61 protein-coding genes and 1 tRNA gene (2 of these 62 running past the window's edge) are annotated in these 54,465 nt (G+C 61.4%); 25 read left to right on the forward strand and 37 right to left on the reverse strand.

The window, feature by feature from the left end:
* Both PVW51_RS15655 and PVW51_RS15660 read right to left on the reverse strand, forming a co-directional pair.
* Positions 1-667, reverse strand: the 5' portion of a protein-coding gene (locus PVW51_RS15655; RefSeq protein WP_274575978.1) for a hypothetical protein. It extends 83 nt beyond the left edge of the window; the window shows 667 of its 750 coding nt (coding positions 1-667); the start codon lies at positions 665-667; its stop codon lies beyond the left edge, outside the window.
* Positions 668-878: 211 nt separating this feature from the next.
* A tRNA-Trp gene (locus tag PVW51_RS15660) sits at positions 879-954 on the reverse strand.
* Between the two features lie 154 nt (positions 955-1,108).
* Here PVW51_RS15660 and PVW51_RS15665 point away from each other — a divergent pair.
* Positions 1,109-1,606, forward strand: a complete 498-nt coding sequence (locus tag PVW51_RS15665; protein WP_274575979.1) for a ferritin-like domain-containing protein — start codon at positions 1,109-1,111, stop codon at positions 1,604-1,606.
* A 93-nt stretch (positions 1,607-1,699) separates the two neighbouring features.
* Here the strand turns inward: PVW51_RS15665 and PVW51_RS15670 are convergent, their stop codons facing one another.
* From PVW51_RS15670 to PVW51_RS15680, 3 genes are all read right to left on the reverse strand, one after another.
* Positions 1,700-2,362, reverse strand: a complete 663-nt coding sequence (locus PVW51_RS15670; protein ID WP_274575980.1) for a CatB-related O-acetyltransferase — start codon at positions 2,360-2,362, stop codon at positions 1,700-1,702.
* Positions 2,363-2,569: 207 nt separating this feature from the next.
* The gene (tuf, locus tag PVW51_RS15675) at positions 2,570-3,745 is read right to left on the reverse strand and encodes an elongation factor Tu (protein WP_269365791.1); all 1,176 of its coding nucleotides are present in this window, start codon (positions 3,743-3,745) and stop codon (positions 2,570-2,572) included.
* 118 nt (positions 3,746-3,863) lie between these two features.
* Positions 3,864-4,445, reverse strand: coding sequence for a hypothetical protein (locus PVW51_RS15680; RefSeq protein WP_274575981.1), 582 nt, complete (start codon positions 4,443-4,445; stop codon positions 3,864-3,866).
* Positions 4,446-4,577: 132 nt separating this feature from the next.
* Between PVW51_RS15680 and PVW51_RS15685 the strand changes: the two genes are divergently transcribed.
* Both PVW51_RS15685 and PVW51_RS15690 read left to right on the forward strand, forming a co-directional pair.
* On the forward strand, positions 4,578-5,945 hold the full coding sequence (locus PVW51_RS15685; RefSeq protein WP_274575982.1) for a cytochrome P450: 1,368 nt from the start codon (positions 4,578-4,580) through the stop codon (positions 5,943-5,945).
* Positions 5,946-6,026: 81 nt separating this feature from the next.
* A complete protein-coding gene (locus PVW51_RS15690; protein WP_274575983.1) occupies positions 6,027-8,534 on the forward strand; it encodes a toll/interleukin-1 receptor domain-containing protein in 2,508 nt (835 codons plus the stop codon).
* A 17-nt stretch (positions 8,535-8,551) separates the two neighbouring features.
* Here the strand turns inward: PVW51_RS15690 and PVW51_RS15695 are convergent, their stop codons facing one another.
* The 3 genes from PVW51_RS15695 to parC all read right to left on the reverse strand — a co-directional run bounded on the left by PVW51_RS15695 (position 8,552) and on the right by parC (position 13,323).
* Positions 8,552-9,646, reverse strand: coding sequence for a M48 family metallopeptidase (locus PVW51_RS15695; protein WP_274575984.1), 1,095 nt, complete (start codon positions 9,644-9,646; stop codon positions 8,552-8,554).
* A complete protein-coding gene (locus tag PVW51_RS15700) occupies positions 9,643-10,911 on the reverse strand; it encodes a DUF898 family protein (RefSeq protein ID WP_443288250.1) in 1,269 nt (422 codons plus the stop codon). The genes PVW51_RS15695 and PVW51_RS15700 overlap by 4 nt, the downstream gene beginning before the upstream one ends.
* 93 nt (positions 10,912-11,004) lie before the next feature.
* Positions 11,005-13,323, reverse strand: a complete 2,319-nt coding sequence (gene parC / locus PVW51_RS15705) for a DNA topoisomerase IV subunit A (RefSeq protein ID WP_274575986.1) — start codon at positions 13,321-13,323, stop codon at positions 11,005-11,007.
* Between the two features lie 247 nt (positions 13,324-13,570).
* On the opposite strand from parC, the gene PVW51_RS15710 reads away from it, so the two are divergent.
* From PVW51_RS15710 to PVW51_RS15735, 6 genes are all read left to right on the forward strand, one after another.
* Positions 13,571-14,155 (forward strand): SH3 domain-containing protein, encoded by a 585-nt coding sequence (locus tag PVW51_RS15710; protein ID WP_274575987.1) that lies wholly within the window; start codon positions 13,571-13,573, stop codon positions 14,153-14,155.
* Positions 14,156-14,216: 61 nt separating this feature from the next.
* Positions 14,217-15,047 carry an SDR family NAD(P)-dependent oxidoreductase gene (locus tag PVW51_RS15715; RefSeq protein WP_274575988.1) on the forward strand — a complete coding sequence of 277 codons (831 nt, stop codon included), beginning with the start codon at positions 14,217-14,219 and terminating at the stop codon, positions 15,045-15,047.
* A 55-nt stretch (positions 15,048-15,102) separates the two neighbouring features.
* Complete coding sequence (locus PVW51_RS15720; protein ID WP_114274395.1) at positions 15,103-15,309, forward strand: twin transmembrane helix small protein; 207 nt, start codon at positions 15,103-15,105, stop codon at positions 15,307-15,309.
* Positions 15,309-15,884: a cob(I)yrinic acid a,c-diamide adenosyltransferase gene (locus tag PVW51_RS15725; protein ID WP_269367347.1), complete on the forward strand. Its 576-nt coding sequence runs from the start codon at positions 15,309-15,311 to the stop codon at positions 15,882-15,884. The genes PVW51_RS15720 and PVW51_RS15725 overlap by 1 nt, the downstream gene beginning before the upstream one ends.
* 167 nt (positions 15,885-16,051) lie before the next feature.
* Positions 16,052-16,810: an electron transfer flavoprotein subunit beta/FixA family protein gene (locus PVW51_RS15730; RefSeq protein ID WP_114273641.1), complete on the forward strand. Its 759-nt coding sequence runs from the start codon at positions 16,052-16,054 to the stop codon at positions 16,808-16,810.
* Positions 16,810-17,736, forward strand: coding sequence for an electron transfer flavoprotein subunit alpha/FixB family protein (locus PVW51_RS15735; RefSeq protein ID WP_274575989.1), 927 nt, complete (start codon positions 16,810-16,812; stop codon positions 17,734-17,736). Before PVW51_RS15730 ends, PVW51_RS15735 begins: the two co-directional genes overlap by 1 nt.
* Positions 17,737-17,804: 68 nt before the next feature.
* On the opposite strand, the gene PVW51_RS15740 is transcribed toward PVW51_RS15735, so the two are convergent.
* Positions 17,805-18,635, reverse strand: a complete 831-nt coding sequence (locus PVW51_RS15740; protein ID WP_274575990.1) for a DUF6473 family protein — start codon at positions 18,633-18,635, stop codon at positions 17,805-17,807.
* Between the two features lie 158 nt (positions 18,636-18,793).
* Between PVW51_RS15740 and PVW51_RS15745 the strand changes: the two genes are divergently transcribed.
* The gene (locus tag PVW51_RS15745; RefSeq protein WP_114273644.1) at positions 18,794-19,669 is read left to right on the forward strand and encodes a 3-hydroxybutyryl-CoA dehydrogenase; all 876 of its coding nucleotides are present in this window, start codon (positions 18,794-18,796) and stop codon (positions 19,667-19,669) included.
* A 22-nt stretch (positions 19,670-19,691) separates the two neighbouring features.
* On the opposite strand, the gene PVW51_RS15750 is transcribed toward PVW51_RS15745, so the two are convergent.
* The 7 genes from PVW51_RS15750 to PVW51_RS15780 are packed head-to-tail and all read right to left on the reverse strand — an operon-like array spanning position 19,692 to position 25,059.
* The gene (locus tag PVW51_RS15750; protein ID WP_269367355.1) at positions 19,692-20,567 is read right to left on the reverse strand and encodes a lysophospholipid acyltransferase family protein; all 876 of its coding nucleotides are present in this window, start codon (positions 20,565-20,567) and stop codon (positions 19,692-19,694) included.
* Between the two features lie 56 nt (positions 20,568-20,623).
* Positions 20,624-20,893: an HPr family phosphocarrier protein gene (locus tag PVW51_RS15755; protein ID WP_114273646.1), complete on the reverse strand. Its 270-nt coding sequence runs from the start codon at positions 20,891-20,893 to the stop codon at positions 20,624-20,626.
* A gap of 17 nt (positions 20,894-20,910) precedes the next feature.
* Positions 20,911-21,303 (reverse strand): PTS sugar transporter subunit IIA, encoded by a 393-nt coding sequence (locus PVW51_RS15760; RefSeq protein ID WP_269367344.1) that lies wholly within the window; start codon positions 21,301-21,303, stop codon positions 20,911-20,913.
* The gene (rapZ, locus tag PVW51_RS15765) at positions 21,300-22,217 is read right to left on the reverse strand and encodes an RNase adapter RapZ (protein WP_274575991.1); all 918 of its coding nucleotides are present in this window, start codon (positions 22,215-22,217) and stop codon (positions 21,300-21,302) included. The genes PVW51_RS15760 and rapZ overlap by 4 nt, the downstream gene beginning before the upstream one ends.
* Complete coding sequence (locus tag PVW51_RS15770; RefSeq protein ID WP_274576039.1) at positions 22,214-22,645, reverse strand: HPr kinase/phosphorylase; 432 nt, start codon at positions 22,643-22,645, stop codon at positions 22,214-22,216. The genes rapZ and PVW51_RS15770 overlap by 4 nt, the downstream gene beginning before the upstream one ends.
* Complete coding sequence (locus PVW51_RS15775; protein WP_274575992.1) at positions 22,642-24,324, reverse strand: sensor histidine kinase; 1,683 nt, start codon at positions 24,322-24,324, stop codon at positions 22,642-22,644. Before PVW51_RS15775 ends, PVW51_RS15770 begins: the two co-directional genes overlap by 4 nt.
* A gap of 33 nt (positions 24,325-24,357) precedes the next feature.
* Positions 24,358-25,059 carry a response regulator transcription factor gene (locus PVW51_RS15780; protein ID WP_269367341.1) on the reverse strand — a complete coding sequence of 234 codons (702 nt, stop codon included), beginning with the start codon at positions 25,057-25,059 and terminating at the stop codon, positions 24,358-24,360.
* Between the two features lie 385 nt (positions 25,060-25,444).
* On the opposite strand from PVW51_RS15780, the gene PVW51_RS15785 reads away from it, so the two are divergent.
* Positions 25,445-27,043: a phosphoenolpyruvate carboxykinase gene (locus PVW51_RS15785; protein ID WP_114273650.1), complete on the forward strand. Its 1,599-nt coding sequence runs from the start codon at positions 25,445-25,447 to the stop codon at positions 27,041-27,043.
* A gap of 174 nt (positions 27,044-27,217) precedes the next feature.
* On the opposite strand, the gene PVW51_RS15790 is transcribed toward PVW51_RS15785, so the two are convergent.
* Together PVW51_RS15790 and PVW51_RS15795 are read right to left on the reverse strand one after the other, a co-directional pair.
* Positions 27,218-27,925, reverse strand: a complete 708-nt coding sequence (locus tag PVW51_RS15790) for a hypothetical protein (protein WP_269367340.1) — start codon at positions 27,923-27,925, stop codon at positions 27,218-27,220.
* Between the two features lie 101 nt (positions 27,926-28,026).
* Positions 28,027-28,953 (reverse strand): helix-turn-helix domain-containing protein, encoded by a 927-nt coding sequence (locus PVW51_RS15795; protein WP_274575993.1) that lies wholly within the window; start codon positions 28,951-28,953, stop codon positions 28,027-28,029.
* Positions 28,954-29,115: 162 nt separating this feature from the next.
* Between PVW51_RS15795 and PVW51_RS15800 the strand changes: the two genes are divergently transcribed.
* Both PVW51_RS15800 and PVW51_RS15805 read left to right on the forward strand, forming a co-directional pair.
* On the forward strand, positions 29,116-29,475 hold the full coding sequence (locus PVW51_RS15800; protein ID WP_269367353.1) for a helix-turn-helix domain-containing protein: 360 nt from the start codon (positions 29,116-29,118) through the stop codon (positions 29,473-29,475).
* Positions 29,476-29,819: 344 nt separating this feature from the next.
* Positions 29,820-31,508 carry an acyl-CoA dehydrogenase family protein gene (locus PVW51_RS15805; RefSeq protein WP_269367338.1) on the forward strand — a complete coding sequence of 563 codons (1,689 nt, stop codon included), beginning with the start codon at positions 29,820-29,822 and terminating at the stop codon, positions 31,506-31,508.
* Here PVW51_RS15805 and PVW51_RS15810 read toward each other — a convergent pair.
* Entirely contained in the window at positions 31,505-32,719 is a 1,215-nt protein-coding gene (locus PVW51_RS15810) for an MFS transporter (protein ID WP_269367337.1), read from the reverse strand. The two genes, PVW51_RS15805 and PVW51_RS15810, sit on opposite strands and share 4 nt — an antisense overlap.
* A 121-nt stretch (positions 32,720-32,840) precedes the next feature.
* Here PVW51_RS15810 and PVW51_RS15815 point away from each other — a divergent pair, with 121 nt between their 5' ends.
* The gene (locus PVW51_RS15815; protein WP_114273654.1) at positions 32,841-33,368 is read left to right on the forward strand and encodes a TetR/AcrR family transcriptional regulator; all 528 of its coding nucleotides are present in this window, start codon (positions 32,841-32,843) and stop codon (positions 33,366-33,368) included.
* Positions 33,368-33,760, forward strand: a complete 393-nt coding sequence (locus PVW51_RS15820) for an META domain-containing protein (protein WP_114274399.1) — start codon at positions 33,368-33,370, stop codon at positions 33,758-33,760. Before PVW51_RS15815 ends, PVW51_RS15820 begins: the two co-directional genes overlap by 1 nt.
* Here PVW51_RS15820 and recO read toward each other — a convergent pair.
* The 11 genes from recO to folK all read right to left on the reverse strand — a co-directional run bounded on the left by recO (position 33,744) and on the right by folK (position 42,542).
* A complete protein-coding gene (gene recO, locus PVW51_RS15825; RefSeq protein WP_269367335.1) occupies positions 33,744-34,469 on the reverse strand; it encodes a DNA repair protein RecO in 726 nt (241 codons plus the stop codon). The genes PVW51_RS15820 and recO overlap by 17 nt on opposite strands.
* Positions 34,469-34,798 (reverse strand): DUF1491 family protein, encoded by a 330-nt coding sequence (locus tag PVW51_RS15830; protein WP_274575994.1) that lies wholly within the window; start codon positions 34,796-34,798, stop codon positions 34,469-34,471. Before PVW51_RS15830 ends, recO begins: the two co-directional genes overlap by 1 nt.
* A gap of 60 nt (positions 34,799-34,858) precedes the next feature.
* On the reverse strand, positions 34,859-35,767 hold the full coding sequence (era, locus tag PVW51_RS15835) for a GTPase Era (RefSeq protein ID WP_274575995.1): 909 nt from the start codon (positions 35,765-35,767) through the stop codon (positions 34,859-34,861).
* Positions 35,764-36,450, reverse strand: coding sequence for a ribonuclease III (gene rnc / locus PVW51_RS15840; protein ID WP_269367332.1), 687 nt, complete (start codon positions 36,448-36,450; stop codon positions 35,764-35,766). Before rnc ends, era begins: the two co-directional genes overlap by 4 nt.
* Entirely contained in the window at positions 36,447-37,283 is an 837-nt protein-coding gene (lepB, locus tag PVW51_RS15845; protein ID WP_114273658.1) for a signal peptidase I, read from the reverse strand. The genes rnc and lepB overlap by 4 nt, the downstream gene beginning before the upstream one ends.
* Before the next feature lie 102 nt (positions 37,284-37,385).
* Positions 37,386-37,787: a holo-ACP synthase gene (acpS, locus tag PVW51_RS15850; protein WP_274575996.1), complete on the reverse strand. Its 402-nt coding sequence runs from the start codon at positions 37,785-37,787 to the stop codon at positions 37,386-37,388.
* A gap of 54 nt (positions 37,788-37,841) precedes the next feature.
* The gene (locus PVW51_RS15855; protein ID WP_114273660.1) at positions 37,842-38,591 is read right to left on the reverse strand and encodes a pyridoxine 5'-phosphate synthase; all 750 of its coding nucleotides are present in this window, start codon (positions 38,589-38,591) and stop codon (positions 37,842-37,844) included.
* A 26-nt stretch (positions 38,592-38,617) separates the two neighbouring features.
* Entirely contained in the window at positions 38,618-39,274 is a 657-nt protein-coding gene (locus tag PVW51_RS15860; protein ID WP_114273661.1) for a DUF2062 domain-containing protein, read from the reverse strand.
* A gap of 28 nt (positions 39,275-39,302) precedes the next feature.
* A complete protein-coding gene (locus PVW51_RS15865) occupies positions 39,303-41,474 on the reverse strand; it encodes a RelA/SpoT family protein (RefSeq protein WP_269367331.1) in 2,172 nt (723 codons plus the stop codon).
* 30 nt (positions 41,475-41,504) lie between these two features.
* The gene (gene rpoZ, locus PVW51_RS15870; RefSeq protein ID WP_114273663.1) at positions 41,505-41,858 is read right to left on the reverse strand and encodes a DNA-directed RNA polymerase subunit omega; all 354 of its coding nucleotides are present in this window, start codon (positions 41,856-41,858) and stop codon (positions 41,505-41,507) included.
* A gap of 72 nt (positions 41,859-41,930) precedes the next feature.
* Positions 41,931-42,542: a 2-amino-4-hydroxy-6-hydroxymethyldihydropteridine diphosphokinase gene (gene folK, locus PVW51_RS15875; protein ID WP_274575997.1), complete on the reverse strand. Its 612-nt coding sequence runs from the start codon at positions 42,540-42,542 to the stop codon at positions 41,931-41,933.
* Positions 42,543-42,671: 129 nt separating this feature from the next.
* On the opposite strand from folK, the gene PVW51_RS15880 reads away from it, so the two are divergent.
* The 7 genes from PVW51_RS15880 to PVW51_RS15910 all read left to right on the forward strand — a co-directional run bounded on the left by PVW51_RS15880 (position 42,672) and on the right by PVW51_RS15910 (position 47,464).
* Positions 42,672-43,217: a LabA-like NYN domain-containing protein gene (locus tag PVW51_RS15880; RefSeq protein WP_269367329.1), complete on the forward strand. Its 546-nt coding sequence runs from the start codon at positions 42,672-42,674 to the stop codon at positions 43,215-43,217.
* Positions 43,218-43,409: 192 nt separating this feature from the next.
* Positions 43,410-44,177, forward strand: a complete 768-nt coding sequence (locus tag PVW51_RS15885; protein WP_274575998.1) for a helix-turn-helix transcriptional regulator — start codon at positions 43,410-43,412, stop codon at positions 44,175-44,177.
* A gap of 66 nt (positions 44,178-44,243) precedes the next feature.
* Complete coding sequence (gene ispH, locus PVW51_RS15890) at positions 44,244-45,194, forward strand: 4-hydroxy-3-methylbut-2-enyl diphosphate reductase (protein WP_274576000.1); 951 nt, start codon at positions 44,244-44,246, stop codon at positions 45,192-45,194.
* 162 nt (positions 45,195-45,356) lie between these two features.
* Entirely contained in the window at positions 45,357-45,809 is a 453-nt protein-coding gene (locus PVW51_RS15895) for a DUF3429 domain-containing protein (protein WP_274576001.1), read from the forward strand.
* A complete protein-coding gene (locus tag PVW51_RS15900) occupies positions 45,806-46,399 on the forward strand; it encodes a class I SAM-dependent DNA methyltransferase (RefSeq protein WP_274576002.1) in 594 nt (197 codons plus the stop codon). Before PVW51_RS15895 ends, PVW51_RS15900 begins: the two co-directional genes overlap by 4 nt.
* Positions 46,392-46,844: a ribonuclease HI gene (gene rnhA / locus PVW51_RS15905; RefSeq protein WP_114273669.1), complete on the forward strand. Its 453-nt coding sequence runs from the start codon at positions 46,392-46,394 to the stop codon at positions 46,842-46,844. The genes PVW51_RS15900 and rnhA overlap by 8 nt, the downstream gene beginning before the upstream one ends.
* Positions 46,841-47,464 (forward strand): trimeric intracellular cation channel family protein, encoded by a 624-nt coding sequence (locus PVW51_RS15910; protein ID WP_269367324.1) that lies wholly within the window; start codon positions 46,841-46,843, stop codon positions 47,462-47,464. Before rnhA ends, PVW51_RS15910 begins: the two co-directional genes overlap by 4 nt.
* Before the next feature lie 61 nt (positions 47,465-47,525).
* Here the strand turns inward: PVW51_RS15910 and PVW51_RS15915 are convergent, their stop codons facing one another.
* From PVW51_RS15915 to def (PVW51_RS15935), 5 genes are read right to left on the reverse strand one after another with little or no spacing between them, the layout of a single operon-like run.
* A complete protein-coding gene (locus tag PVW51_RS15915) occupies positions 47,526-47,762 on the reverse strand; it encodes a hypothetical protein (RefSeq protein WP_269367323.1) in 237 nt (78 codons plus the stop codon).
* Between the two features lie 3 nt (positions 47,763-47,765).
* Entirely contained in the window at positions 47,766-48,680 is a 915-nt protein-coding gene (gene fmt, locus PVW51_RS15920; protein WP_274576004.1) for a methionyl-tRNA formyltransferase, read from the reverse strand.
* 36 nt (positions 48,681-48,716) lie between these two features.
* The gene (gene def / locus PVW51_RS15925; protein ID WP_274576005.1) at positions 48,717-49,214 is read right to left on the reverse strand and encodes a peptide deformylase; all 498 of its coding nucleotides are present in this window, start codon (positions 49,212-49,214) and stop codon (positions 48,717-48,719) included.
* Positions 49,211-49,708: a peptide deformylase gene (gene def, locus PVW51_RS15930; protein ID WP_274576006.1), complete on the reverse strand. Its 498-nt coding sequence runs from the start codon at positions 49,706-49,708 to the stop codon at positions 49,211-49,213. The genes def (PVW51_RS15925) and def (PVW51_RS15930) overlap by 4 nt, the downstream gene beginning before the upstream one ends.
* Entirely contained in the window at positions 49,705-50,223 is a 519-nt protein-coding gene (gene def, locus PVW51_RS15935; RefSeq protein ID WP_269367319.1) for a peptide deformylase, read from the reverse strand. The genes def (PVW51_RS15930) and def (PVW51_RS15935) overlap by 4 nt, the downstream gene beginning before the upstream one ends.
* Positions 50,224-50,320: 97 nt before the next feature.
* Here def (PVW51_RS15935) and PVW51_RS15940 point away from each other — a divergent pair, with 97 nt between their 5' ends.
* Positions 50,321-51,490 carry a MalY/PatB family protein gene (locus PVW51_RS15940; RefSeq protein WP_274576009.1) on the forward strand — a complete coding sequence of 390 codons (1,170 nt, stop codon included), beginning with the start codon at positions 50,321-50,323 and terminating at the stop codon, positions 51,488-51,490.
* Between the two features lie 6 nt (positions 51,491-51,496).
* Here the strand turns inward: PVW51_RS15940 and PVW51_RS15945 are convergent, their stop codons facing one another.
* Complete coding sequence (locus tag PVW51_RS15945) at positions 51,497-51,859, reverse strand: hypothetical protein (protein ID WP_274576010.1); 363 nt, start codon at positions 51,857-51,859, stop codon at positions 51,497-51,499.
* 174 nt (positions 51,860-52,033) lie between these two features.
* Between PVW51_RS15945 and PVW51_RS15950 the strand changes: the two genes are divergently transcribed.
* Complete coding sequence (locus tag PVW51_RS15950; RefSeq protein WP_274576011.1) at positions 52,034-53,008, forward strand: glutathione S-transferase family protein; 975 nt, start codon at positions 52,034-52,036, stop codon at positions 53,006-53,008.
* Positions 53,009-53,018: 10 nt separating this feature from the next.
* Here the strand turns inward: PVW51_RS15950 and PVW51_RS15955 are convergent, their stop codons facing one another.
* Positions 53,019-53,390, reverse strand: a complete 372-nt coding sequence (locus PVW51_RS15955; protein ID WP_269367315.1) for a hypothetical protein — start codon at positions 53,388-53,390, stop codon at positions 53,019-53,021.
* 171 nt (positions 53,391-53,561) lie between these two features.
* Here PVW51_RS15955 and PVW51_RS15960 point away from each other — a divergent pair, with 171 nt between their 5' ends.
* Positions 53,562-54,465, forward strand: partial view of a threonine-phosphate decarboxylase gene (locus tag PVW51_RS15960; RefSeq protein ID WP_274576012.1) — the 5' portion only. It continues 59 nt past the right edge of the window; only the first 904 of its 963 coding nucleotides appear in the window; the start codon lies at positions 53,562-53,564; the stop codon falls past the right edge of the window.

Consider the following 54,465-nt stretch of genomic DNA (forward strand, 5'->3'; position numbering starts at 1 on the left):
AGTCCGGCAGGTATAGGCCATCGACGGTCCCTTCCGGGAACCGGTCGAGAATTGCATCCCACTTCATCGCGAAACTGTCGAGCTTGCGGTGCATTTCCACCGCGCGGGTCGGATGCCTGCGGGCATACCAGCGTGCAAACCCCATGGCCCGGCGCCAGAAACCGTCATAGCCGAGGATCAGGAAGATACCGGTGAGAATGAACAGCGACAGGAAAGCAAGCCCCAGCACCAGCCAGGGCCGGAAGAAGACCATCAGGACAGCACCAGCGATCACGATATGGCGCGGTGTCGGGCGATACCCCAGCACAGCGGCCTTCATACGCGCGATTCGGCCGTCTTCGGAACGCGGCGGGCGCGCAGCTTTGGCCCTTTTGCCCCGGCCCAATTTCTTCCTGGGCTGGGCGGCAGGGGCCTGCGGCTCCGGCGGCGCGATTGCCTGCTGCTCCAGCAATTCACGCTTGCTCGGCGCTGTTGCTGCCAATGGCTCTTCGGCCATCCGCGGGGCGGCCTGCGGTTCCGGAACGGGTTGCGGGGCCTGTTCCTCTGATGCCAGCAGATCACGGATCGCGGCAAGGGCGCTCGGGTCGAGCTCTGCCACCGTAGGCGATGCCGGCCCCTGTGGAGCGATATCCGATGGTTCCTTGATGTTTTGGTTCGCTGTCGTCATCTTTGCATCTCTCAGCCAGTCCGCGCTTCGATACTGACGCAATCAGCCTGTTGATTGGCGAGAATATGTCAAAAACGAGGCAGAGGTTCTTTCAGGCGCTGCAACGACTTCAGCTTCACTGTGGCAATCGCATGAAAATTTTCCACGGGAATTGCGGGAGAGCCGTTAACAACCGACCGCCGCACAGGTCATAGATTCTGATTTGGGAGATTGGCAGGGGCTGAGGGACTCGAACCCACGACCCTCGGTTTTGGAGACCGATGCTCTACCAACTGAGCTAAACCCCTATGCCGGACTTCCGACTAGTCGCAAATGCCGCCGCGATCAAGGGGCATCGCACGCATTGCCGCGAAATTGACCGGATCGCGATGGAACTCTGCCTCGGGGGCGGGGCGTTGACCCTTTGACACGGGCAAGAGCCCCAAAATCAAGGAGACCGCAATGACACTCAAGAACCTTCACGACGTTTACCACGATCAACTGCAGGACCTTTACAGCGCCTGCAAACAATCGCTCGACGCCACCACAGAGCTTGGGCGCGCCGCCGCAGACGAGGAATTGAGCGAAGCCCTGATCGCCGGGGCCAACGGGATCAGCGAAGGCATGGATCACCTGAAGTCGATCTGCGCCAAACATGACATCGACCCCGAAGGCGAGCACTGCAAGGGCATGGCAGGTCTGGTGACCGAAGCGCGCGCCCATGCGATCAAGGCGGATTTCGCTGATGACGCGACACGAGACGTGGTCATCATCACGCAATACCAGCGCATGGTGCATTACGCGCTGGCCGGCTACGGCTCCCTTGTCGCCTTTGCCAACCGTCTGAACCTGGACGAGGAGGCCGGCATTCTGCAAAAGCTCCTGGACAACACCTATGACGGCGATCGCCATATGACGGATATTGCCACCAACGGCGGCGTCAACAAGGCCGCCGCCTAAGCGCTGACCAAATCATAACACGACGAAAGCCCCCGCATCGGGGGCTTTCGCTTGATACAGGGCAGATGTGTCGCACCCCTTGGGCCTGTCGGTTCAACCGCCGCTCGCCGCCACCAGCCCGGCGACGTCACCCCCGACAATCAGCGCCTCATGCGCCAGTATCCTGTCAATCGGCCAATCCCACCAGGCAACGCGCAACAAGGCTTCGATCTGCTGCGGCTCGAACCGCCTGCGCAGGACCCTGGCCGGGTTGCCCGCAACGACGCTGTAGGGCGGGATTTGCCCTGCGACCACCGCACCGGCACCGACAATCACGCCATCCCCCAGATGCGCCCCCGGCAGGATCCGGGCGCCCTGCCCGATCCAGACATCATTCCCGATCACCGTATCGGGCCCCGGCCCCGGCATCGAAGGCCGTCCCTCGGCAGGGCCACCGCCAAAGACGGCAAAAGGGAAGCTGGAAATACCGTCGTACCGGTGATTTGCCGACGCGGTGATGAAGGTGACGCCATCCGCAATCTGGCAGAATTTCCCGATCACCAAACGTTCCGGGCTGAAGTCGTAAAGATAGGGTGCAAGATGCGCCGCCCAATCCTCGGGCGGCTGGTGGGCGCTTGCATAGGTATAGGCGCCGACCGAAATACGCGGATGGTCCACGGCGGCGGCAAGAAAAACCGTTCCGGCATGGGTGCTCCCATCGGGCAATGGCACCGGATGCAGGACGTCGGCGGCGGGGAAAGGTCGTGAGTCGGGCATGACAGCTCCTTTGATCTGGAAAAGATTGGGTCAGATCGCGGTTGTTGTCATGTCACCCTCCATCGGTTTCACCGGCACTTTAACAAATCGCGACCCGCGACGGAACCACCTCTTTCATGCCCGCCCCCAACGACAAAGGCCGCCCCCTGTGGGAGCGGCCTTGCCTGTTCGTGTGCTCAGGAGCGCGCCTTGCGGGCGCCTGCCCGATCAGTCGGTGATCTTCGACACCACGCCCGCACCAACGGTGCGGCCGCCTTCGCGGATCGCAAAGCGCAGGCCCTGCTCCATCGCGATCGGCGCGATCAGTTCAACGCCAAAGGACACGTTGTCGCCCGGCATCACCATCTCGGTGCCTTCGTTCAGCTGAACCGTGCCGGTCACGTCGGTGGTCCGGAAGTAGAACTGCGGACGGTAGTTCGCGAAGAACGGCGTGTGACGGCCACCCTCTTCCTTGGTCAGGATATAGGCTTCGGCTTCGAACTTGGTGTGCGGGGTCACGGAACCCGGCTTGCACAGCACCTGGCCACGCTCAACGCCTTCACGCTCCACACCACGCAGCAATGCGCCGATGTTGTCGCCCGCTTCACCACGGTCCAGCAGCTTGCGGAACATTTCAACGCCTGTGCAGGTCGTCTTCTTGGTGTCGCGGATGCCGACGATCTCGATCTCGTCGCCCACGTTGATCACGCCACGTTCCACACGGCCGGTCACAACCGTACCACGGCCGGAGATCGAGAACACGTCCTCGACCGGCATCAGGAAGGGCTGGTCAACCGCACGCTCGGGGGTCGGGATCCATTCGTCAACCGCAGCCATCAGCGCGCGGATCGAATTCTCGCCGATCTCGGGATCGCGGCCTTCCATCGCCGCCAGCGCGGAGCCGGGGATGACCGGGATGTCGTCGCCGGGGTATTCGTAGGAAGACAGCAGCTCGCGGATTTCCATTTCCACCAGTTCCAGCAGTTCCGCGTCGTCCACCTGGTCGACCTTGTTCATGTAGACAACCATGGTGGGGATGCCCACCTGGCGGCCCAGCAGGATGTGCTCGCGGGTCTGGGGCATCGGGCCGTCAGCCGCGTTCACAACCAGGATCGCGCCGTCCATCTGCGCCGCACCGGTGATCATGTTCTTGACGTAGTCGGCGTGGCCGGGGCAGTCGACGTGGGCGTAGTGACGCGCATCGGTCTCGTATTCCACATGCGCGGTCGAGATGGTGATCCCGCGGGCTTTCTCTTCGGGTGCGCCGTCGATCTGGTCATACGCACGGAAGTCGCCGAAATACTTCGTGATCGCCGCTGTCAGCGTTGTCTTGCCGTGGTCAACGTGACCAATCGTGCCGATGTTAACGTGCGGCTTGTTACGTTCAAACTTTGCCTTTGCCATGGTGGTAGCACCCTTTTTGAATTGAGGGGCCGCATCGGCCCGGTCCTATCTGGCGGGCGATGTATTGGGTCTTGCCAGTAAAATCAAGCGCGACTTCGCACCGACTTGCAGCCCTGCCCTAGCCGTTGGGTTCTTCGGCGACAGGAGCGCCCGTACCGGGGCCTGCACTGAACCAGCCCTGTTCCTTGTTCTGCTTCACGAGGTAGCTTTCGATCGACTTCGCCGCATTCTGGCTGAGGTTCTTGAGCTGCTCTTCCGCAGATTTGGTATAGCCCGATCCCACGACCGGCCCCTGATCGAAGGATTCGAAAACCGTGATCTGATGCGGCTTTTCGTTCAGCTTGCGGTTCTTCGCGTCGTCCCAGACGGTGAGGTTGACGATCAGGATCGACTTTGGCGCGAACACCAGCGGAATGCCCGGCTGGGCCAGGACGTAGCCCTCGACGCTCATCCCGAAGTGATAGTCGCGGCTGCCGTTGTACCGGCCAAAGCGTTCCGCGGTGGCATCGGTCAGCGCCTTGGTCAGCTGTTCCTTGGTGACTTCGCGGCTCAGGGGGCCTTTCACGGCCTTCGGGGCCACCGCGATATTGTGCTTGAGACTGAAGTCTCCCAGCGGCACGGGCGCCTTGTTCAGGTCTGCCGCGCCATTGCAGGCGGTCAGAAATGCCACGGACATCAATACGGCAAGTACGCGGATCATCTGTTTACCTCTTCCAGCACCAAGCTTTCACAGGCGATACCCGATGGTTGCCGCCGGTGCAATCAATTGCCACGTTGGCGAATGGCGCCCTACCCCCTATCTATCAGTCAACCGGCCCAAGGAGGTTCCCCCATGTCCACCACCCTGCCCGTCCGCGTGCCGCTGGTCACAGAACCCTGGGGCATCTTCAAGAGCCTCTCGGAAGCACGGCGCAATGTGCTCAGCATCATCCCGGACATCGCCACGCGACAGCCCATGGTCTCGGGCAAGACGGGAAAGCGCTGGCACATGGTCATGGACCCCGGTGCAATCCGCGAAGTGCTGCTGGACCGGCTGGAGGATTACCCCAAGTCACTGGTCACCAAGAACCTGCTGAAACCCGCCATTGGCGAAAGCCTGTTCATTGCGGAAGGTGCCCATTGGCGCTGGCAACGGCGCGCGGCCGCGCCGGTGTTTTCCCATCGCAATGTGATGAACCTTTCGCCGATCATGACCGCTGCCGCCGAACGCACGGTGGCCCGGATCGAGGCGGCAGGACCCCGCGCCGTCAACATGCTGGACGAGATGGTCACAACCACATTCGACGTGATCGGCGATGTGACCTTTTCTGGCGGCGATACCTTTGACCGCGACAAGGTACATGGTGCGATCGACGATTACATCGCCGAAGCGGGCAAGATCAGCCTGTTCGACGTCCTGGGTTTCCCCGACTGGGTGCCGCGCCCGGGGCGCATCATGTCCGGTGCCGCGCTGAAGGAAATGAAATTCATGGCCGACAGTGCCATCGAGGCCCGCGCGAAACGGGGCCATCAGGGCGTGCCGGATCTGCTGGACCTGTTGCTGGAGGGCGTCGACCCCAAGACGAAGCGACAGATGTCCACCTCCGAGCTGCGCGACAACCTGCTGACCTTCATCGTGGCCGGGCATGAAACGACGGCGCTCACCCTGTCCTGGGCCATGTACCTGCTGGGCTTCGACCCGCAGGTGCAGGAACGCGCCCGACAGGAGGTGCAGGAGGTATTGCAGGGCCGCGCCTGCACTGGCGACGACGTGGAAAACCTGCCCTACATCCGCATGATCATCGACGAAACCCTGCGCCTTTACCCCGCTGCCGGGATCATTTCGCGCACCGCACAGAAAAGCGATACGCTTTGCGGCCGGGAGATCCGCCCGGGCGATACGGTGATGATTCCGATCTATGCCCTGGGCCGCAACGAGCTGCTGTGGGAAGACCCCGACCGTTTCGACCCCGAACGCTTTGCCGATCGCAAGGCAATCGACCGCTATGCCTATCTGCCCTTCGGGGACGGGCCGCGCATCTGCATCGGTGCCTCCTTTGCCCTGCAAGAGGCGGTGATCATTCTGGCGACCCTGCTGTCGCGGTTCGAATTCACCCCCGTCGCGGGCAGGGAACCGAAGCCGGTGATGATCCTGACCCTGCGCCCGGAGGGGGGCGTCTGGATGACGGCGAAACCAGCGAACGCACCGGCAAAGACCTGAGCGGCCCGCGTTTCAGGATCACTGCTGGCTTTCGCCCGGGCCAGGGCGCAAGATGCGCCCGGGTAACCGGGCACAGGCAACATGTCGGAAGAGACGAGACTTTTCATTTCCTATTCCCCCGATGACCGGGAAAAGGTGGAAACACTCTGCGCCTCCCTCGCGGATGAGCCCGGTCTCACGGTCTTTCATGGCACCGAAGACAGCCCGGACGCGCCGGAATCGCGCAGGCACCTGGAAGAATTGATCCGCAGCAGCGATATATTCCTCTTTGCCCTCAGCCCCCGGTCCGCAGCTTCCGAGGATTGCGCATGGCAGTTTGACCTCGCCGACAGCCTGAACAAGCGCATCATCCCCGTTGTGGTGGATCACGTTGATGGCACGGTGCCGACAGCGCTGGCGCGGTTGAACTACATCCATGCAACCGACCACGATGATCTTGCCACAGCGGTGGACAACATCAGATCGGCCATGGCCACCGATATCGGCTGGATCAGGGAACATACACGCCTTGCCACCCTGGCCCATCGCTGGACTGCGGCGGCGCGGCCCGGCACGCAGGCCCTGCACGGGCCGGCACTGCACGCCGCCGAGGATTGGCTGGCAGAGCAACTAGAGGACGCGCCGCAACCGACGGCCGAACAGCGTCGCTTTATCCTGGAGAGCCGCAGGGCCACGGCCCGGCGCCAACGCAGAACAGCCCTTGGCGCGGTCGCGGCCCTGATTGTTGTCGGCATCCTGGGCATTGTGGGCTGGACCCAGCGCAATGCGGCGCGCGACGGCGAACGCATGGCCGAAGCCGCCCTGCGCAGCGCCACTGAGGCCTCTGGCACCTTGCTATCGGAGCTGGCGCAGGAATTCTCCTCTGCCACCTTCCCCGCAGACACCAGGCGCAGGATTCTGGTGCAGGCCCAGGATCTGCACGGCACCCTGATGCAGAACTTTCCCCGGGACCGCGCCTTGCGGGCAACTGCGGCCATGACGCAGACCCGTGTCGGCGACACGCTCTTCCACTCCGGCGACCTCAAATCTTCGCGCAAAGCCTATCAGGGGGCGCGGGACAAACAGATGGCACTTCTTGCGGAAACACCCGATCACACGGGTCGCCAGCATGCCCTCGCGGTCACGACAGAGCGGTTAGGTGACCTTGCAATGGCCGAAGGAAACCCTGCGGAAGCGCGGGAGCACTACGAAACGGCACTTGATCTGTCCCTGACGCTGGACGATGTGGACCCCTCGCTGGGCCATCATGGGGCGGGTACTGCGGCGATCCTGGACAAGCTGGGCCAACGCGCATTGAACGAGAATGACCTGAGTGCGGCGGAGGTCCTGTTCACGCAAGCCCACGACCTGCGCGCCGCATTGCTCAGCCGGGAGCCCGCGAATCCGGACTGGCAGAGCGCATATGCCGACAGCCTGAAATCGCTGGCCAGCCTTGCTCAGGCACGCGACACGCCCGCTGCGGCCCGGGACCTGCTGGAACAGGCGCTCGAAATACGCGAAACCCTGGTTGGGCTGGCCCCTGAGAATGCCGCGTTCAAACATGAAACCGCAGTCCTGCTGGAGGCTCTGGCCGCTATTGCACGGGCTGAGGGCGATGCCGATCAAAGCCGGACCTATCTCGAACAGCGCCTCGACCTGGCGCGGGCCCTGGCGCAAGGCGACCCTCTGAATGAGGGCTGGCAGCACGATCTGGCGGTCAGCCTGTTCGATGCGGGCACGGCGGACCAGAAGGCCGGAGAATACGCGGCGGCAAAAGCCTATTTTGAGCAGGGGCGTCGCACCATCCAGCGTCTCGTTCTGATCTCGCCCATCGACCTGCAGTGGCAATATGAACTGGGCAAGGTCGAAATGCGCCTGGCACAGCTTGCCGAACTCATGGACGATCCCGAGGCCGCAAAAACGCAGTTTGAGGCGGCGGGCGAAATCTTTGCCACGCTGGCGTCAGCACAGCCCGACAATCCGGCATATGCCAGCGACCTTGGCATGGTGTTCTTCAGCCTGGGAACCCATGCCAATCAGACGGATGATCCGGACAGCGCCCGGCAAAATCACGCAAAGGCGCTGGACTGGCGCAGGCGCGCGGCAGAACTGCTGCCCGGCGATCCCGGCACCCGGCGCGCCGTCACGGGCAGCCTGTATGAAATTGCCGCCCTTCAGGAAGAAAGCAAAGACTATGACGCCGCCCTGGAAGGCTATCGCGAGATGTTGGATCATGCGCGCAGCCTTGTGGCGGCCTTTCCGCAAGACAGCGATCTGGCCGATGACCTGCGCGTGGCCGGTGATCTCTTTGCCAGACAGGCGGCGATTGTCTCTTTCGGGGATGTGCTGTTTTCACGATTGGACAAGGCTGAAACCCTGGCACGGGAGGCGCTTGAGGCAGCACCCGACAACCGCCGCGTTGCCGCCCATCTGGCCTATGCGCTGATGTTTCAGGAAGAGACGGACGCTGCGAAAGAAATCTTTCTTGCCGGGCGGGGCGAAGAGATCGACGGCGATCCATGGGAAGAAGTCGTCCAGCAGGATTTTGACACGTTTCGCAAGATCGGGCTGACCCATCCGCTGATGAAAGAGGTAGAGGCGGCGTTCTAGGTCGCGTTGACCAGGCCTCAGTCGCAGATTGTGCGCAGGGCGGCCCAATCCTCGCCGCTCAGCGCCGGGTCATACGCGGCTCCCGCCTCGACCGCCGCCCGCGCCGCTTTGATGCGGGCACCCAGGGCTGGATGGCTCAGGAAATGCGCCGCCACGCCGTCGCGGTCCCCATACTTGCGGCGAAAGCTCTCGAACATGTCACCCAATGCGCCGGGGCTGACACCGGCGCGCGCCAGCACGTCATGGGCAAAACTGTCCGCACCCGCCTCGGCCTCCTGCGAATATTGCGCGGCGATCAGCCGCTCCGTCAGGAACAATACCGCCGCACCGCCGGCGAAATCGCCAAACAGCAATCCCAGCACACCGATGGACCCGGCAGACCGCAAGGCATGGCGGGTGGGGTCACGGCTGACCACATGGCCAATCTCATGGGCCAGCACCGCCGCGACCTCATCGGGGCTTTCAGCCGCCTCGATCAGCCCGCGAAACAGCACGACAAAGCCGCCCGGCAGCGCAAAGGCATTGACCATCGGGTGATCCAGTACCGCGACATTGATCTGCGGCACGTCATTTGTCGGCGCGTCCAGGCGGGCCACCAGCCGCTCCAGCGCGGCCACGCCTTCGGAGGCCTCGCACAGCGGCACCGGGTTCAGGCCGGTATCATCCAGCGCCTCACGGATATGGCCGAATGTCGCCTCGCCCAGCGCCCGTTCCCCCGCGGGCGGAATATAGGCCGCCATGTTGTCGGCCAGCAGCGGAACCAGAACACCAATCTGCAGGGCCACAGCCGCAACCGCCGCCAGCGCCCAGGCGGCCAGCCGGCCGCGGCCCTTTGGCGGCGTGCGGCGCAACCGGTTCGGCAGATGTGTCAGCAGGCTGGTGTCGGTCACGAAAAGCCGCGCGAGCGGGTCACCCTTCAGCCATAGCACTGCGCCACCTTTTCCAGCCGTATCCGGCAATTGCCGTACATCCTCGACGGGCCAACGCAGAATGCGCCCGTCATCCAGCCCGATCTGGAGGATGCCCGAAGCGATATGCAGGCTGACCTCCTCGGCCACCGGCCTGTCACCTTCGAAAAAGGCCGCCCCCATGGCGTCAAATCCGATGCTCATATCGCGGCCCCCAGATCCAGCGCTTCGGCAAAGCCTTCGGCCTCGGCAAAGGCGTCGCGGTCGCGCTGGCTGATCGCCTGCAGACCTGCCGTGACCGGCAGGGTTGTCGTCCGCGCCATATGACGCATGATCGGAAAGGTGACGAACGTATTGTGCAACACCCCCCAGAGCAGGAAGACCGACAGGTAGATCACCCCGAGGATACCAAACGACAACCAGCGCGGCAGGTTGCCTAACCCGCCAAGCCCGGCAGCATTGGCCCCTTCCAGCCAGGCAGTCGGGCCATACATGGCAATGCTCAGCACCACCAACAAGGCGATGCCCAGCACCAGCACCAGGTAGGAGATGAAGGTGCCCAGCGTATAGATCATCGCGATGCGCGGTCCCTGCAGGCGCGAGGCAAAGGTCACGCCATAGGCGGCCTTGTGATTGGCCATGATACGCTTGGCCACCCATCGGTAATGTATCGCACCGTAGACCAGCCCCGCCATGAGGACCGGAACCGCCCACAGCCGCTCCGGACTTTCCCAGCCAAGCGGCCAGCGGCCAAGTTGCAGCGCTGTCACAAACCGCGACGGCAGGGAGCCCGGATTGGACAGCAGATCAGGGGTGATCGGGTCAATCACCAATATCCACAGGGCCAGTGCCGTACCCGCGACCACCACCGCGATAAAGGGCACCGCCGCACGGTAGAGCATTTGCCAGCGTCCCTGCTGAACCAGCCGGGCGGATCCAAAGAACGTCCGGTCGGTGCGGTATTTCTCCAGCGCGAATGTCATCCGGGGCCAGAGAATGCCCAGCGTCAGGATCGTGACCGCCCAATGCACCAGCGCCCGCCCGGCATAGCCCCAAGCCCCTTTTTCAAGGCCAAAGCGCACGCCGCGCCAGCGGGTCCGGGCCAGCACATAGCGCCGGGCGCGGTAACGGGCGTAGAACCAGATCGGGATGACCCCTGCGAAACTGGCAAGATATCCCAGCCAGGAAGAATTGAAGACCGAAAAGCTGACGAACATCAGCAGCAGGTTCACGATGCCGATGTAAAATGTCAGCACCACAACCGCGATGAAGAATCCCAGCAGCTTTTCCAGCGGATCGCCCACGTATTCCAACGGATGCCCGCCGGGCCGGATCGCGGACCAGTACCAGCGCCGCAGCCGCGTTTTCATCCAGAAGCGATAGAACCCCAGGGTGAGGATGGTGAAGAAACCGGTCTTGAGCGCCAGCCAGAACAGCGGCCAGCGGCGGCCGGTGAATTCAACCTGCATGCCATCCGGCTGCAGCTGCGCGGGTGCTGCCTGCGGTGGGGCGGCCCAGGGGCTGTCTGGCACGGCGGTATCGCTCATGCCAGGCAACCCGGATCAGGTGAACTTGTTGTCACGGGGGAAGCCGCGCGGTGCCATACGACCGGCGGAGGCCCGTTTGCCGGTCCACTCGGTCAATTCGATCTCTGTCCGGGTGCGGCCAGCGGGGTCAAGCCAGGTCAGGCCCGTGGCACCGTCAAAGGTGGTGGCGTCGGACATGCCGCCGTCCTTGTACTTCTGCAGCCGCACGCCCTTGCCCCGACCCATCTCGGGCAGTTCGTCCAGACCGAACACAAGCACCTTGCGGTTCTCGCCCACCACCGCGACACGGTCGCCCGTGACGGGCCTGCACACCAGCGCTTTCACATCGCCCCGCACGTTCAACACCTGCTTGCCGCTCCGCGTCTGCGCCACGACATCCGCTTCCGGCACGACAAACCCGTCGCCTGCGGTCGAGGCGACCAGCAGTTTGCGGTCGGGCTGGTGAATGAACAGATCGACGATGCGCACCTCGTTGGGCAGGTCCACCATCAGACGCAGGGGTTCGCCCATGCCGCGTCCGCCGGGCAGATTGGCCGCAGAGATCGTGTAGAACCGCCCGTTGGAGCCAAAGACCAGCAGCCGGTCGGTGGTTTCGGCGTGGAATATGAACCGGGGGCCGTCGCCGTCCTTGAATTTCAATTCGCGGGTCAGGTCGATATGGCCGGTCATCGCCCTGATCCAGCCCATTTCCGAACAGACAACGGTGATCGGCTCGCGGTCAATCATGGCCTCGATCGGCACGTCCTCCACCACGCCTGCCTCGGCAAAAGTGGTGCGCCGCTGTCCGCAATCGACGCCGTCAATGATCCAGTCCTTGCCAAATTGCTTCTTGGTGGCACGCAGCTGTTCGGTGATGCTGTCCCACTGCAGGTCTTCGCTTTCCAGCAGATCCTCCAGCCCGGCGCGTTCTTCCATCAGTTCGGATTGCTCGCGCAGCAGCTCCAGCTCTTCCAGCCGCCGCAAGGAGCGCAGGCGCATGTTCAGGATCGCATCGACCTGCACTTCGGACAATTCGCCCTCGCCCGGGGCGGGGCTAACATAGTCCTTTTCGTCCATCGCGCGGACGTGGTCCTTGCCCCAGTCCTCACGCATGAGCGCGGCCTTGGGGTCTTCGTCATAGCGGATGATGTCGATCACGCGATCCAGGTTGAGGAAGGCAACGATGAACCCTTCCAGGACCTCAAGCCGATGGTCGATCTTTTCCATCCGGTGCGCGGACCGGCGCTGCAGCACTTCCCGGCGGTGATCAAGGAAGGCTCGCAGCACTTCCTTCATGCTGCAGACCTTTGGCGTCACGCCATCAATCAGCACGTTCATGTTCAGCGAAAACCGCACTTCCAGATCGGAATTGCGGAACAGCATCCCCATCAGCACATCCGGATCCACGGAGCGCGAGCGCGGCTCGATGATCAGACGCACGTCGTCGGCGGATTCGTCGCGGACATCACCCAGAATCGGGATCTTCTTGGCCTGGATCAGCTCGGCGATCTTTTCGATCAGCTTGGATTTCTGGACCTGATAGGGAATTTCCGTGACCACGATCTGCCATTGACCCCGGCCCAGGTCTTCCACTTCCCAGCGGCAGCGCAGGCGAAAGCCGCCCTTGCCGGTGCGATAGGCCTGCGCAATATTCTCGGCCGGTTCCACGATGACGCCCCCGGTCGGGAAATCCGGGCCGGGCACAAAGTTGAGCAGGGTATCATCCCGGCAATCGGGCACCTTGATCATGTGAATGCAGGCATCGCAAAGCTCAGCGATGTTATGCGGCGGAATATTCGTGGCCATGCCCACAGCGATCCCGCTGGACCCGTTGGCGAGCAGGTTCGGAAACTGCGCGGGCAGTACCGCCGGTTCGGTCAGCGTGCCGTCGTAATTCTCGCGAAAATCGACAGCATTCTCGTTCAACCCCTCCAGCATCGCCTCGGCAACGGCGGTCATCCGCGCCTCGGTATAACGGCTGGCGGCGGGGTTATCGCCGTCGATGTTGCCAAAGTTGCCCTGCCCGTCGACCAGCGGGTAGCGCACGTTGAAATCCTGCGCCAGACGCGCCATCGCGTCATAGATCGCTGCATCGCCGTGCGGGTGATAGTTGCCCATCACGTCGCCCGAGATCTTGGCCGACTTGCGGAAGCCGCCGGTCGAGGACAGCCGCAACTCGCGCATCGCAAAAAGGATACGGCGGTGAACCGGCTTCAGCCCGTCCCGCGCGTCGGGCAGCGCGCGGTGCATGATCGTGCTGAGCGCATAGGTCAGATACCTGTCGCCAAGTGCGCGGCGCAGCGGTTCGGACACATTGTTCGGGTCCGCCTGAGGGGGGTCGGTTACATCTGACATGGAGGGCTTTCTATCCAAGGGGCGCTTGGGCGGCAAGCGCTGGAATGGCCGCATTTTACCGCATTGCGGCAGTTGCGCCACGGGGGACCGAATTTTGCTTTTTCCCCGGTCCCTCCGGAATATTTTTCAACTAGGGAACCTAAACGCGTGACTTATGTGTTAGTGTTGTAACTCGTGTACATTGGGGAGTGTCATGAAGCGATTTATTTTATTGAGTTTCGGTTTTTTGGGTTGGGCTTTCTACGAAATGAGCGGCGGAGCGGACTTTGAACCGCGCAGCGTTCAGATCGCACGCATGAACCCGGCGCCGCAGGTGCAGGAGCAGACGGTCGTCACCAGTACTGCCAAACAGCCCGGCACCGAAACCGCTTTCGTTGACACCGATCCGCCCCTGAACGCCCCTGATGACAACAGCGTGACCCGGGTTTCACTGAATTTGACCGCCATCAGCGACATTCTGGAAAACAGCGGTTCTGTCGACCCCGAAGTGACCGATGCCGCCGTAACTGCGGATGACAGCGGTGTGCCGCAGAACGTCGGCAGCCTGACATCCAGTGCCGATACACCCGCGATCATCCCCAGCCTGATCAATCCCAACGATGGTTTGAGCACCGCATCCTATTCGAGCACCGAAGGCGACATTCGCATTGTCTCGGGCAACCGTGTGAACGTGCGGGGCGGGCCCGGCACCAATTTCGGCGTTGTGACAAAACTTGCCGAAGGTGACGCCGTGCGCGTCGTTCTGGACAATGGCGATGGCTGGGTGAAGATGCAGCCGCTTGATGGCGGCCCCGAAGGCTGGATGGCGGATTTCCTTTTGACCGGGGGCTGACCCCGGCTTGCCAAAGCATCCGACCCGCGCGAAGAAAGGCCTCCACCACGGGGGCCTTTTCATGTCGGCACGTTCCATCCTGATTACCGGCTGTTCCAGCGGCATCGGCGAAGCCTGCGCCCATGGCATGCGGGCGCGCGGCTGGCGGGTCTTTGCCAGTTGCCGCAAACAGGCAGATTGCGACCGCCTGATTGCCGCCGGATTCGAGGCCCCGCGCCTTGACTACGCGGATGAGGACAGCATCCGCGCAGCACTGGACGAGGTACTTGCCGCAACCGGCGGCACGCTGGACGCGCTTTTCAACAACGGTGCATTCGCCCTGCCCGGCGCGGTGGAGGACCTGCCGACCGAGGGGTTGCGCAGCATCTTCGAAACCAATTTCTTTGGCTGGCACAGCCTGACACGCGCGGTCATCCCGGTGATGCGGACACAGGGTCGCGGAAGGATCGTGCAATGTTCTTCCGTGCTGGGCATGGTCACAATTCCCTGGCGCGGCGCCTATAGTGCGACGAAATTCGCACTGGAAGGGCTGACCGATTCCCTGCGCCTTGAAATGCACGGCACCGGCCTGCACATCTGCCTGATCGAGCCTGGGCCCGTGACCTCGAAGATCCGGGTCAATTCGATCCCGCATTTCGAACGCTGGATTGATTGGGAGGCCTCCCCCCGCGCGGCACAATACCGTGGCAGCCTGCTGAAACGGCTCTACGAATCGTCCGGACCGGATCGTTTCGAACTGGGGCCGGAAGCGGTTCTGAAGCGCCTGACCCATGCCTGTGAAGCCACCCGCCCCCGGGCGCGATACTATGTCACGACCCCGACCTATCTGGCGGGGATGCTGCGCCGCCTGCTGCCCACCGCCCTGCTGGACCGGGTGATGGGGGCAGGATAAAGGTTGCGTTCAAGGCCATCGCCGCTACATCCCGACCCAGGGAAAGGGAATGATCATGTTTGAAGACCCTCTGTTCATCGTTGTGCTTCTGTCTGTTGTGGCTGTTGCAGTTGTCCTGTTGATCGGCCTTGGCGGCTTTGCCGGTGGCGGCGAATTCAACAAGCGCAATGCGAACAAGCTGATGCGCTTGCGGATTCTCGCGCAGTTCATCGCGGTCCTGCTGATCCTGGGCTTCGTCTGGCTACGCGGAGGAGCGGACTGATGGTTGTCCTCAACAAGATCTATACCCGCACCGGCGATGCCGGAACAACCGCACTGGGCAATGGCGACCGTGTTGCCAAGCACAGCGACCGGGTGGAAGCCTATGGCACCTGCGACGAGCTGAACTGCTTTGTCGGCGTGGCGCGGCTTGAGGCGAAAGGCCAGACCGACAAGGCGCTCAGCCGCATTCAGAACGATCTCTTTGACCTGGGTGCCGACCTGTGCAGGCCGGACATGGCATCGGACGACAAGGCCGAATACCCGCCCCTGCGGATGACCGCGGCCCAGGTCGACCGGCTGGAGCAGGAAATCGACGTGATGAATGCCGAGCTGGAACCGCTGCGCAGCTTTGTCCTGCCCGGTGGCAGCAAGCTGGCGGCTCATCTGCACGTTTGCCGCACGGTTGCCCGCCGGGCGGAGCGTCTGACCGTTCTGCTGGCAGAGCAGGGCGACGTGAACAGCGCGGCGGTAAAGTACCTCAACCGGCTCAGCGACTGGTTCTTTGTCGCCGCACGGATGGCGAACAACGGTGGCAAGGATGACGTGCTGTGGGTGCCGGGCGCCAACCGGGACTAGGACCCGAGCGACCCATTGCCAGCGCTAACAGGTCAGAACGCGGCGTCTTCACTGCGGAAAATGCCGATTTTTCCCTGTTTCGCCCCTTGAGGTTTCGCTAAACCAGCACGAGACAATTCCATCGCCCGCCCTATGTGGGTGTGCAGCAACCAAGGAGAAGAACGCACATGAAGGTATTGGTGCCTGTCAAACGCGTGATTGACTATAACGTGAAAGTCCGCGTGAAATCGGATGGCAGCGGTGTTGATCTTGCCAACGTGAAGATGTCGATGAACCCGTTTGACGAGATTTCGGTCGAACAGGCGATCCGCCTGAAAGAAGCGGGTGATGCGGAAGAGATCGTCGTTGTTTCCATCGGTGTGAAGCAGGCGCAGGAAACCCTGCGCACGGCGCTGGCGATGGGTGCGGACCGGGCGATCCTGGTGGTTGCGACCGACGACGTGCATCAGGACATCGAACCGCTGACCGTTGCCAAGATCCTCAAGGCGATCGTGGACGAAGAGCAGCCGGGCCTGGTGCTTTGCGGCAAGCAGGCGATCGACAACGACATGAACGCCACCGGCCAGATGCTTTCGGCGCTGCTGGGCTGGTCGCAGGCCAGCTTTGCCTCCGAAGTCTCGATTGACGGCGACCATGCGGTTGTGACGCGCGAAGTGGACGGCGGGCTGCAGACCATCAAGGTGACCATGCCCACCGTGGTGACGGTTGACCTGCGTCTGAACGAGCCGCGCTATGCCTCGCTGCCCAACATCATGAAGGCCAAGAAAAAGCCGCTGGATGAGAAGACGCCTGCCGACTACGGGGTCGAAGTCGCCAACCGGCTTGAAATTCTGAAGACAGAAGAGCCCGAGGCCCGCGCAGCGGGGGAAATCGTGCCCGATGTGGACACGCTGGTGGCGAAGCTCAAAGAAAAGGGAGTTGTGTAATGGCTGTTCTGCTTCTTGCCGAGGTCAACAATGGCGAACTGGCAATGGACGCCACCGCCAAGACTGTGACCGCCGCCAAATCTCTTGGTGACGTGACCATTCTCTGCGCGGGCGGATCTGCTGCTGCCGCAGGCGAGTCCGCCGCGAAAATCGACGGCGTGTCCAAGGTGCTGGTCGCCGAGGATGCAACGCTGGGTCACCGTCTTGCGGAATCCACGGCGGCGCTGATCGTGTCGCTGGCCGGTGATTACGAGCACATCGTCGCCCCCGCCACCACCGACGCAAAGAACGTGATGCCCCGCGTTGCGGCGCTGCTGGACGTGATGATCATCTCGGACGCTTCCGGCGTTGTGGATGGCGACACGTTCGAACGCCCGATCTATGCAGGCAACGCGGTCCAGACCGTGAAGTCGAAAGACGCCAAGAAGGTCATCACCTTCCGCACATCGACCTTCGATGCGGCCGGGACCGGCGGCTCTGCCCCGGTCGAGACGGTGGGCGCAGCGGCTGATCCCGGCCTTTCGTCCTGGGTCGAAGACAAGGTTGCCGCCAGCGACCGCCCCGAGCTGACCTCGGCCGGGATCGTTGTGTCGGGTGGCCGTGGTGTCGGCTCGGAAGAAGACTTCAAGCTGATCGAGCAACTGGCCGACAAACTGGGCGCCGCCGTTGGCGCGTCCCGTGCGGCGGTCGATTCGGGCTATGCCCCGAACGACTGGCAGGTTGGCCAGACCGGCAAGGTGGTCGCGCCCGAGCTGTATGTGGCGGTCGGCATCTCCGGTGCGATCCAGCACCTTGCGGGGATGAAGGATTCGAAGATCATCGTTGCGATCAACAAGGACGAAGAAGCCCCGATCTTCCAGGTCGCCGATTACGGCCTGGTTGCCGACCTCTTCGAGGCTGTGCCGGAACTGTTGGGAAAACTGTGATCTGACCGGCCAGCCAGGCTGGCCATTTCGGAACGCTCAAAGGCCCGCCACTGGCGGGCCTTTCTGTGTCAAAGAGAACCCATTTTCCCGATCAATCTGGCGGCACATTCCTCATGTGCCTGTGGCCCGAGCATCTGCGCCGCCGCCATCTCCTCCAACGGGCTGAAGATCATCCCTTCTGTCCCCTTCTGTACCGCAGCGGCAGAGGCGACCACTTCGACCAGATCGGTCGCATCCGCTGCGACCTGCTCCAGCATCATGCGGGTGACGAACAAGGGACCGGCACCGCAGCGCTCCATGCCCTCGCCGTCATCCTCTGCCGGGGCATGGTCGGAAAACCAGAGCAGAACGCACTTCCTTCCGGCATGGCCCAACAGCAGTTTCATCCGCGCAATCCAGGCGCGCTGCAACTCCCTGCGGACCGCCGCGAACCGTTCCGGCGACACCTGATGAAGGTGCCCCAGCATGTGCCTGGTAAAATGAAAATCCGCAAAATCCACCTCTGGATAGATGGTTTGCAACAGGGGTGACGGCGCCACAAACCGGTCGTTCCGGCGCGGATGGACCGTGTAGAACCGGTTTGACATGTTCTGTGCGCCCATGACCTGCACCACAACCGCATCGGCCCGCGCTGCCGCATCAATGACAAAGGGATCAAGCGTGAAAGCATCAATGCCCGCATTGGGCAGACCGAAATTCACGCAGGGCTTGCGCAGCCCCTCCTCGACCAATGCGGGAAAGGGCCTTTCGATGAACCTGCCATATGTCTTTGTCCCGCCCAGAAAGGCAATATAGGGCTCTTGCAGATTGCGTTGCGGCCCCCGGAACACAAGCTTGGAATTGGCATACCGACACGGCTGATAATCAAGGGCCCCCGGCCCCAGCACATCATAGGTCATAAACCCACCTCATTTAACTCACCCATCCGCACCCTGCACCACCTCCGCTTGCGATTTTGTAAATGGAAGAATTTGCCGAGCCTTTTAGACACCTGCAGCCCTTGCGGCTCGGGCCCCGCGCGCACTAATGTGTGCCGAACTCAGACAAAGGACGGGCCATGGACATCCAGACAATCGGTATCGTGGGCGCAGGTCAGATGGGCAACGGTATTGCCCATGTGATGGCGCTGGCCGGCTATGACGTCAAACTCACGGATGTCTCCGAAGACGCCCTGCGCGCAGCGGTCGAGATCATCGACGGAAACCTTGAACGGCAGGTCAACCGCGAGAAGATCACAGCCGAGGACAAGGCGGCGGCGATGGCGCGCATTCAAACCACCACCACCCTGACCGACCTGGGCAAGAGCGACCTGATCATCGAGGCCGCAACAGAACGCGAGACGGTGAAACAGGCGATTTTCGAGGACCTGATCCCGCATCTGAAGCCAGAGACGATCCTGACCTCGAACACCTCTTCGATCTCGATCACCCGGCTGGCCAGCCGGACCGACCGCCCGGAGAAATTCATGGGGTTTCACTTCATGAACCCTGTGCCGGTGATGCAACTGGTCGAATTGATCCGTGGGATCGCCACCGACGAGGAAACCTTCAAGGCCTGCGCCGATGTGGTGGACAAGCTGGGCAAGACCGCCGCCAGCGCCGAAGATTTCCCCGCCTTCATCGTCAACCGCATCCTGATGCCGATGATCAACGAAGCCGTCTACACGCTTTACGAAGGTGTGGGGTCTGTCAAATCCATCGACAGTTCGATGAAACTGGGGGCCAACCATCCGATGGGGCCGCTGGAACTGGCCGATTTCATCGGTCTGGACACCTGCCTTGCGATCATGAACGTGCTGCATGACGGGCTGGCGGATACCAAATACCGGCCCTGCCCCCTGCTGACCAAATATGTCGAAGCGGGCTGGCTGGGCCGCAAGACCCAGCGGGGTTTCTACGATTATCGCGGCGACACGCCTGTGCCGACCCGTTAGGTCGGCCGCAGGACCGGCCTGATCAGTCTTTCAGCGCCAGCGTATGCGCCCGCAGCCAGGCCATGAACCCGCGCGGATCGTCGGCGTATCTGTCGATTTCAGCCTGATCAATCGGGTGGCCGACAATAGGGCCCTGCGGCTTGTTGCAGGAATGGACGATCTCGTGCAGCAAGAGGCCCTGACGCAACATCGGACTGATCTGGTTGGCAATCTGATAGGCGCGGCTGTTCTGGCCGGGAAACTTCATCGGGACGACAGCAGCACCCGAGCGGCGGATCATCTTGGCCGTAAAGACGTTCCATTCGGCCTCGACCGCCGGGCCCCACCAGGTCTCGGAGGAGGCAACGACGCCAGAGGGAAACAGCGCCACAACGCCGCCATCCTTGAGATGGGCCATCGCCTTGGCCCGCATTTCGACCCCTTTGCGCTGCGCGTCAGCGTCATGCGGGAAGGGCACCGGTATCATGAAACTGCCGGCCACCTCGTCAATCGAGGTCAGCAGCGACCGTGTCAGGATGCGGTAGTCGGAGCGGACCCGCCCGATCAGATCGGCAAAGATCATGCCATCGACCATGCCATGGGGGTGGTTCGCCACCACGACAACAGGACCTTTCGCCGGGATGCGCTCCAATTGTTCCTGCGGTGTCGTCAGGTCGATCCCCATCGTATCAAGGGCCGCGCGCCAAAACGCCTGTCCCGAGGGGGCGCCACGTTTTTCGAACTGGCGGATCATGCGCAGGATGGTGAGTTTCCCGGTAAACATCTCCATCACACTGATAAAGCGGGCCTTCCAGGGATCGTCAAAAGTTGACGCATAGGAAAGACTGCGCCGATCATACTTGTTGAACGAAACGGTTTCAGCACGGGTGCTGTTCGCACTCGTGTTCCGGTTTATCAATGATTGTGACTCATCCACCAAGCAACATCACCTTTGTCATACGCGCATCAGCGGTGTCAGTAGCCTTCCCCGAACTTATCCGCAACCAATGCGGTCAGCGCCTCGGCCAATGCATCTGCATCGGGGCCGGAGGTCTGGATGTCAATAGTGGTACCACGGGAAGCGGCCAACATCAAAAGACCCATGATGCTGTCACCGGAAGCGGACATGCCGTCCTTGCTGACTTCGGCTCGGGCGTCGAAGGCTTCTACAACTTCCACCAGCTTGGCGGATGCACGTGCGTGAAGCCCCTTTACGTTAATAATCTTGAGGGAAATATCTGTCATTTCAGGACTTGGACTTTCTACTGCGCGCTCACGTTCTGGCTGTCGATGTACTTCTTACCAGCTTCAAGCGCCGCGCGCACGGCATCCGGTACATCCATCTGGCGGGATTTGGCCAGCTTGATCAGCATCGGCAGGTTCGCGCCATAGATGATCCGCCGGTTGGCCTGCTTGCAGGCCAGCAACGACAGGTTGGAGGGCGAACCGCCGAACAGATCGGTCACGACAACCACACCGGTCCCCTGGTCGACCTCATCGGCCGCTTCACAAATTTCTTCCTGTTTGGCATCGCGGTCATGATCGGCGTGAATGGCAATGGCACGCACGCCGTTTTGCGATCCCACGACATGTTCGATCGCCGACAGGTATTCCTGTGCCAATCCTCCATGCGCTACAATCACAATGCCGATCAAGATGGTGCCTCTGCTATTCGTTGGCGATCCAGTTCGCGATGCCTTATTGACACCGGCCACCCTGCCTCTGCAAGACGCAAAGCATGGTCTTCGGCCATGGTCACAGAACGGTGTTGCCCGCCGGTACAGCCAAAGGCGATGGCAATATGGGATTTCCCCTCTTCGCGGTAGGCGGGCAGCAGATAAATACTCAGCTCCAGCACCTTCTGCGCAAAGGTATCGAACCGGGCGTCCTGCTTGACGTAATCGGCAACAGCGGCGTTTGTCCCGTTCAGCGCCTTGAGCTGCTTTTCATAATGGGGATTACGCAGGAAACGGCAGTCATAGACAATATCGACCCCGCGCGGCACGCCGCGCTTGTAGGAGAATGACTGCACCGAAACCGCAAGGTGATGCTGACCACCGGGGACGAACCACTTTTCAATATCCTCGCGCAGGCGGTGCACGCTGTAGGATGTCGTGTCGATCAGCACATCCGCGCGGTTGCGGATCGGCGCCAGCAGGTCACGCTCGCGGCGGATGCCCTCTTCCGGCTGGTCCACGGGGGCCAGGGGGTGGCGGCGGCGGGTTTCCGAAAACCGCTGCAAGAGCACTTCGGTCGAACAATCGAGATAGAGCAGTTCCGACGTCAGATCCGGGGCTGCGGCCAGTTGGCGCAGCAGATCCATCATCGCATCCAGCGAAAAATCCCGGTTGCGCGGATCAATGCCCAGTGCCATGGGGCTTGACCGCGCAGGCGCGGCCAGCAAGGCCGGCATCAGGCGCAGGGGCAGATTGTCTATTGCCTCATAACCCGCATCTTCCAGCACGTTGAGTGCAGTCGACCGCCCCGCACCAGCTTGTCCCGTGACCAGCACGATATGCGGATGCGTGGCGCGGCGGTCGGCAGACCCGGCTGAATCACTATCGTTCATTGCTCAGAACTTATGCTGCACCGCAGATAAAGCAAGATGGCAGCGGCGAAATGCGGGCCGTCGACCCGGTGCAGGCAGGGAATATCCAACCCCAGCACCTGGTGGGTCCGGGCCGGCGGCAACCGGTCCTGCTCTGCCCGGGACAAATCGACAACCAGCGCCAGCGGCGTCGGCCCGGCACCTGGCACCCGCAGGATGCCCAGGCCGCGGGCTTCGATCATCCCGGCAATGCTTTCGGGCACATCCGCGATCACGCCATCACCGCGCCGGGAAACCCGCGTTCTGTCATCGGCGACCAATGTCGCACCAAGCGCAATCAATTGCAGCGCCAGGGCGGATTTTCCGGCCCCCGAAGGCCCGATGATCAACACCCCGCGATCCGCGATGCGGACCGTGCTGGCATGCAGGATGTCGGTTTCTCCGCTCAGGTCGGCAACCCGACGACAAAGCGCGCGCCCAGCGGGTCAGAGGTGATATCCGCCTCTGTCGGGCGAATGTTCTCGGCCCAGATCACACCGCCATGCGCTTCGACGATCTGCTTGGAAATCGCCAGCCCGAGGCCGGAGTTATTGCCAAAATGCTCTTCGGGGCGTTGCGAATAGAACCGGGTGAAGATCTTGGAAAGTGCCTGTTCCGGAATGCCGGGGCCGGTATCCTCGACCACGACCAGAACCCGGTTCTCCCGCTTGCGCGCCCAGACCCGGATGGCATCACCGTCCTCGCAGAAGGAAATCGCATTGGTGATCAGGTTGACGAATACCTGCGCCAGCCGCGCCTCCAGCCCGTGCACGAGGATCGGGTCCGGGGGCAGATCAGTGATAAAGTCGATCCCCTTGCCCCTGGCTTCCTCGCCCAGGAATTCGCTGAGGTTTCCGATCATCTTGAGCAGGTTGAACTGTTCTTCCTCTTCCTTGACCAGTTCCGAATCCAGCCGGGAGGCGTTGGAGATGTCGCTGACCAGCCGGTCGAGGCGCCGCACGTCGTGGTCGATCACATCCAGCAGTTTTTCGCGCTGATCGTCACGTTTGACCATCCGCAGCGTCCCCACGGCGGACCGCAGAGAGGCCAGCGGATTCTTGATTTCATGTGCCACGTCGGCGGCAAATTGTTCGTTGCTGTCGATCCGGTTGTAAAGCGCCGAAACCATGCCGCGCAACGCCCCTGACAGGCGGCCGATCTCATCCGGTCGCGCGGTCAGATCGGGGATGCGAATCCGTCCGGGGTTTACCTTGCGCGCGTTCTTGTCACGCCCCAGCTCCGCCGCAGCAGACAGGTCCGCGAGGGGGTTGGCAATGGTCGATGCCAGAACAAGGCTCAGCCCGATGGACACCAGCGTGGCAATAACGAACATCTGCAACACGCGCTCGCGCTCGCCCCGGACCAGGCGGTCAATCTCCCCCGCCGCCGAAGCAATCGCGACAAAGCCGACGGGCTGACCGTTTTGCAGGATCGGCGTCATCACGGTGAACAGGGTGCCACCGTCAGCGTCAAAGTTGTTTTCGATCTGGGTCCCGCTTGCCGCCGCACCGGGGATCATGGACTTCAGCCTGTCCTCAATAGGGATTTCCGCGTCATCCGGGCCGCCAAACGGTGCCGATAATTTCGCCCACAGCCAGTTCAGGCCATCGGTCAGCAAGGTATGCTCTGCGACCTCAGAAGGGCTGCCCATCTTGCCTTCGGTCTGGGAAATCAGCGTCTCGGCGGTGTCATATACATAGACCTCGACGCCGCTGCGCAGGTCGAGCGCGGACAGCGTGGCGGCGACATCCACACCATCGCCGGTGGCGAGGTTCACCGGCGCATTGCTGGGCAGTTGCGCTTCGAACACATCTGCGATCAGCTCGCTTTCGGAGACCAGCGCCGAGGCACGTTGAACAGCCAGGCTGTCGCGGGATGAATTCAGATACAGGATGCCCGCGACCAGCACATTCAACGCAATCAGGTTGAATGTGATGATCTTGCGGGTCAGCGGTGACGAGCGCAACGAAAGCAGGCCGCGCCGTTCCCGGCGTGCCCGCATTTCGTCCGGCGCGTCGTTGTCCGGTGCGATCCAGTCATCGCCTAGAACAATATCGCCATCCCGTGAAGATGTGCTCGTGTCGCGCACAAAGTTCCTTTCGGCAATTGCCAAGGGCTCGCTCTATTCTTCGTTATATCTGTAGCCGATCCCATAAAGCGTCTCAATCGCCGAGAATTCGTCGTCAGCGGTCCGCATCTTCTTGCGCAGGCGCTTGATATGGCTGTCGATGGTCCGGTCATCGACATAGACCTGATCGTCATAGGCCACATCCATCAGCTGATCGCGGGATTTCACGAAACCGGGGCGTTGGGCCAAAGCCTGCAGCAGCAGGAACTCGGTCACGGTCAGGGACACTTCCTTGCCCTTCCAGCTGACCGCATGCCGCAGCGGGTCCATGCGCAGATCGCCGCGTTCCATCACCTTTGTCTCTTCGGTATCGCCGACCTCGCCGGTCTCCACCGCATCCTGACGGCGCAACAGGGCGCGAATGCGCTCAACCAGAAGACGCTGCGAAAAGGGTTTCTTGACGTAGTCGTCCGCGCCCATCCGAAGGCCCAGAACCTCGTCAATCTCGTCATCCTTGGAGGTCAGGAAGATGACCGGCATCGCCGTTTTCTGGCGCAGCCGCTGCAGCAGGTCCATGCCGTCCATGCGCGGCATCTTTATGTCAAGAACTGCCATATCCGGCAGTTTCTTGTTGAAGGCGTCAAGTGCCGCCTGCCCGTCATTATAGGTTTCCACTTCGAAACCTTCGGCTTCCAGAGTCATCGAGACGGACGTCAGGATGTTCCTGTCGTCGTCAACCAATGCAATTTTAGACATTGCCCGCTTCCTTCTTATGCTGCTCAACATTCGTTTTTGATTTTTGATTTATAGAACCCCGAATGTGGCCACCGAATCAATCTCTAACTACGAATCACCGCGCTTCCACCCATAATTCGGCCACAATTTGGTTAGGAATGGCTAAATTGCCGCACTTTTTCATGGACATCAGCCGGCCTGCCCGTCCCGGACACCGCCTGCCCGGAACCTCTTTGAGCACCCTTTCCGCCAAAGTTTGCCATGATGGCGCTAACTGCGACAAACCTGCCTGTTCTTATCTTGAAACCTCGTGTTAAGAGGCGCTGCATGACCCTAGATGGTCGCAGGCTGACTGCCTGAGCAACCTTGATTTGCGCAATTTCCGCGCGCCTGCAGGAGAAAATACATGACATTTGGACGGGTAAACCCGCAGTTCCGCCTTGAGGATCAACAGATCGCGGGGCTGGGCAATGTCTATTACAACCTGATGGAACCAGCTCTGATCGAGACCGCGGTGAAACGTGGTGAAGGCACGCTTGGCAATGGCGGCTCATTCCTGGTGACCACCGGCAAGTTCACAGGCCGGTCCCCCAAGGACAAGCATGTGGTCAAGACCGACAGCGTCGTCGACACGATCTGGTGGGAAAACAACGCCGCCATGTCGCCCGAAGGTTTCGATGCGCTTTATGATGACATGATTGCCCACATGCAGGGCAAGGATTACTTCGTGCAGGATCTGGTCGGCGGCGCCGATCCCCGCCACGCGATCAACGTCCGCATGGTCACCGAACTGGCCTGGCATGGCCTGTTCATCCGCACCATGCTGCGGCGTCCGGACCGCGCGGACCTGGACGATTTCACCGCCGATTTCACAGTGATCAACTGCCCGACCTTCCAGGCCGACCCAAAGAAACATGATTGCCGTTCCGAAACGGTGATCGCGATGAACTTTGACCGCAAGCTGATCCTGATCGGCGGCACCGAATACGCGGGCGAGAACAAGAAATCCGTCTTTACCCTGCTCAACTATCTGCTGCCGGAAAAGAACATCATGCCGATGCATTGTTCCGCCAACCACGCCACCGGCAACCCGGTGGACACGGCGGTCTTCTTTGGCCTGTCCGGCACCGGCAAGACGACCCTGTCCGCCGATCCCCAGCGCACGCTGATCGGCGATGACGAACACGGCTGGTCAGACAACGGCACCTTCAACTTCGAAGGGGGCTGCTATGCCAAGACGATCAACCTGTCTCCGGAGGCAGAGCCGGAAATCTATGCCACCACCACCAAATTCGGCACAGTGATCGAGAACATGGTCTATGACGAAGAGACCAAGGAACTGGATTTCGAAGATGACAGCCTGACAGCCAACATGCGCTGCGCCTATCCGCTGCATTATATCTCCAATGCCAGCAAGAAGGCCCTGGGCGGCCATCCGAAAAACATCATCATGCTGACCTGCGATGCCTTTGGTGTCCTGCCCCCCATCGCACGGTTGACCCCCGCGCAGGCGATGTACCACTTCCTGTCCGGCTTCACCTCCAAGGTCGCCGGCACCGAACGTGGCGTGACCGAGCCGGAGCCCACATTCTCCACCTGTTTCGGCGCGCCCTTCATGCCGCGACGCCCCGAAGTCTATGGCAACCTGCTGCGCGAGAAGATCGCCCAGCACGGCGCGACCTGCTGGCTGGTGAACACCGGCTGGACCGGCGGCGCCTATGGCACCGGCAGCCGGATGCCGATCAGGGCCACCCGGAACCTGCTGACCGCTGCTCTGGACGGTTCGCTGGCGGATGTGAAATATCGCAAAGACCCCAACTTTGGCTTCGAAGTCCCCGTATCGGTCGACGGTGTGCCGGATATCCTGCTGGACCCGCGCCGCACCTGGGACAACCCGGAGAGCTATGATCGTCAGGCGGTCAAGCTTGTCACGATGTTCTCGGAAAACTTCGGCCAATACATGGCGCATATCGATGACGACGTGAAAGCAGCCGCCATCGGCTAAGGGCCGCACTCTGGTTTCGCATCACCCCGACCCAGGGGCAACACGGAACCAGCTTCGCGCCCTGAAGCGATCGCTAAAAAAAATCGCCCTCGCAGCAGTTGCGAGGGCGTTTTTGATTTGGCAACAACGTTTCCGACAAGAACCATGGCTTGGATACTGGCGCGTCTGTCCGGTTCAGGCCACCAGTTCTTCGACCGGGATATCCAGCATGAAGCGGGCGTCCTCACGGCTGAGGTAAACCATGAAGGCCTCCAAAAGCTGTTCACGGCCATGGACAGCCCATTTCAGCGCGCCGGGTTCGGTATGCATATAGCCCACACGCTCGGAGAACCCTTTGAAGGCCACGGCACGCAACATGAAGCCGAATATCCAGTCGGGATCCCAGCGGTTGACCGCTTCGAGGATGCCCGCACGCGTCAGCACGCTGGACAGACCGGTGCCGCGATACAGGCCGTCGTCCGGGGCCATCCAGACCTCACCATGGTAAACGGCATCGCCGTTGATCCGATGGGCACCGGGTGAAGCCCGATACCGCGACCGGCCCAGATCGACACCGGGAATGGGTGGCGGGAATTTCTGATAATTCCGCATCAGATAGGTGCTGAGCGCGACATCCTGAAGACTGATTGTCTTGAACGCCTGGGTATGGATCAATTCGCCAAACTGGTTGCGACCGATCAGCCAGAAACCCGTTTCCGCACCGAGATCGTGGTAATCAGGGTTGAATGGATCGCCAAGCTTTTGCGCGGGACGCTCTTCCTCGACTACGGTCTTATAAATCTCAAAGTCGCTGCCGACTGTGATCTCTATTTTGCTGGCCCCCAGAATGTTTCCGCTTGTCGCAATGAAGGGCGCCGCATTGCTTGGGAATTGTACAGTCATGACTTTTGGTCTCCTTAGCCGCCTGACCACAGGTTACGCCAAGAAGTAGAAAAACACCCGTAAATTGAATCGAATTTGTCAAAATTAAGGCAGCAACTCGTTCAAGTCATGGAAATCTCCTCGAATTTTGCCTCATTTTTGTCGAATTCCTGCATCCCAATATCCACCAAACCGGCCAGTTTTTCGGGCTCAAGGTTGCGAATCAGGACCTTCGGAGTAGGCACAACAAGGGTCATGACCGCCGGTGATCCGTCAGGGAAAAAGCCTGCCATCATAAGGCGTTGATATGCGATTGGCACCCAACCTTCACCGTCCGGACGGGGCATTCGGGTGAATACATGATCCAGCCGGGCAAGCTGCGTTGCCTGCACATCGTGAAACGCCTGATTGAGCATATGGCCGAATTCTTCGCCTGCAGGCAGCAAGGCAATGGGTCGGCCGATGCTCGAACGGGCATAATCCAGCCCAAACCATCCCACATAGGCCGACCGTTCACCAAATTCGACACAGAGCCATTCTGTCCCTGATTCGCGGTACACGAGAAGATAGGGCCGGACATGGGCCAGATTATCGCTCTCAATCTGGCCGCAGGACATGGACCACGCCCGAAAGGTTTCACGCAGCAGGAGGGACGAGTCATCCCATATCAGGCCGATCGGTTTCTGCTCCTGGTAGAAATCCCATTCGCCGACATGGGCCTGTAGAAACTGAAGGTTCCCATGCGACGAGGACGCGCCGCGCAGCCATGTCTTGCCCCGCGCAAGGACATCCTTTGCACCGGCAAGGCTTGCCTCGCCTTTCTCACTCAGCTGATAACGCCGGTCATCCACGACAAACAATGGCGCACCCAGCTCCGCCTCAAGCGAGGCAATGTGTCGGCGCAATGTCTGCCTTGTGCTGCCCAACTCCTTAACAGCATGGCTCAGGTTCAAAGTTCGGGCAAGCGTGACAAAAGACCGGATCATCTCGAAAAGCAGTGCAGGCGGCGCGCTTTCGATATCATTCGGTGTTACGTCGATGTCGGTCATGGGTTTATTCATCAACGAAAATCGTAAACCAATCACCCATTAATGCAACAAATATCACCCATCTACATCACATTCGTGATCAGAAAATAACAGAATCTACGCAATTGAACGAAATGGGGAAACTCGCGATTAAAGTGTATGTTCAACCAGAGGTTTGAAGTTATGACCCATCCTGTAGACGCCCATGTGGGCAAAAAACTTAAGCAAATTCGGACTCTGCGCCGCCTTTCACAGACTGATGTAGCACGAAAGCTCCAACTCTCGTTTCAGCAAATTCAGAAATACGAGATCGGTTCAAACCGGGTTGCCGCCAGCCGTCTTTTCGAACTGTCGCAAATCCTGGATGTTCCGCCGTCCTACTTCTTTGAGGGGCTGCACGACAATGCGAACACCGCCCCCAATGCTGACCCGAGCATGGAAATCGTCTCTGCGCTGGCCTCCATCAAGGACGATGCCGTGAAAACCCGGATCGTCACCTTTATCGAAGACGTTTCCGGCGTCACGGTTGCACGTCAGGTGTAAGATGGCTGCAGGGCTCCCCTGCAGCTGTCCCAAGATTTCATTATAAATCAGGCCCGTTTGGGCATCATCCTTTGCCAAGCGCCCGCTGTTTCGACACGTGGTTGTTCTGAAAGCAGCCGGGCGCCAACCCGGCGGCGAAACCCAATCTCAACATTGATTTGGCCGCCGTGACGGCCAAAGATAGGGTAGCCGCCTGTCAACGCTCGTTTTTTGCCTGGTGTCATGCAGGAAAGAAACAATCGGCTGCGCAATTTTAGAACAAATTTCCGCAGCGAAACGTATCTTTGTTGTGCTGCGACTGCGAAGAGGCTAAGTGGTCACCCAGCAGAAAAGGGATGATATACATGGCACATGATGGTCAGGACCTGACGAAACTGAATGCACCTGTGATACTGGACGACCTGCTGGCTCTTACCGCAGCAGCGGTTGGCCCGGTTGATACCATCCTTGAAAAGGCCAAGGTCAGCCTGCGCGCGATGGTCAGCGCCGATGGCCGGGTGTCGGCCGATCTGATCGAACAGAATCAGACCGCAGCCCATGGCCTTGCCTGGCTGGCCACCTACGCCCAATCCCTGCGCCAGATGCAGAAATGGGCCGAAGCGCTGGAATCGAACGGAAAGTTCGGCGAGATCGAGCAGCTGATCCACCAGATCGCATTTGGCGAATATCTCTGGCAGATCTATGGCGGCATCCAGATGAACCAGGGCGAAATCCTGCGTCTGCAGGACCTGGGCCTGTCGCAGGATGACATGCGGGGCCTGATGGAACCCGCGATCATGACGCTGACCCAGGGCGGCAACACGCAGGCCGCGCGGGTTCGTCTTGTCGCACTCATGCAAGAGCAATCCGCAAACATCACCATGGGGGCCACCGGCCTCGATGACGAGTTGGAGATGATTCGCGAGCAATTCCGCCGCTATGCGGTCGAAAAAGTCGAACCATTTGCCCATGACTGGCACCTCAAGGACGAACTGATCCCGATGGAGGTGATCACCGAACTGGCCGAAATGGGTGTCTTTGGCCTGACCATCCCCGAGGAATACGGCGGCTTTGGTCTGTCCAAGGCCTCGATGTGCGTGGTCTCGGAGGAACTTTCGCGCGGATATATCGGTGTTGGCTCCCTTGGCACCCGGTCTGAAATCGCGGCGGAACTGATCATCGCGGGCGGCACGGATGCGCAGAAAGAGAAATGGCTGCCGCGCATCGCCTCTGCAGAAACCCTGCCCACGGCGGTGTTTACCGAGCCGAACACGGGTTCCGACCTCGGCAGCCTGCGCACACGCGCGGTCAAGGACGGCGACGACTACAAGATCACCGGCAACAAGACCTGGATCACACATGCCGCGCGCACCCATGTGATGACCCTGCTCGCCCGGACAGACCCTGACACCACCGACTACCGCGGCCTGTCGATGTTCCTTGCCGAAAAGACCCCCGGCGATGATGCCAACCCCTTCCCCACCGAAGGCATGACCGGCGGTGAGATCGAAGTCCTGGGCTATCGCGGCATGAAGGAATACGAACTGGGCTTTGACGGTTTCCACGTCAAAGGGGAAAACCTGCTGGGCGGCGAAGAGGGCAAAGGCTTCAAACAACTGATGGAGACGTTTGAATCCGCGCGCATCCAGACAGCGGCCCGCGCCATCGGCGTGGCGCAATCGGCAATGGATATCTCCATGCAATATGCGCAGGACCGCAAGCAATTCGGCAAGGCGCTGATCAACTTCCCGCGTGTGGCATCGAAACTGGCCATGATGGCGGTCGAGATCATGATTGCACGGCAACTGACCTATTTCTCTGCCTTTGAAAAGGACGAGGGGCGCCGCTGCGATGTTGAAGCCGGGATGGCCAAGCTGCTGGGCGCACGGGTCGCCTGGGCCGCCGCCGACAACGGGCTGCAGATCCACGGCGGCAATGGCTTTGCCCTGGAATACAAGATCAGCCGCGTGTTGTGTGATGCCCGCATCCTGAACATCTTTGAAGGGGCCGCCGAAATCCAGGCGCAGGTCATCGCGCGGCGGTTGCTTGGCTAGGTAGAAAACCTCGGCCTTGCCTCTCCCAGGCGCGGGTGCAAACCCCGCGCCAGCCAGGCCGCCCACAACATCCCGCCCCCGCAGACCGCAAACAGACCTGCGATCGGCATGCTCAACAGAACCAGACCCGCCACCGCAGGTGTCACGATGCCCGAGGCATCGCGGTAGCTGGAATAAACCGCCGACATTTCCGTCCTCTCCGACGGTTTCACCGCCATCAGGAACGGCAGCGAGCCGCAGACATCCAGCATGATCAGCAGCACGGATGCGATATAGAGGCTCGCCACCGCCATCCAGGGCGACGCCGTCAACATCCATCCCCCGATGAAAAAGGCACCCCCCACGGCGAAGGCCCCGCTGACGGCGTTGCGCACGCCGACCCGGCGCACCACCACCATCAGCAGCGGTGCCGCGAACAATGTCATGTTCGAGGCCGACAGCGCCGCCGCTCCCACCGCATTGCCCAACCCGTTTTCGACGCAATAGATCGGCAGATATACGACATAGACCCACCAGCCGCAGGACCGGATCACCGCAAACAGCCAGCCCGCCACCAGCCGGGGTTGATGCACAAAGCGACCGAGGTAGGCCAGCGGCTGCGGCGCCTGCGACCGCGCGCGGGTGATCTGTTTGCCATTGCCCATCCGCAGCCGCCAGAACATCGCCATCTGCACCAGGGCAAACAGCCCCGCGACAATGAAGGGTGCCGGTGTCCACCAGTTCAGCAACCAGACCCCGGTGATCGGCCCCACAACCCAACTTGGCCCGCTGAACAGCAACCGCATTGATTCAGACCGCGCCAGGTTGGTCCGCGCCACGTAATCAAGCACATAGGCATTCAGACAGACCGCACAGGTCACCGTCCCGAGGCTGAGCACACCCAGCGCCAGCGCACTGAGCACCGGCACCTGGGTCAGGGCCAGGGCAACACCCAGAAGATAGAAGGCCGTTCCCGCAGTATACATCCAGCGCCGCATCAGGAGCGCCGCCAGCGATGGAACCATCAGCCCGAACAGCAGCGACACGATCCCGACGCCAAGGTAAATCCAGCTCACAAGGCTGGCATCCGGATAGGCACGGTATATCACCAGGGGCATCACCGACATCAGCATCCCGCGCACCCCCGCCTCCAGCCCTGCAAGAATCGCAAAATCGCGGACCTGTGGAAGGTGCAAATGGGTAAGCGGCAATGGCGCGCGTGGACTGATCATGCCTGTTTCTTGATCACATGGCATCCGGCCCGTCGCAGCATTACGCGACAATTCGCGTGTCGGAAACATTGCTTCGCGTGATGGCTTGCGCTGACCGTGGCCCGGCCCTATCCACTGGCACATGAATACAACGCGGCTCAATTCGGACAGGTGGATCGCGGCGGGGTTCGACGCCCTGCGGCAGGCGGGCCCGCAGGCGCTTGCCGCCGAGCCCCTGGCCCGCAGGCTGGGCACGACCAAAGGGTCATTTTACTGGCATTTCAAGGATGTGCCCGCCTATCACGCGGAACTGCTCGCTCGCTGGCAGACAGATGCGCTGGCGCAATTGGCGGATTTGCGACAGCAGGACGGTGCCGCCAACCGCAGGCTGCGCGACTTTGGCCTTGGGATGCTGGCCGACCCCACCGAGCCCTCCCTGCGGGTCTGGGCGCAAAGCATGCCCGACGTGGCCCGCGCCCTCGCCCGGATCGACGCGGAAAGGCTGTCCCATCTGGAGGACCTGCTGCGCCAGCTGGGCCTGGGCAACCCCGACTTTGCCCGCGCGCTGCTGGCCTCCCTGATCGGCCTGCCTCAGGTCCCGGCATCCGGTGACGAGACCTCTGCGGCAGCTTTTGAAATCCTTGTCGATACCGTATTGGCACTCGAATGATGAAAATCCATCTGCCGCTTCTGGCGCTGTTTGCCCTCGCGGCCTGCGACAGCGACGAAACCCTGCGTGGCCATGGTGCCGCTGACAAGGAATGGCGCCTGGTCGAATTGCAGGACGCCGCCTTTGCCGCCACCGCCACACTCACTTTCCCTGAAAAGGGCGTGGTCAGGGGTCAGGGCCCCTGTAACGGTTTTTCGACCACCAATACCGTGCCCTACCCGTGGTTCGATGCAGGCCCGATCCTCGCCACGCGACGCGCCTGCCCGGACCTTGCCGCCGAAAGCGCCTATTTCACCCTGCTGGAGGCCGCCACTCTGTCAGAGGTGCTGGGTGACACGCTGACATTGTCGGATGACAGCGGCGTGTTGCTGACGTTCAAAGCCGCCGACTGAAGGCTTCGACGAAACGCGCCCGCGCTTCGGGCAGGGGCTTGTCGCCAAGATCCCGTGCCAGATGAGCCTCCAGAAAATATCCGGTGGTGCGAAAGGCCGCGGCAATCTCAATGTCCTCTGCGTCACCCTGCCCGCGCAGCACATCCGGCAGCGGCAACAGCCGCTCGGCCCAGTCGCCGGCCCCTTTCGCTGACACCGCCCGCCCGGATTTGGGGGACACATACACCAGTTTCTCCGTGGTCCCCGTCACCGCGCAGGACGACAGATCAAGCCCATAGCCCATCTCCTCAAGCAGCCCCAGCTCCCATTGCAGATAGGCCAGCGGCCAGATCTCATTCTGCCCCAGCAGATCAAGCAGTCGCTCCGTCCGGTGATAAAGCCCCGGATGCGCCTCACGCTCCGGCAGGCAAAAGGACAGGATCGCGGTAACCGCATTCAACCCGGCCAGCGCCAGCCGGTCCGACATCACCAGGGCAGCCCGGCTGCGCAGCGGTTCGACGGTAAAGGCTCCGATATGGTCTTCCAGCCGCGCGCGCCAGGCCACGTCAAGCTGCGCACCGGGCTGCAGGTGCGGCGCGATCTTGCGGCTGGTGCCGCCGCGCACCACACCCAGATGCCGCCCCTGTGCCGCAGTGAACATTTCGATGATGGCGGATGTCTCCCCGTGGCGCCGCACCCCAAGCAATATGCCCTGACCGCGCCATTCCATCAGGCCAGGCCTATCTCATCCAGCAGGTGCCGCCCCTGACGGTCCTCGACCTCTATCACCCATAGATCGGGGTCAAAACCCCGCTGCCGCGCCACCGTGTCATCCACCTCGCGCTCGGCACCGCTGCTCAGCTCGACCCAGCGACGCTCCCCGGTCATCAGGTCGAATGACCGCTGGAACAACACGGCATTGCCATCCAGCGTCGCAAGCTTGACCAGCACCGCACCGCCGGTGTCATCGCCATGCGCAACCACAAAGGCCGGGATATCGCTCAGCCGCAACCGCGCCAGATAGGCGTCGACCCAGAATCGTGCGGTCAGACGGGGCACGCCATCCCCCGCTTCATTGTTCCAAAAATACACTCTTCCGGCGCAACATCCCGGCCGGGCTCACCCGTTGCCATCTTTGAAATCCAGACCCATTTCGGTATAGCGCTCCGCCTCGTCCAGCCAGTTCGCCCGAACCTTGACCTGCAGGAACAGGTGAATGCGCCTGCCCAGGAATTCCTCCAGCTCTTCCCGCGCGGCCTTGCTGACCTGTTTGATGGTCTCGCCCTTGTTGCCCAGGACAATGCCCTTGTGGCCGTCGCGAATGACATAAATCAGCTGATCGATCCGGGCGGAACCATCCTTGCGCTCTTCCCAGTTCTCCGTCTCAACCGTCAATTGATAGGGCAATTCCTGATGCAGCCGCAGGGTCAGTTTCTCGCGGGTCATCTCAGCGGCGATCATGCGCAGCGGCAGGTCCGCGATCTGATCCTCGGGGTACAGCCAGGGCCCCTGCGGAACTTCACCCGCAAGCCATTGCCGCAGGGCGTCCACGCCATGTCCCCGCTCGGCAGAGATCATGAAGGTCTCCGTAAAGTCGTAGCGGGCGTTCAGGTCCTTGCTGAGACCCAGCAGAACCGGCGCCTCCACCCGGTCGATCTTGTTGATCGCCAGAGCCACCTTGCGGCCCTCGCCGATATCGCCCAGGCCTTCGAGAATGCGTTCGACCCCTTCGGTAACCCCGCGATGGGCCTCGACCAGCAGGACAACCACATCGGCATCCGCGGCCCCGCCCCATGCGGCGGCCACCATCGCACGGTCCAGCCGGCGGCGCGGCTGGAACAACCCCGGCGTATCCACAAAGACGATCTGGGCCTCCCCTTCCATCGCCACCCCCCGGATCCGGGCCCGGGTGGTCTGCACCTTATGGGTGACGATGGAGACTTTCGCCCCCACCATGCGGTTGAGCAGGGTGGATTTACCCGCGTTGGGTTCTCCGATCAGGGCAACGAATCCGGCACGGGTGGTCATGTGTTGTTCTCCAGCTGCCTGAGCAGCGTGCTTGCAGCTTCCTGTTCGGCTGCGCGTTTCGACGGGGCGGTTGCCCGTGCCTGTTTGCCGTTTTCCAATCGCGCCTCGATGGTAAAGACCGGGGCATGATCGGGGCCGCTGCGGTTGGTCTGGACATATTGCGGCGGCGCCAGCTTGCGCGCTTGCGCCCATTCCTGCAAGGCCGTCTTGGCATCGCGGGCATCCTCCTCGACAGTGTCGATCCGTGCGCCCCAAAGCCGCAGAACCAGCGCCTTGGCCACGTCAAAGCCACCATCCAGGTAGACGGCGGCAATCACCGCCTCGATCGCATCCCCCAAAAGCGCCAGCTTGCGCCGGCCACCGGAGATCATTTCGGACCGGCCGAGCTTCAGAACCTTTCCCAGATCAATCTCGCGCGCCACATCCGCGCAGGTTTCCTTGCGGACCAGGGCGTTGAAACGCGGGGCCAGTTGCCCCTCCGTTGCCCCGGTATCCAGCGCCAGCAGCGCCTCTGCCATGACCAGCCCCAGAACCCGGTCGCCCAGGAACTCCAGACGCTGGTTGTCGTCCCGGTTGGCCGAAGACATCGAGGCATGGGTCACCGCGCGGACCAGAAGAGCTGGATCGGCAAACTGGTGGCCGATGCGCTCTTCGAAGGCCTTGAGGTCCGCGCTCAGTTTCATTTCACCGCTTTGAAGAACCGGTCGCCGCGCCAGGTCCAGAAAAACAGCATCGACCGGCCGGCAGAGCTGAACATGATACGATCCGCCCGGCCGATCAGGTTTTCAAAAGGCACGAAACCAACGCCGCCCGCCTGCTGCGCCAGACGGCTGTCGGCAGAATTGTCGCGGTTGTCACCCATGAAGAAATAATGCCCTTCGGGCACGTTATATATCCCGGTGTGGTCCGACTGCTGATCGCCGATGTTCAGGATCGCGTGGGACACGCCATTCGGCAGGGTCTCGATCTGGCGGCTCTTGATGCAGGTGCCGCCCTCGCCCACGGGTCCATTCTCGCACCGGGGGCGCAAACCCTGCGGGCCCTGCGCGGTCATCTCTTCCTCAAAGACCCCTGCATCTTTCAGCGCCACGGGTTCGCCGTTGATGTGCAGCACACCCGCCTTGACCTGAACCGTATCGCCGGGAAGGCCGATCAGCCGCTTGATATAGTCGCGGCCCGAAACCGGGTGGCGGAAGACAACCACATCGCCGCGTTCGGGCTCGCTCCCGAACAGGCGTGTGTTCTCGCCGTCAAAGACACCGCAGATGTCCTTGGCATCCACCTCGATGCCAAAGCGGGGCAGCATCAGGCTGGGACAGGAGGCATAGGAATAGCCATAGGCCATCTTGTTCACAAAAAGAAAATCACCGATCAGCAATGTTTCCTTCATCGAACCGGAGGGAATCCAGAACGGCTGAAAGAACAATGTTCGGAACACGCCTGCGATCAACAGTGCATAGACGATTGTTTTGACGGTTTCGACAAAGGCGTTGCCTGTCTTTTCCTTCTCGGCCATTCGGCGCTTTCCTTTATGCTCGGGCTTGAGGGTACATGCGCAGGGACAGCGCTACTGTCAAGGGAGGGTGCGCCCGGGTGAGCGGAAGCGGCACGCCGCAGGTCAGGAGAGCGGGCGCGCTTCGATCACGACAAAGGCCTGCGCCCAGGGATGATCATCTGTCAGGGTCACATGGATGATCGCTTCATGGCCCGGCGGGGTCATCTCTTTCAGGCGTTCCGCCGCCCAGCCGGTCACCGCCATCACCGGCTGGCCGGTTGCAAGGTTGCTGACGGCCATGTCGCGCCAGCTGATCCCCATGCGCAACCCGGTGCCCAGCGCCTTGGAACAAGCCTCTTTCGCGGCCCAGCGTTTGGCATAGGTTCCGGCCACATCCTTGCGACGTTCGGCCTTTCGTTGCTCGACTTCGGTAAAGACCCGGTTTCGAAATCTGTCACCAAAACGGTCAAGCGTGGCCTGAATGCGTTCGATATTTGCCAGGTCGGTGCCGATGCCCAGGATCATGAGGAAACCTTTCGCACAGAGGTCACGCCCCGTTCGGCGCAACACCGACCTTGCTCATGACCGTGCCTCATCCATCAGCCGACGCATTTCCGCTATGGCAGGTTCCAGCCCCAGGAAAATCGCTTCCCCGATCAGGAAGTGGCCGATGTTCAGCTCGCGCACTTCGGGAAAGGCGGCAACGGGCGACACCGTGTCATAGGTCAGCCCGTGCCCGGCATGCACCTCCAGCCCCAGGCCATGCGCCATGGTCGCCATTTCCTGAAGGCGGCGCAATTCCTCCTGAGCCTCATCGAACCGCCCCTCTGCATAGGCGTCGCAATAGGCACCCGTATGCAGCTCGATCACTTCCGCACCAATCCGGTTTGCAGCCTCGATCTGGCGTTGATCGGCGGCGATAAAGATGGATACCCGGCATCCCGCATCCCGCAGCGGCGCGATGAAATGGGCCAGCCTGTTTTCCTCGCGCGCCACGTCCAGCCCGCCTTCGGTGGTGCGTTCCTCGCGCTTTTCCGGCACGATGCAGACCGCATGTGGCTGGTGGCGCAGGGCGATCTTCTGCATCTCGTCGGTCGCGGCCATCTCGAAGTTCAGCGGCACCGAGAGCACATCCATCAGCCCCTCGATATCAGCGTCCGAGATGTGGCGCCGGTCTTCGCGCAGATGCGCGGTAATGCCGTCGGCACCTGCCTTTTCGGCAATCTTTGCCGCGCGCAGCGGATCGGGGTATTGGCCGCCCCGCGCATTCCGGACGGTCGCCACATGGTCAATGTTCACGCCCAGTCTGAGCTTTTGTTGTTCCGCCATATCCAACCCCCTCGTTGATCCACAAACTAATCCACTTTGCGCTTGGCATCAGCCTTAAGTGCCGTTTTTTGCTTCAGCGCCTCGAACTTTGCCTTGATCATCCCCTTGCGCCGTTTCTGATAGGCGCGCAACAGCGGCACCATGAGGTAATAGGACAGGGTGGCAAAGAAAATGCCGGGCAGGATGCCCCCGATCAGATAGGGATAGAAAATCTGTTGGACAAATACCACGATGCCCGACCAATCCATATCGGCATTCGTGAACATCGCTCGCAGGTTCCACCAAAGATCGCCCCCGGCATCGGCGAACTTGCCGCCGAAAGATCGGTGGTCGCCCTCGGGCAAATGCGATCCCAGAACGAAATGCCCGGTTTGCAGTGCCATCACACCGATCGGAACATAGGTCAGCGGATTGCCAAAGAAGGTCCCCATCAGAGCGGCCAGCACATTGCCCTTCATCAGTTTCGCCAACAGCGCGGCGATCAGGAAATGCAGGCCGTAGAAAGGTGTGAACGCCGTAAAGACACCTGCCCAGATCCCGCGGGCGATACGTTCCGGGCTGTCGGGCAGCCGTTTCATGCGGTGTTTGACGTAGTGAAACGCACGTGTCCATCCGCCGCGGGGCCAAAGGAACTCGGCCATCGCGCGCAATGTCGGTTTCGGATCACGGCGTTTGAAAATCAAATCCAGTTTCCAATTTCATTATGGCCGCTCAATTGTCCTGGCGTTTGAGCGATGCCTGCGTATCCGCCTTTTCGGGCAGATCCTTGTTCCTGTAGCGGCTGATTTGCGCGACTTCGCTTTCCGCCTCCAGCGTCAGCATCAATGAATGCAGATGCGCAATGTCTCTTAATTCCACATAGATCAACAAACGATAAAAGTCAGGCCTGCGCTCAAGAAATGTCAGGTCCGAAATATTGGCTGCGGCCTCTCCGATCAATGTACAGATGCGGCCCAGCGCGCCCGCGCCATTGCCCAGGGTGATGTCCAGAACCGCCTCGTAAACGGCGGGATGGTTGCCGTCATGCCAACGCAGGTCCAGCCATCTGTCCGGCTGTTCCTCATAGGCCGACAGACGGTCGCAATCAATCGCATGCACGGTCACGCCCCGGCCACGGAACATGATGCCGATGATCCGCTCACCGGGAAGCGGGTTGCAGCACGGAGCACGGTCAAAGGATTGTCCGGGCTCCAGACCGATGACCGCGCGGGCCTTGTCGATATGATCGCCCTCGCGCGGGGCGAGATCCGCATAAACCGCCCGCACGACTTCGCGGCCCGACAATTCGGAACTGCCCAGCCGCGCCAGGACTTCCTCGGCACTGTCAAGACGCATGTTCTTGGCCGCCGTGCGCAGCACCTTGTCGGTCACCCGCTTGCCCACATGGGCAAAGGCAGAGCGTGCCAGTTCCTGGCCCAGTTTGATGAACCTTTCGCGGTCCACTTCCCTGAGCGAGCGCCGGATGGCTGTCTTGGCCTTGCCGGTGGTTGCGATATCCAGCCAGGTCACCTGCGGGGTCTGGCCCTGCGCGGTGATGATCTCGACCGACTGGCCGTTCTTGATCCGGGTCCAGAGCGGCACGCGCATGTGATCCACCTTGGCCCCGACGACGGCATTGCCGATCCTTGTGTGGATTGCATAGGCGAAATCAATCGGCGTGGCCCCGCGCGGCAGCTTCACCACGTCCCCCTTGGGGGTAAAGCAGAAGACCTTGTCCGCATACATCTCCAGCTTGACCGCTTCGAGGAAATCCTCGTGGTTTTCCTCCGCGTCGAACTGCTCTGTCAGTTGCGAAATCCACTTGGCCGGATCCACGGCAAAGGGGTTTCTCGACCGCACCCCGTCGCGGTAGGACCAATGCGCCGCCACGCCCGTTTCGGCCACATCATGCATCTGGCCGGTTCTGATCTGCACTTCGACCCGTTTGCCGTCCCGACCGGAAACGGTGGTATGGATGCTGCGGTATCCGTTCGACTTCGGCTGGCTGATATAATCCTTGAACCGTCCCGGCACCGCGCGCCAGCGCTGGTGGATCGCGCCCAGCGCACGATAGCAGTCTTCTTCGTTCTCCGCGATCACGCGGAAACCGTAGATGTCGGACAGCCGGCCAAAGCTCTGTTCCTTTTCTTCCATCTTGCGCCAGACGGAATAGGGCTTCTTGGCACGGCCAAAGACTTCGGCCTCGATCTTGGCCTTGGCCAGTTCGGTCCGCATGTCGCCGGTGATCCGCTGGATCACATCGCCGGTCTCGCGCTGGAGCGTGATGAATCGGCGGATGATGCTTGCGCGCCCTTCAGGGTTGAGCACACGAAACGCCAGATCCTCCAGCTCTTCGCGCATCCACTGCATGCCCATCCGGCCGGCAAGCGGCGCATAGATGTCCATGGTTTCGCGCGCCTTCTGCCCCTGCTTGTCAGCGCGCATCGCCTTGATGGTGCGCATGTTGTGCAGGCGGTCGGCGAGTTTCACCAGGATGACGCGCAGGTCTTTCGACATCGCCATGAAAAGCTTGCGAAAGTTCTCGGCCTGCTTGGTCTCGGAAGAATTCAGCTGCAGGTTGGTCAGCTTGGTCACGCCATCGACAAGCTCGGCCACCTCGCGGCCAAACTTCTTCTCCACATCCGCATAGGATGCCTTGGTGTCCTCGATGGTGTCGTGCAAAAGCGCCGTGATCAGCGTGGCATCGTCAAGCCGCTGTTCGGTCAGTATCGCCGCCACGGCGACCGGATGCGTGAAATACGGCTGGCCCGAGTGGCGGAACTGCCCTTCGTGCATTTCCGCGCCAAACTCAAACGCGGCGCGGATCAGTGTCTCGTTCGATTTCGGGTTGTAGGCTTTGACCAGGCGAATCAGATCGTCGGCAGTTGTCTCGGCGCTTTCCATGCCATCTGCCCCATGCGCCCGTTACCGGGGTTACCCCTGCCCCTGTGCCGCCATCAGCTGACGCAGCAGCATTTCTTCGGACATGCTGTCTTCTTCGGGCTTGTCCTGCTCCTGACCCATCAGAAGCGCCATGGCGTCATCCTCGGGCTCGTCCACTTCGATCTGGTTCTGGTTGCTTTCGATCAGACGCTCGCGCAGGTCATCGGCCGCCTGCGTTTCCTCGGCGATTTCACGCAGGGAGACGACGGGATTCTTGTCATTGTCGCGGTCCACAGTAACGGCGGAACCGGCAGAGATTTCGCGTGCCCGGTGGGCCGCAAGCATGACAAGCTCAAAACGATTCGGAACCTTGTCGACACAATCTTCTACGGTAACGCGGGCCATTGAGGTGCTCCCATCTGAAAGAGGCGGTAAGAAGAGGCTTACCTAGGCGTGTTCGCGCTGATTTACAAGCGGCTATTCGATTCGTTTGACCGCCTCGACATCTGCCCGGGGCAGGGCCGCCAACAAGTCCCTGACGGATTTCTGCAGCACCGGATGGATCCAATCCGGCGCAATTTCTGCAAGCGGGACCAGAACAAACGCCCGATCCTGCAGGCGCGGGTGCGGCAGGATCAATTGATCCGGCGCCTGTTGTGCCTGCTGATCAAGGGGCAACGCGCCCCAGCGCCGGTAGGTATCCAGATCCGGCAGCACCTGGTCGCCAACTGCCAGCAGATCAATATCCAGCGTCCTTTGCCCCCAGCGCACCTTGCGCTTCCTGCCCATTTCCGCCTCGATTTTGTGCAACAGGTCAAGAAAGGCCTGTGCTCCCCCTGAAAATTCGACCTGTGCTGCGGCATTCACAAAATCGGGACCTGACCCCGCAGGGAAGGCCGGAGTAAGAAAAAATGAAGAAACTTGGCGAATCACTGTGCCCTGTGCTTCAAGCGCGGCAAGCGCCGCAGAAAGGGTTTGATCGGGTGAACCAAGGGCTGACTTTTGGTTTGCTCCAAGCGCCAGCAAGGCGTTTTGGCCATGAATGAGCGGACGACCGCCCTTTTCCCCGTTACTCGTGGCTTGAAGCATGGCCAAAAATCCTTAGTTATGCGCGTTATCTAATCGCGCGATCTTCTGGTCATAGTTGAATTTTGAGCCACAAAGCACGTTAGACCAAATTTGATTGCATGGCGAAGTCCTCGCCGAAAGGAAACCAGAATGTTTTACAAGGATGAGCGTCTTGCGCTGTTCATAGATGGCTCAAACCTCTATGCAGCGGCAAAAACACTCGGCTTTGACATCGACTACAAGTTGCTGAGAGCTGAGTTCATGAGGCGCGGCAAGCTGCTGCGTGCTTTCTATTACACGGCGCTTCTGGAAAACGACGAATATTCGCCGATCCGTCCGCTGGTCGACTGGCTGAACTACAACGGCTTTTCGATGGTCACAAAACCGGCCAAGGAATATACCGACAGCATGGGCCGCCGGAAGGTGAAGGGCAACATGGACATCGAACTGGCCGTGGATGCGATGGAACTTGCGCCCCGCGTGGACCACATCGTCATCTTTTCCGGAGATGGCGATTTCCGCCCACTGGTCGAAAGCCTGCAACGGCAGGGCGTCCGGGTGTCGGTCGTGTCCACAATCCGCAGCCAGCCACCGATGATCTCTGACGATCTGCGCCGCCAGGCCGACAATTTCATCGAACTGGAAGACTTGCGTGAAGTGATCGGCCGGCCGCCTCGCGACAATTCACCGGAATAATCCCAGCTCATCGGAATACTCCCTACAGAATTCAACCAGCAATAGCACACCGAAGACTCTGAAAGCCTTCGGTGTGCAAAAATTCTTAAATTTGGCAGGGATACTATACATCACGGGCTTCCGTGCCCCCGCCGCCATTCCTACACTGCTGCGAAATAATTGCGATCCCCCGAAAAGGGGGGGGAGGAAACCATGCTGGTGAACAGAGCGGCAACGCTTGAACGGATTGACGATGCCGACGCCCTTTGGGACGCGACAGTCGCAACACTGGCCAGTGCCGGTTTCGACCACGCGATCTATCTCACCGTCTCATCCGATTTCACCGCGCCTTTCCTGCGGTGCACCGCCCCCGAAGTCTATGCCCAGCGCCCACCGGAGCAAGACCCCTTCCTGCGCTATGTCTGCGAAAGCTACCGCATCCTTCCACTGGGCGCAGAATTCATTGACGCCCATCCTTATGTAACAGACACCGAGCGCAGTTTCATCGAGAGCGCGGCGGAGGCGGGAATGCGCTCCTGTCTGGGGATACCCATGCGGCTAAGGGGGTCCGACCGCTTTGGCGGCTTCATCGTCGGCACAGGCCGGGACAAGACCAGTTTCATGGAAAAGGTGTTTCCGCGGGCCGAGGAGATCAGGCTGTTCTGCCTTTTGGTCCACCGCCGCTTCGAAGAACTGACAACGCAGAATGCCACGCCTGTGCCGGATGCATCGAAAAACGGGGAGTTCTCCAAATTCCTGATCGCGCCGGAACTGCCGGAACCCTTTGAGATGCTCAGCCCGCGTGAGCGGGAAATTGTCTACCTTCTGGCACAGGGCCGCAGCAGACAGGAAACCGCTGAACTCTGCACCATTTCGGTGCATACCGTGTCAGATTACGCTAAATCCGCCTATCGCAAGCTGGGCGTCAACAACCGGGCGCAGGTCGCGGCGCTGATTTACCAGGGCGATGCCGCCCCCTGACCCGGCAGGTCTCTGGACCTGCGGCGCATGAATGCCTAAGTCTGGCCCATGCCGCAGGAGACCCCGATGACAAAACCCGCCCTCACGCTCTACCTTGCCGCCCCGCGCGGTTTCTGCGCGGGCGTGGACCGCGCGATCAAGATTGTCGAGATGGCGCTGGAGAAATGGGGCGCGCCGGTCTACGTGCGCCATGAAATCGTGCATAACAAATTCGTCGTCGACGGGTTGCGCGACAAGGGCGCGGTCTTTGTCGAGGAACTTGCCGAATGCCCCGATGACCGCCCGGTGATCTTTTCGGCCCATGGCGTGCCGAAATCCGTGCCAAATGCCGCCCAGGCCCGCAACATGATCTATGTCGATGCGACCTGCCCGCTGGTCAGCAAGGTCCACATCGAGGCGCAGCGTCACGCCGACAACGGATTGCAGATGATCATGATCGGCCATGCGGGCCACCCCGAAACGGTGGGCACCATGGGCCAGCTGCCCGAGGGCGAGGTCTTGCTGGTGGAAACATCTCAGGATGTCGCGGCGATCGAGGTCAGGGATAAGCAGCGGCTGGCCTATGTCACCCAGACAACGCTCAGCGTGGATGACACTGCGGATATCGTCGCGGCGCTCAAGGCCCGCTTTCCTGCAATCGTCGGGCCGCACAAGGAAGACATCTGTTACGCGACAACCAACCGCCAGGAGGCGGTCAAGGCGATGGCGCCGAAATGCGACGCGATACTGGTTGTCGGTGCCCCGAATTCCTCCAACTCGAAGCGGCTGGTCGAAGTCGGTGCGCGCGCCGGTTGCAGCTATGCGCAGCTGGTCCAGCGCGCCGATGACATCGACTGGCGCGCGCTTGAGGGGATCACATCCATCGGCATCACCGCCGGCGCCTCTGCCCCCGAAGTGCTGATCGACGAAGTGATAGATGCCTTCAGGACCCGGTTTGACGTCACCCAGACACTGGTGGAAACGGCACAGGAAAACGTGGAATTCAAGGTTCCCCGGATTTTGCGCAAGGCAGGCTGAGCGGGTGCCTTTTCGGTCTCACTCGCCTGCAGTTGAACCAAATCGCAATCACCCTGCCCCGCCGGTTTGCAGGATTAATCGGTCCTGGCCCTAGCGTAGCAGTCAACGGATTGCTAAGGACGCCTTGCTTTCGAACACGCCTGAAACGGGATCTGAAACCTGATGAACCGCATACCCGCCCCAGCCCTGTTGCTGGCCCTTGCAGGCCTGATCCCGTTCCTGTGGGCCGCCCTGCTGGCGCTGGGGCTCACCTCGGCGGCCGACTGGAACCTGCCTGCCGTATTCGCGGGGGACGGCCGCCTGCTGATGGTGCGCTACGGCGGGATCATCCTGCCCTTCATGGCAGGCACCCTCTGGGCCTTTGCGACGCGGGCAGAAGGCCTGCCGGCTTTCGCCGCCTATGTCGCTTCCGTCCTGCCCGCACTGTGGTGGTTCTTCATGCCCGGCACCAGCGCCGAAACCGCGCTGATCAACCTCGCCATCGGCTTTGCCGCGCTGCTGCTGATCGAAATCGCCTTTGACCGGTGGCAACTGACGCCATCCTGGTGGCTGGCCCTGCGCATTCAACTGACCGTCGTGGTCCTGGTCTGCATCGCCATCGGTATCTGGGCATGAGCGATCCTCAAACCCTCGCCGTCTACGACGCTCAGGCAGACGACTACGACGCGATGATGCAGGCGGAAGCCACGGCCGACGCGCGCGTACACCATTTCATCACGGCCTTGCCCGAAGCGGCCAGCGTGCTCGACCTCGGCTGCGGGCCGGGGAACTATGCCCGCATTTTTGCAGAGGCCGGGCTGAAGGTCACCGCCATCGACGCCTCGGCGGAAATGGCAGGCCGCGCCGCGGCGATCCCCGGCGTGACGGCACGCCATGGGTTTTTCGAGGATGTGACGGAACTGAACGCCTACGATGGCATCTGGGCCAGCTTCTCCCTCCTGCACGCCCCGCGCGCCGAACTGCCGGGCCACCTGACCCGCCTGCGCGAGGCGCTGAAACCGGGCGGCACCTTTTTCATCGGCATGAAAACCGGCACCGGCGGCGGACGTGACGATCTGGGAAGACATTATGAATACTACAGCCAGGAAGAACTGGAGACATTGCTGCAGACGGCAGGATTCTCGCCGGCACAGCACTGGACCGGCTATGGCAAAGGGCTGGCCGGGCAATATGACGGCTGGATCGTGATCCACGCAAATGGCTAAACTTTACGCATATACCGATGGTGCCTGTTCAGGAAATCCCGGCCCCGGCGGCTGGGGCGCGCTGATGCAGGCGCGCGACGGCGACCGGGTGATCAAGGAACGCGAGCTCAAGGGCGGCGAAGCGGCCACCACCAACAACCGCATGGAACTGCTGGCCGCGATCCACGCGCTGGAGGCGCTGGAGCGGGACAGTGAAATCACCATCGTCACCGACAGCAACTACGTCAAGAACGGCATCACCGGCTGGATCCACGGCTGGAAAAAGAACGGCTGGAAGAACGCGGCCAGGAAACCGGTGAAGAACGCCGAACTCTGGCAGCGGCTGGACACCGCCAATGCCCGCCACCGGGTGACCTGGGAATGGGTCAAGGGCCACGCCGGCCACCCCGAGAACGAACGCGCGGATGCGCTGGCGCGAGCGGGCATGGCCCCTTTCAAGAAATGACCCTGCTCGCGGTACTGGATTACGGATCGGTTCTGGTCTTTGCGATCACCGGAGCACTGGTGGCCAGCCGCGCCCAGCTTGACCTTGTGGGATTTGCCTTCATCGCCTGCCTCACGGCCCTGGGCGGCGGCACCATCCGCGACCTTCTGCTGGACCGCAACCCGATCTTCTGGATCGCAAACCCCACCTATCTTGCGGTAGCCGCCGGGGCGGCGCTGGTGGTCTTTTTCACGGCCCACCTGCTGGAAAGCCGGATGCGGGCGCTGGTCTGGCTTGACAGCGTCGCACTGGCGATTGCCGTCGCGGCGGGCGCGGGGGTGGCACTGGCGCTGGATCAATCCGCTGTCATCGTGGTGCTGATGGGCATGGTCACCGGCTGCATGGGCGGGCTGATGCGCGACGTCGTCGTGGGCGATGTGCCCGTGGTCCTGAAACAGGGAGAACTCTACGTGACCGCCGCCTTTGCCGGTTCCGCGGCTGCAGCGCTGTCTCGTTATTACGGGTTTGACCTGCTCATCACCCTGCTGGCCTGCGCCGTGACCACCTGGGTTCTGCGTGCCGGGTCCCTTGCCTTCGGCTGGCACCTGCCTGTCTACAAGAGCACCCCGCCAAAGTCCTGAACCTGTTCTTTTTGGCCTTAAATATTCCCCGCCGGAGGCAATGGCCCGCAGGGCCATCCAACTACCTGCGCCAGTGGAACGGCACGATGATCAGCGCCCCGATGGAGGACACGATCGCATTCATGCCCGGGCTGGCAAAACCGATCCCGAACATGATCCGCACAAAATAGAACAGAAAGGCACCCCCGATGCAGATGATGATGCTCTGCAATATACCGTTGTGGGTCCACCCGGTCTTTTCAGAGACATAGCCAACGATCCCTGCAATCACCACGGTGCCGAAAAGTGCCAGAAACATCGCTTAACCTTCCCCCAGCAGGGTGCCGGGCGCAATCCGTGCGCCGCTTTGAAACACATCCGCGTCCTGAGCAGCCTTGCCCGCCTTTTGCAGACGCGTCAATGCAACCGCCCCGGTGCCGCAGGCAACATGCAGGCCTTCGGTCAATACCCGCCCCGGCTGCCCGCTCCCGTCAGCCAGCCGCGACCCCAGCACCTTGATGCGCGTCCCCTCCTGTTCGAACCAGGCCCCGGGAAAGGGCGACAGCCCCCGGATCAGGCGGTCGACCTCGGCCGCGGGCCGGCTCCAGTCGATGCGCGCCTCGGCCTTGTCGATCTTGGCGGCATAGGTCACGCCCGCTTCCGGCTGCGGCTCTGGCACGAGGGTGTCCAGATGCGCCAGCGCCTCGGTGATCGCTTCGGCGCCCAGCCTGCTCAGCCGGTCATGTAGCTGCGCGGTGGTTTCCTCCGCTCCGATATCCACCGCCCGGCGCAGCAACACCGGCCCGGTGTCCAGCCCTGCCTCCATCTGCATGATGCAGACCCCGGTCTGCGCATCCCCCGCCATGATCGCCCGGTGGATCGGCGCCGCGCCGCGCCAACGGGGCAAAAGACTGGCGTGAATGTTCAGGCATCCGCGCGCGGGCGCATCCAGAATCGCCTGCGGCAGGATCAGACCATATGCGACCACCACCGCCACATCCGCCTTCAGCTCTGCAAATGCGGCCTGAGCGGCCTCGGATTTCAGCGACACAGGATGCCGGACGTTCAGCCCCATGGCTTCTGCCCGCTGATGTACCGGCGTCGGCCTGTCCTTCTTGCCGCGCCCGGCGGGGCGGGGCGGCTGGCAATAGACCGCGGCGATGTCATGCCCGGCGGCCACCAGCCCCTCCAGCACCGGGACGGAGAATTCGGGTGTGCCCATGAAAACGATACGCATCAATGTCTCCCGACGGGGGGCGGCGGATGGCCCGCCCTAGCTGTTCAGTTTCTTTGCACGCCGCAGCAGCATGTCGCGTTTGACCTTGCTCAGATGATCGAAATACATCCGCCCGGCCAGGTGGTCGATCTGATGCTGGACCGAGGTTGCCTCAAGCCCCACGAACTCGCCGCGCCTGATCGTCCCCGTCTCGTCCATATAGCGCACGCTGACCGCGCGCGGGCGGCTGATCCTGGCGGACACCCCCGGCAGGTTGGGCGAGGCTTCCTCGTAGTCGTTCATCTTCACCGATGCTTCCAGCACCTGTGGGTTGGCCATGCGGATGCGTTTCTTGCGGTCCCTGGAGGCGTCGACGACAGCAAGCTGCAGCATCACGCCGATCTGCGGCGCGGCCAGCCCGACACCGGGCATGGCATCCATCGTCTCGATCATGTCCTCCCAGATCGCGCGGATCTCATCCGTGATCTCGGGCACCTTTTCCGCAGCGGTTCGCAGGCGCTTGTCCGGCCAGGCAATGCACTTGCGCAGTGTCATAGCCCCTCATACTCGGCCAAAAGCGCCGTCCTTGTGTCGCTGTCCAGGTGATCAAAGGTCACCACACCGTCCAGATGATCCAGCTCATGCTGCGCACAGACGGCAGCGAAACCGTCAAAGCTCTGAACATAGCGGCCCCCGTTCAACCCGGTCCAGACCATCTGCACCCGCGTCGGACGGTTGACCATCGCGGTTACGCCGGGAATGCTCAGGCATCCCTCCTCGGTGTCGGCGCGGTCCTCACCAACCTCCTGTATCATCGGGTTGATGCAGACCAGCGGGTCGGGCTTGCCCTCTTTCCAGCCGACATCCATCACGAAGAGACGCAGCATCGCACCCACCTGTGGCGCGGCCAATCCGCGCCCCGGTGCGGCATACATGGTTTCCAGCATGTCGGCAGCCAGCGTTTCGATCTCCGGCGTGATCCCGGCCACGGGGGCACAGGTCTCTGTCAGGCGCGGGTCAGGCCAGGTCAGGATCGGCAGAATGCTCATGTCCGCGCCAGTTCGCGCTTCAGCTTGACCATCTTGCGGGTGATCATCTGCCGTTTCAGCGGCTTGAGGTAGTCGATGAACAGCTTGCCATCCAGGTGGTCGATCTCGTGCTGCACGCAGGTCGCCCAGAGCTTGTCAAAGGTTTCTGTCCGTTCGTTCCCGTCCCGGTCGATCCAGCGCACCTCCACCTCTGCCGGGCGGGTCACATCGGCATATTGGTCCGGAATGGACAGACACCCTTCCTCATAGGTGTTCAGCCGGTCAGAGGAGGCGATGACTTCGGGGTTGAACATGACCAGCGGGCGGGGTGCTTCACCCTCCGCCTTGACGCAATCCAGCACGATCAACCGGCTCGACACCCCGATCTGCGGTGCGGCAAGGCCGATGCCCGGTGCTTCATACATGGTCTTCAGCATGTCATCGGCCAGGGCGCGCAAATCGTCAGACAGGTCGTCCACGGGCGCTGCTGCCTTTTTCAGGCGCGGGTCGGGGTGCAAAAGGATCGTGCGTTTCATGGCCACGATTTAGGGCAACACCTGCACCTCTGCAACCGGGGGCTTGCAGCCGCGGGAATTGAGGATAGCTTGCACCCCAAGTTTATAGGAGCGCCTCATGAGTTTTGACGAGATCATCGACCGCCGTGGCAGCCATTGTGCCAAATGGGACAAGATGGAAGCCATTTATGGCGTGCCACGCGACACCGGAATCGCGATGTGGGTCGCCGACATGGATTTCCAGCCGCCCCAGGTGGTGCGCGATGCCCTGCAGGCACAGGTCGATCACGGTTTCTTCGGCTATTTCGGCGATGACAGCAAATACCTGGCCGCGATCCAGTGGTGGATGGAAAACCGCCACGGCTGGAAGGTCGATCCCTCCTGGGTCTTCACCACCCACGGTCTGGTGAACGGCACCGCACTCTGCGTCGAAAGCTTCACCGCGCCCGGCGAAGGGGTCATCCTGTTTACTCCGGTCTATCATGCCTTTGCCCGGGTCATCTCTGCGGCGGGCCGTCAGGTTGTCGAATGCGAGATGATCAACGACAACGGTCGCTACGAGATGGATTTCGACCGCTGGGACGCTCAGATGACCGGCAACGAAAAGATGCTGGTCCTGTGTTCCCCGCACAACCCCGGCGGCCGCGTCTGGACCCGTGAGGAACTGCAGGGCGTGGCCGATTTCGCGAAGCGCCACGACCTGATCATCGTTTCCGACGAAATCCACCATGACCTCGTGATGCCCGGCCACAAACATACGCCGATGGCGCGGATCGAAGGGGTCACCGACCGGCTGGTGATGATGACCGCCTCCACCAAGACCTTCAGCATTGCGGGGGCGCACGTCGGCAATGTGATCATCGAAGACGACAAGCTGCGCGCGAAATTCGGTGCGCGGATGATGGCACTGGGCCTGTCCCCCAACTCATTCGGTCTTTTCATGGCCACCGCCGCCTATTCGCCCGAAGGGGCCGCCTGGGTCGATGATCTGGTGACCTATCTGGATGGCAACCGAAAGCTGTTCGATGCGGCGATCGATGCCATTCCCGGCCTGTCGTCGATGAAACTGGAGGCCACCTATCTGTCATGGGTGAACTTCGAGGACACCGGCATGCCGATGAGCGAGGCCATCAAGCGGGTTCAGGAAGACGCCGCCATCGCGGTCAACCACGGTGAGACATTCGGCAAGGGGGGCGAGACGTTCATGCGGTTCAACATCGCCACGCCCCGCGCCCGTGTCGAAGAGGCCTGCAACCGCCTGACGGACGCCTTCCGCGATCTGCAATAGCGGCGTTCAGCCCCTGCGCCTGTCGGTAATCAGCCCGGCGGGCGCGTTGTCCGCCCTTTCAAAGTCAAGTGCGGCATGGTCCGCCACGGGTGTGGCGCGCTTGAATTCATAATGCATCTCACCCGGAACAACCTCTTCCGTGGCGACAATCAGGCATTGGAACAGATGCTTGGACCCGTCGAAAATATCGACCAGCCCGCGCAGTTTTGGCGCATCCTGAGCGTCCACGGCAAAACCCGATTTCCACATCCGCAAAATCGGATAGGTCACCCCGCCCACGTCGATCCGCAACCGGGACGCGCGTCTCAGGCTCGCCATGCGGGCCGCATCAAGGCCTGCCTGAACCTCTTTCGAGAATACCGTTTCCATGAAATCCCCCACCCAACTGATTAATCAAACTGGGCGAAAGCCAAACAAAATCAAGTGAATATTTCATTACGGGGATCATCTGTGCAAGGTTGCAGATGTGCTGCGCGCGGGGATTCCTGTGCGCAAGCCTCCAACCGCTCTAGATATGGTTTGGACTGAAAAGGGGAGAACAACATGGGCCTTCTGATCGACGGCGTTTGGCACGACAAATGGTATGACACCAGCAAGACAGGCGGCAAATTCGAACGTTCCGCCGCGCAGTTTCGCAACTGGATCACCTCCGATGGCACCCCCGGACCATCCGGCACCGGCGGTTTTGCAGCCGAATCGGGCCGGTATCACCTCTATGTCAGCTTTGCCTGCCCCTGGGCACACCGCACCCTGATCTTCCGCCAGATCAAGGGCCTGGCCGATCACATCAGTATTTCCGCCGTCCACCCCGATATGCTGGGCGAGGGCTGGACCTTTGACACCGATTTCCCCGGTGCCACCGGCGACACCCTGTTCGGCCTGCCCTATGCGCGCGACATCTACATCCGCGCAGACCCCAGGTTCAGCGGCCGCGTGACCGTGCCGATCCTGTGGGACAAATCGCAGGGCACGATCGTCTCCAACGAAAGCGCAGAGATCATCCGCATGTTCAACAGCGCGTTCAACGGGGTCACCGGCAATACCGACAACTATTACCCGGAGCCGCTGCAGGCCCGGATCGAGGAGCTGAACGCCCGCATCTACGACACCTTCAACAACGGCGTCTATCGGTCGGGCTTTGCCACCACGCAGGAGGCCTACGAAGAGGCTGTCTATCCGCTGTTCGACACCCTGGACTGGCTTGAGGATATCCTGTCGACCAACCGCTACCTGACAGGGGATCGGGTGACCGAAGCCGATTGGCGCCTGCTGCCGACGCTGCTGCGCTTTGACAAGGTCTATCACACGCATTTCAAGTGCAACCGCAGCCGCATCACCGATTACCCAAACCTCTGGGCCTACACCCGTGAGCTGTACCAATGGCCCGGCGTGTCGGACACGGTGAACTTCGATCACATCGTGCGCCACTACCACTACAGCCACGAGTCGATAAATCCCTACCGGATCATCCCGATCAACCCGCAGCCGGACTTTGACGCGCCGCACGGACGCGGCTGATCAGGGCGGGTCAGGCGCTGTCCACTTCCCGGCCATAATGCTGCACCATCGCGGCAAGGTCCTCCGGCTCGGTCCCCGTGGGAACAAGGGCACGGGCATTCGCGACATGGGCAAATATCGACCCATCCGAAAAGAACGAGGTGTTGGAGACAAAGATCACCTGCGCTTTCGGCATCCTGTAATTGGCGAAATCCGCAACCGCCAGCGCGGCACCGTCAGCCAGCACAAGGTTCAGGATGATGATCTGGGGCTCATTCTCTGACAGGTAGCTGACCGCATCGTCCTGTGTATGGCGCAGAACCACGTCCATCCCGTGCCGCTCAAGATGCCGCTTCCAAAGCTGACCCAGCTCAGCACAGCTTTCGACGATCAGCACTTTCATATGGGGTCCTCGTCCGGCAGCGGGGCGCACCATGGCCTGAATAACGGTGGTCTGCCCGATAGGTTAACAAATGGTTAAAAAGCGGTGAAATTGATTAACGATTCAGACTTTCCTTGAAGATCACGATTTTTTCAGCTTTGACAACGCAGAGTGGGGGAAGTTTAGGCGAAAATGTCAGTCGATCAAGTAGCGCCAAAATCAGCAAAGCGTGATCATGGGGGCGGTGTTGACGCCGCCGCCCGGCGTTTTGGCGGCACGCGCGACAGCTGGCTGGACCTTTCAACCGGGATAAACCCCCTGCCCTATGACGTGCCTGATCTGCCCGCCTCGGACTGGACCGACCTGCCCGACGAAAACGCCCGCCTCCGGCTTGAGACCGCGGCCCGGCACTTCTGGAATGTACCGAAGGGGGCAGCGATCTGCGCCGTCCCCGGGGCCTCGGCAGCCATTGCGCGCATTCCCCTGCTTGCTGCGGCGGACCGGGTGCGCATCCCCGAACCTACCTATAACGAACATGCCGCCGGGTTTGCAGCGGCTGGCTGGCAGGTGGGGGCGCAGGCAGGCAGCGCCTCTGTGCTGGTCAATCCGAACAACCCGGACGGGCGCATCTGGCAGGCCGGTGATCTGGACGGTGCATTGCGCGTCATCGACGAAAGCTTTTGCGACGTCACCCCAGAAGCAACCCTGATGGATCAGGCCACCCGGCCCGGCACGCTGATCCTCAAGAGCTTTGGCAAATTCTGGGGTCTGGCGGGTCTGCGGCTGGGATTTGTCATCGGCGATCCCGCACTCGTTCACCAATTGTCTGCCGGGCTCGGACCCTGGGCGGTATCCGGTCCGGCGCTGCGGATCGGCGCGCTTGCGCTTGAGGATCAGGCCTGGGCCGACAAGACACGCGAACGCCTGCAAAGCGATGCGGCGCGGCTGGATCAGCTGATGCTCAACGCCGGGGCGGAGGCCATTGGTGGCACGACGCTCTTCCGGCTTTACGATGTCGCCAATGCCACCGACTGGCAGATGCGGCTGGCCTCCCATCGGATATGGAGCCGGGTGTTCCCCTATAACGCGCGCTGGC

It is taken from the genome of Sulfitobacter sp. PR48, from assembly GCF_028807335.1.
Lineage (GTDB): Bacteria > Pseudomonadota > Alphaproteobacteria > Rhodobacterales > Rhodobacteraceae > Sulfitobacter.

Bases quoted from the DNA above. Each gene is read 5' to 3' on its own strand.
- PVW51_RS15665 (WP_274575979.1), top strand. From the start codon at position 1,109: ATGACACTCAAGAACCTTCACGACGTTTACCACGATCAACTGCAGGAC.
- PVW51_RS15670 (WP_274575980.1), bottom strand. From the start codon at position 2,362: ATGCCCGACTCACGACCTTTCCCCGCCGCCGACGTCCTGCATCCGGTG.
- tuf (WP_269365791.1), bottom strand. From the start codon at position 3,745: ATGGCAAAGGCAAAGTTTGAACGTAACAAGCCGCACGTTAACATCGGC.
- PVW51_RS15680 (WP_274575981.1), bottom strand. From the start codon at position 4,445: ATGATCCGCGTACTTGCCGTATTGATGTCCGTGGCATTTCTGACCGCC.
- PVW51_RS15685 (WP_274575982.1), top strand. From the start codon at position 4,578: ATGTCCACCACCCTGCCCGTCCGCGTGCCGCTGGTCACAGAACCCTGG.
- PVW51_RS15690 (WP_274575983.1), top strand. From the start codon at position 6,027: ATGTCGGAAGAGACGAGACTTTTCATTTCCTATTCCCCCGATGACCGG.
- PVW51_RS15695 (WP_274575984.1), bottom strand. From the start codon at position 9,646: ATGAGCATCGGATTTGACGCCATGGGGGCGGCCTTTTTCGAAGGTGAC.
- PVW51_RS15700 (WP_443288250.1), bottom strand. From the start codon at position 10,911: ATGCAGGTTGAATTCACCGGCCGCCGCTGGCCGCTGTTCTGGCTGGCG.
- parC (WP_274575986.1), bottom strand. From the start codon at position 13,323: ATGTCAGATGTAACCGACCCCCCTCAGGCGGACCCGAACAATGTGTCC.
- PVW51_RS15710 (WP_274575987.1), top strand. From the start codon at position 13,571: ATGAGCGGCGGAGCGGACTTTGAACCGCGCAGCGTTCAGATCGCACGC.
- PVW51_RS15715 (WP_274575988.1), top strand. From the start codon at position 14,217: ATGTCGGCACGTTCCATCCTGATTACCGGCTGTTCCAGCGGCATCGGC.
- PVW51_RS15720 (WP_114274395.1), top strand. From the start codon at position 15,103: ATGTTTGAAGACCCTCTGTTCATCGTTGTGCTTCTGTCTGTTGTGGCT.
- PVW51_RS15725 (WP_269367347.1), top strand. From the start codon at position 15,309: ATGGTTGTCCTCAACAAGATCTATACCCGCACCGGCGATGCCGGAACA.
- PVW51_RS15730 (WP_114273641.1), top strand. From the start codon at position 16,052: ATGAAGGTATTGGTGCCTGTCAAACGCGTGATTGACTATAACGTGAAA.
- PVW51_RS15735 (WP_274575989.1), top strand. From the start codon at position 16,810: ATGGCTGTTCTGCTTCTTGCCGAGGTCAACAATGGCGAACTGGCAATG.
- PVW51_RS15740 (WP_274575990.1), bottom strand. From the start codon at position 18,635: ATGACCTATGATGTGCTGGGGCCGGGGGCCCTTGATTATCAGCCGTGT.
- PVW51_RS15745 (WP_114273644.1), top strand. From the start codon at position 18,794: ATGGACATCCAGACAATCGGTATCGTGGGCGCAGGTCAGATGGGCAAC.
- PVW51_RS15755 (WP_114273646.1), bottom strand. From the start codon at position 20,893: ATGACAGATATTTCCCTCAAGATTATTAACGTAAAGGGGCTTCACGCA.
- rapZ (WP_274575991.1), bottom strand. From the start codon at position 22,217: ATGAACGATAGTGATTCAGCCGGGTCTGCCGACCGCCGCGCCACGCAT.
- PVW51_RS15780 (WP_269367341.1), bottom strand. From the start codon at position 25,059: ATGTCTAAAATTGCATTGGTTGACGACGACAGGAACATCCTGACGTCC.
- PVW51_RS15785 (WP_114273650.1), top strand. From the start codon at position 25,445: ATGACATTTGGACGGGTAAACCCGCAGTTCCGCCTTGAGGATCAACAG.
- PVW51_RS15790 (WP_269367340.1), bottom strand. From the start codon at position 27,925: ATGACTGTACAATTCCCAAGCAATGCGGCGCCCTTCATTGCGACAAGC.
- PVW51_RS15795 (WP_274575993.1), bottom strand. From the start codon at position 28,953: ATGACCGACATCGACGTAACACCGAATGATATCGAAAGCGCGCCGCCT.
- PVW51_RS15800 (WP_269367353.1), top strand. From the start codon at position 29,116: ATGACCCATCCTGTAGACGCCCATGTGGGCAAAAAACTTAAGCAAATT.
- PVW51_RS15805 (WP_269367338.1), top strand. From the start codon at position 29,820: ATGGCACATGATGGTCAGGACCTGACGAAACTGAATGCACCTGTGATA.
- PVW51_RS15810 (WP_269367337.1), bottom strand. From the start codon at position 32,719: ATGATCAGTCCACGCGCGCCATTGCCGCTTACCCATTTGCACCTTCCA.
- PVW51_RS15815 (WP_114273654.1), top strand. From the start codon at position 32,841: ATGAATACAACGCGGCTCAATTCGGACAGGTGGATCGCGGCGGGGTTC.
- PVW51_RS15820 (WP_114274399.1), top strand. From the start codon at position 33,368: ATGAAAATCCATCTGCCGCTTCTGGCGCTGTTTGCCCTCGCGGCCTGC.
- recO (WP_269367335.1), bottom strand. From the start codon at position 34,469: ATGGAATGGCGCGGTCAGGGCATATTGCTTGGGGTGCGGCGCCACGGG.
- era (WP_274575995.1), bottom strand. From the start codon at position 35,767: ATGACCACCCGTGCCGGATTCGTTGCCCTGATCGGAGAACCCAACGCG.
- rnc (WP_269367332.1), bottom strand. From the start codon at position 36,450: ATGAAACTGAGCGCGGACCTCAAGGCCTTCGAAGAGCGCATCGGCCAC.
- lepB (WP_114273658.1), bottom strand. From the start codon at position 37,283: ATGGCCGAGAAGGAAAAGACAGGCAACGCCTTTGTCGAAACCGTCAAA.
- acpS (WP_274575996.1), bottom strand. From the start codon at position 37,787: ATGATCCTGGGCATCGGCACCGACCTGGCAAATATCGAACGCATTCAG.
- PVW51_RS15855 (WP_114273660.1), bottom strand. From the start codon at position 38,591: ATGGCGGAACAACAAAAGCTCAGACTGGGCGTGAACATTGACCATGTG.
- PVW51_RS15865 (WP_269367331.1), bottom strand. From the start codon at position 41,474: ATGGAAAGCGCCGAGACAACTGCCGACGATCTGATTCGCCTGGTCAAA.
- rpoZ (WP_114273663.1), bottom strand. From the start codon at position 41,858: ATGGCCCGCGTTACCGTAGAAGATTGTGTCGACAAGGTTCCGAATCGT.
- folK (WP_274575997.1), bottom strand. From the start codon at position 42,542: ATGCTTCAAGCCACGAGTAACGGGGAAAAGGGCGGTCGTCCGCTCATT.
- PVW51_RS15880 (WP_269367329.1), top strand. From the start codon at position 42,672: ATGTTTTACAAGGATGAGCGTCTTGCGCTGTTCATAGATGGCTCAAAC.
- PVW51_RS15885 (WP_274575998.1), top strand. From the start codon at position 43,410: ATGCTGGTGAACAGAGCGGCAACGCTTGAACGGATTGACGATGCCGAC.
- ispH (WP_274576000.1), top strand. From the start codon at position 44,244: ATGACAAAACCCGCCCTCACGCTCTACCTTGCCGCCCCGCGCGGTTTC.
- PVW51_RS15895 (WP_274576001.1), top strand. From the start codon at position 45,357: ATGAACCGCATACCCGCCCCAGCCCTGTTGCTGGCCCTTGCAGGCCTG.
- PVW51_RS15900 (WP_274576002.1), top strand. From the start codon at position 45,806: ATGAGCGATCCTCAAACCCTCGCCGTCTACGACGCTCAGGCAGACGAC.
- rnhA (WP_114273669.1), top strand. From the start codon at position 46,392: ATGGCTAAACTTTACGCATATACCGATGGTGCCTGTTCAGGAAATCCC.
- PVW51_RS15910 (WP_269367324.1), top strand. From the start codon at position 46,841: ATGACCCTGCTCGCGGTACTGGATTACGGATCGGTTCTGGTCTTTGCG.
- PVW51_RS15915 (WP_269367323.1), bottom strand. From the start codon at position 47,762: ATGTTTCTGGCACTTTTCGGCACCGTGGTGATTGCAGGGATCGTTGGC.
- fmt (WP_274576004.1), bottom strand. From the start codon at position 48,680: ATGCGTATCGTTTTCATGGGCACACCCGAATTCTCCGTCCCGGTGCTG.
- def (WP_274576005.1), bottom strand. From the start codon at position 49,214: ATGACACTGCGCAAGTGCATTGCCTGGCCGGACAAGCGCCTGCGAACC.
- def (WP_274576006.1), bottom strand. From the start codon at position 49,708: ATGAGCATTCTGCCGATCCTGACCTGGCCTGACCCGCGCCTGACAGAG.
- def (WP_269367319.1), bottom strand. From the start codon at position 50,223: ATGAAACGCACGATCCTTTTGCACCCCGACCCGCGCCTGAAAAAGGCA.
- PVW51_RS15940 (WP_274576009.1), top strand. From the start codon at position 50,321: ATGAGTTTTGACGAGATCATCGACCGCCGTGGCAGCCATTGTGCCAAA.
- PVW51_RS15945 (WP_274576010.1), bottom strand. From the start codon at position 51,859: ATGGAAACGGTATTCTCGAAAGAGGTTCAGGCAGGCCTTGATGCGGCC.
- PVW51_RS15950 (WP_274576011.1), top strand. From the start codon at position 52,034: ATGGGCCTTCTGATCGACGGCGTTTGGCACGACAAATGGTATGACACC.
- PVW51_RS15955 (WP_269367315.1), bottom strand. From the start codon at position 53,390: ATGAAAGTGCTGATCGTCGAAAGCTGTGCTGAGCTGGGTCAGCTTTGG.